Below are 57,671 nucleotides of genomic sequence, written 5' to 3' on the forward strand. Positions count from 1 at the left end.
GCGTTCAGCGCGGGTTCGTCCAGGCTGGCACCCAGGTTCCGGGTGCGTCGTGGCCGGGCGCCGTGGTGGCGAGGTGGGTGCGGAGGGTGGCCAGGGCGGGGTGGGGAGCGTCGCGGCGCCACAGGAGCGAGTGCGGGTAGACCGGCGTGGGGTCGGTCACCGGGATGCGGCGCAGGCCGTGGCCGGCGGGCCAGACGAGGCGGGTGTGCTCGCCCATGAAGGTGGCCAGGGCGGGGGTGTCGGCGATGGTGTCGAGGAGCGCGTCGGAGCCGAAGTTGGGGCCGGTCGCCTCGATGGTGAGGCCGAACTCGGCGACCAGGTCGTCGTAGTAGGCGGTCCACTCGGTTCCGGGGGCGAGGCCGGGCATCCAGATCCGGTGCCCGGCGAGCTGGGTCAGGGTCACCGAGCGGGCGGACGCCAGCGCGTGGGCGGGGCCGGTGAGGAGCTGGAGCGGCTCGTCGAACACCCGGGCGGCCTCGATGTCCTCGGGAAGAGGCCGGCCGGGCACGGTGACGGCGCGGAAGGACGCGTCGATCACACCGGACCGGATGGCGGCGACGGCCGTCTCGATGTCGAACAGCATCACCACGTCGAGCTCGACCTCGGGATGCGCGCGGTGGAAGCCGCGCAGCAGGCCCGACGCCGCGCTGCGTGAGGCGATCATGTCGACGCGCAGCGGACGGCTGCCGGTGCGGACGGACGCGACCGCGCGCTCGGCGACCCGCAGCAGTTCGCGGGCGTGGGGCAGGAACGCCTGCCCGTCGATGGTGAGCTCGGCGCCGCGCGGAGTGCGGGTGAACAGCCGGACGCCTAGATCACGCTCCAGCGCGGCGACGCGCTTGGAGACGGCCTGCTGGGTGACCGCCAGCTCGGCGGCGGCCACCTGGAACTGCCCCGCCTCGGCGGCGGCGACGAAGGTCCGGACGGTGTCGAGGTCCATGCGGACACCCTAGAGATACAACCATCGGTTGTGCCTAGGTGGCCTCCCAGTTGTTTGATCCCCTGATAAGGCGCGCGCTTTGATGCTTCCGATCGCGGATCGGTTGTACGGGCGAGCGACGGGGAGCGTCGGGCATGCGGAGCGGCGGGCATCGGTTGAGGCGGCGGCTCCGAGGGCTCTGGGGAGCATCGGGCATGCGGAGCGGGCACCGGTTGGGGCGGCGGTTCGGGTGGCTCTGGGGGGCGTACGCGACCAGCGCGCTCGGCACGTGGCTCGCCTTCGGCGCGTTCCCGCTGATCGCCATCCAGGTGTTGCACGCCGAGCCGGCGGAGGTCGCGGCGTTGTCCTCCGTGGGCGCGGCGGTCGGCGCGGCCGTGGCGGTGCCGCTCGGCCCGTGGGTGGAGTTCCGCCGCAAGCGGCCGGTACTGATCGGGATGGACCTGGCGCGCTTCGCCGCGCTGCTGACGATCCCCGCCGCGTTCGCGCTCGGCGCGCTCTCCTTCGTGCAACTCCTGCTGGTCTCGGTCGTCGTCGCGGCGGCCGACATCACCTTCCGCGCCGCCTCCGGCGCGTACCTGAAGACGCTGCTGCCCGCCGAGGACCTGCTCGTCGCCAACGCCCGGTTCGAGTCCACGTCCTGGACGACCACGATCATCGGACCACCACTGGGCGGCGCCGCGATCGGCCTCCTCGGCCCGGTGGTGACGGTGGCGGCCGACGCGCTCAGCTACCTGCTCTCAGCCCTGGGCATCCGCGCGATGGGCGGCCAGGAGCCACCGCCCCAGCGCCGGGAGGTCCCGCACATGCGAGCCGAGGGGAAGAAACCGTCCACCACCCGAGGCGCGGCCCGGGAGTCCTCGCGCATGCGGCCCCCCGGATGGAGCGGTTCAAGAGCGGCGCCGAACGCGCCCTCGCCCAGGCGTTGCAGGAGACGGGGGGACCTGCTCGACGGCTGGCGGTACATTCTCGCCGACGCGACGCTGCGTCCGCTGTTCTTCAACACCGCCCTGTTCAACGGCCTGGTGATGGCCACCGACGCGCTGCTGGCCGTCCTGATGCTCGGCCGGCTCGGCTTCACGCCATGGCAGTACGGCCTCGCCTTCGCCGCGCCCGCGATCGGCGGACTGTTCGGTTCGCGACTGGCCCGGCCCCTCGTCACCCGTTTCGGACAGCACCGCGTCCTGGTCATGTCCGGAACACTGCGCGCCCTCTGGCCCGTCGGCCTGGCCTTCCTGGGCCCGGGCACCGGGGGCCTGCTGCTGGTGATGACCGTCGAACTCGGCCTCATCTTCTGCTGCGCGGTCTTCAACCCCGTCTACGCCACCTACCGCCTCGAACGCAGCGCGCCCGACCGGATCGCCCGCACGCTATCCGCGTGGGCCGTAACGACAAAGGCCACGACCGCACTCCTGACGGCCATCTGGGGCGTCCTGGGCACCCTGCTGGGCCCCCGCACAGCCATCGCCCTGGCCGGCGCACTCCTGCTGGCGACCCCCCTCCTACTCCCCCGACGCACACCGGCACCCCTCGCCGACCCGGACCCGGACCCGGACTCGGAGCCGGAACCGGCTCAGGGCGCCCTCATCACCCACGGAGAGAAATGACCGTCACGCCCCCAGCGTTGAACCCCCGGACGACCGCACTGCTCGTCATGGACTACCAACAGGGAATCCTGGCCTCGCTCCCTCACCTGGCCGACCCCGAAGCGCTGCCGTCCCGGGTGGCCGGCGCCATCGCCGACATGCGCGCCCACGGCGCCACCATCGCCCACGTGCGAGTCGGCTTCACCGAAGCCGACTGGACGGCGATCCCCCCGGCCAACAAGACCTTCTCCTTCTTCGGCCGGCAACGCCTCCTGCACCACGCGGACCCCGCCACAGACTTCCACCCTCGACTGGTCCCCGAGCCCGGCGACATCACCGTCCGCAAGACCCGCTACGGCGCCCTGTCCACGACAGACCTGGATCAGCGCCTACGGTCTCGCGGCATCACCACCCTGGTCCTCGCCGGCCTCACCACCAGCGGCGTCGTCCTGTCCACCGTCACCGACGCCGCCGACCGCGACTACCAGCTCTACGTCCTCTCCGACGGCGTCACCGACCCAGCCCCCCAGGCCCACCAAACTCTGATGACCACCGTCTTCCCAAGACTGGCCCACATCATCGACACCACCGACCTGCGCTCGCTGCTGCACGAGAGCCATCCCGATCGGGCGTAGCCGAAGATCCAACAAGTGGTCAGTGGGTGGGCACGGAAGCCCTGACAGTAAAGAACCCCAGGTCAGAAGTTATGACCTGGGGTTTACAAACTGGAGCCGCCCAAGGGAATCGACCCTTGACCTACGCATTACGAGGGGCACGCGAACAAGCTCCTTAGCGTCTACCTGCACCAACGCCCCAACTCGCTACTCGCGACGCACTGAAAACACAGGCCGTTACTCAATACCCGGTCCACGAGTCGGTCCACAACTCCTCCGGCGGTATGGCACTCGGGCGTACCCGCACCGGGCATGTCGCCCCTCCAGCTCTCAGCAACTCATGGGCTCTGGGGTGGCGTGAGGCTGTCGCATGTCCTCAGACGCGATCGGAACGGACACCCTCGACGCTCTGACGATTTTGGTCGCCACGGAACAGAACGGAGGCCCGGGGCGTCTGCGGAGGGTGGAGTACCGGGCGCAGTACATCACGCGGCCTGCCGGTACATGTCTATGTCGTCTCGGCGGTGTACCTTCACATCTCGGAGATGAGCTTGCGCTTCGACGAGGTACCAGCTAGCCTCTCGGAGGCATGGATGGACGGAGACAAGATTTAGACGCAATGACGCGAGATCGGGTAGTGCTACATGAGCGCGAGTGTAGAGTGCGGGATTACTACGCTTCGGAACTGGCCCAGCACCGTCCAGGCGAGCTGCTTATCGCCCGGGAGAACGGTTACGACGGCACGGCCGTGCGCGCGGATATGCGCACGATCGATCGGAGCAACGTCACTCGCCTGTGGGAGTTCAAGATCAGTGCGAGTTACGAGGCGCTTGGGCAGATCCTGGTCTACGTGGCCATGGCGCGCCGGGCTGAGGAAGCTGCCGGCAGCGACTGTTTAATCCGTGGCGTCATCGCAGCGTTCAATTTCCAACCTGAGATCGTCTACACCGTTGAAAGGTTGAACCTTTCGATCGAGCTAGTCGCTCTGCCGCCCGTCCTTGCCCACGGAGGTGGCATCCCGACCTTTGCAGAACCCACATCGATTCCCGTGATTCCAGGCCAGTCCGGGCTGCTCGCCTCGACGGGCACCGAGCCCTACCAGCAGGAGACGCCATGAGTACGCCGTTCATCAGCCAGCAGAAGCTGATCAACACCGACGACATCCCCGAGGACGCGAGATACGGGGGCCTGCGCATTCTGCGTGTCAGCTCTGACGCGGAGGTACGCGACAACTTTGAGCAGCATCGCTACCGCTTCCAGCATGAGAGTGAGAAGCGGCACGCTATTCGCGGCACGCTGTGCCTAAAAGGTGCGGCGGAGGGATATCGCATCTGCGTCACAGTCCATCCCAGCCTGCGGCAGTTTACGGACCTCGTAAGGTATAATCCTTCCGATCCGCCACGCGCTGTCGACTTCGAGGCCAACGGCATGAAGGCCGCCCACATCAAGACGCAGAGCGACTTCAAGGGCGCAAAGGCTGCCAACCGTGGTGACTTCAGCCGGTACATATTGGAGGCGGTCCGCGGTGAGCGGGTTGCATACCTTCCTACCGTCACAGGTTGGCAGTCGGTTGAGGAGTTTGAGGAGGACCCTCAGCCCATTTTCGTCGCGTTCGATGAAGCGAACCCGGCGGCCATCTACGGCGAGATCTACCTGCCCAAGCGGCCCATCATGCAGGCCGACGGACAGACCCAGACCGCTGCCCTATTCGAGGCAGCGCAGAATCGTCTCGCTCTCCAGAGCGGTGCACTTGACACCTTCTTCGTGACACTTGAGGTCGAACTAAAGGTTGACGTCGACGCGGCGGCCCAGAGTTTCGCAGATCGCAATGGGCGCGGCACGAAGAAGAACACCAACTTGGTGGCGACCTTCGACACCTCGTCCGCCCTGGCCAAGCTGCGCAACCAGGCAGTCAAGGGCACCATCTTCGAGAACCGCGTCGCCGATGGCCGCAGTACGGGAGCCACGCTCACCGCGGTGCAAAATATCGTCGACGCATCGACACTCGAGCAGATGCTGCTCAATGTTATCTCCCACGGCAACCGTAAGCGGGAACACATCAAGCACCACCACATCGAGGCGGTGCTGCCGTACTGCCGCGAGTTCCTGCAGACGTTGGAAGGTCAATTCGGCGGCGCCTGGAGCGACACCAATCAGGCCGACACCTACCGACGACTGTACGTCCATGGATGGGCATTCGCCCTCAAGGCCCTCGCTTTGGCCTATAATCAGGTGCAGCGCGACAAACTCGGGCCGATCATGGATGCGATGCAGAAGGAGACTGCAACCGGAGACGACACGACTGAGCAATTGGTGAAAAGGTTCACCAAGATCATCACGGAACAATCGGTGCCTACTCCGGCAGTGTCCTTTGATGAGTTTAAGCAGCGCCTGGCTGCCATCGACTGGCGGCGTGACCGCCGGCATTGGATTCGGATCACAGGTTGCCTGCAGGAGAAAAACGGCACCAAGAAGACGGTGAAGCTGAAGAGCACTGGGGAGACCGTCGTCGCAGCGGCAGCTTCGAATACCCCGGCGCACATCAGCCAGGTCGCGAACAAGATCCTTTCCGACACCTGGACCGAACTCACTAGTGGCGAATCCGAGCCCATCAACTAGATACCCACGCCCCGGTCGGCGCTGATCTAGTGGCCGTCAACCCTTAGTCCGCAGCCTTGCTGTACCTGAGGGCCGACGCCGCGGCACGAGCAGGTCGGTTGGCCTACGCCATCTTGAATGGCACGCTCATTCCGATCGACCGCCTCGCCGACGAGCGGCCGCACTACAGCGGAAACACAAGCAGCACGGGATGAACGTGCAACTGCTTGGCCGATCCGGCGGGCTGGACGTTCATGAAGTGACTGAGGCGCGTTTCTGAAGTGGTAGGGCAGATAGGCCGAGGTCAGCGGATGGTCTAGCCTGAAGGTGACCTTGAGTTTCGGATACATCACCTCAAAGCATGCGATGACCGGATAGCATGATCCAACAGCATTGAAGGATCGGTGACCTATGCTATACAAACAATTCAGATTCAAGAACTATAAAGGAATACAGGATCTAACGCTCCCTTTAAATCAAGGGGTTACGACACTTATCGGCTTGAATGAGAGCGGAAAGACGACCATACTCGAAGCTATCTTTTGCTTCTCTCGGGGCGCAAAAAACGTCGAGGACATCAATCCCAGCATAGCCTTGCGTCGAAGTGTTGAGTCATGGATCCCCGTCTCTCGGCGTGCGAATTTCAATGACGTGATATCGATATCTGCCGTTGTGACTCTCGACGAAAAAGATAAGCAGGAGATAAGGCACTTTGCGCTAGAGAAGTACGACCTACGGCTCACAAACGTGCCGTCTGAGATTTCTATTGAGGAGCGATACAACTTCGAAAACTCGCGCTATGCGCCAATAAAGGCCGCCCGCGTACCCCGCGCAATTTGGAGTATCCAAATAGCCGGCACGAAAGGGAGGCAGCGGAAACCGCGCACCTACGGCGCAAAAGAGAAGGAGTGGCAAGGAATAGTCCGGCATGTACAGGAAAGACTGCCCAAGATCTGGTATTTTCCAGACTTTTTATTTGAACTGCCAGAGCGCTTCGTACTTTCAGACGCTAGAGCGGTCAATGCCAACGCTGCGTTACGTGATGTAGTCACCTCTACCGGCACAGTAGTGCGACACAACAGAGAGCATGCCCGAAATAGGTTGTACCGGGAGATATTCGAAAACATCACCGTGCGACTCGGATATGGGGCAACACTAGAGACTCATGTGGTGAGGCGTCTCCAGTCAGGAGATAAAGCAGATCGTCGAAGTTTGAATGCAATACTTCTTGACATGGGTCGCCTGATAACCGAAACGGTGTTTGGCGGATGGAATCGAATTCTTGGGCGGCCCCCCATGGCCCAGGAAGTCCAGATCGATGCCGAATTGGAAGCTGATGGAACACCTTTTCTCGAACTGAAGATTAAGGACGCCGACGGCTATCACGATCTCTCTGAGCGAAGTCTAGGATTTCGCTGGTTCTTCATGTTTCTCCTGATGACGTCCTTTCAGAGCACTTCAGACTCAGAGCCGAAGCCACTCATATTGCTTGATGAACCTGCTTCGAACCTGCACTCAAGCGCTCAGGCTGAGCTCCTGAAGAGTTTTGAGAAGCTGATCGAAAATTGCAGTCTTATCTATAGCACGCACAGTCATCACCTGATCAACGTTCGTTGGCTCGATTCGGCTTACGTAGTAAAAAATAGCGCTCTCGGTTCGGCTGATTTTTCGGCGTACCTCTCTGCGAAGGCAAGTGAGCGTAGCTCAATTTCCGCGATCAAGTACAAGAAATTTGTCAGCGAAAATCCTGGCCAGACATCGTACGTTCAACCAGTTCTCGACATCCTGCATTATCGGCCATCCGTCCTTGAGCCCGTGCCGGAAGTGATTCTTGTTGAAGGTAAGTCGGACTTCTATGCGCTTCGCTACATGAATGAAATTATTGGCATCGGATCGGACCTCAAGATGGTGCCTGGTGGAGGAGCGGGCTCTCTGGATGCGCTTATTAGACTGCATATCGGGTGGGGGAAAAGCTTCCTAGTGTTGCTTGATGGTGACGCTGAAGGAAAGAAGCAGTATGAGCGCTATGAGCGCGAGTTTGGCACCCTCGTCGCCGATCGATGTATCATGCTGCCCCATGCATGCGGCGATGAGCAGATCCGAGAACTAGAAGATCTTTTCTCTAAGAGAGATAAGGCGGAGGTTGTCTCCGCGATATTCCCTGACGCAGATGTATCTCACAGGGTCTCCAAGAAGAATCTACAGCATTCGCTCATGGAACTTTATGCCCGCAAGGACAAAGTCGCGATCGAGTCGACGACGGTGGAGCATTTTAAAAATTTGTTCGACAAGCTCGAGCGAATCATGGCGGGCCTCTAATAAGAAACATGATTGCGTGATCGCCGCAGTAGTTGGGTTCTCCCATTCTGTGGTGAGTTTCTCCTAGCTAGCAACGTGGTCGGATATACAGCATGAGGTGGCTCGGGGGACCGGGGCTGAGACATCCGATGGGAGGGACGTGTCAAGTCGGTCCGGAGTGACCGCCGACGCGTATGGCGGTTTGTGGGCATGGCGGGGTGCGCGTCGGTGGTTGCTCCGGCGCGCAGGGGGTCTGGGGCTGCGAAGCCCTCAGCGGCATCGGCGGTCAGCCTCAGGCCGCTGCGGGCTGCTGGGCCGTGGGGAAGGCTGTGTGTTCTTGGTAGGTCTGGCGAGTGGTCAGGCAGTGGACAGGCAGCCCAGGAAGCGGTTGTAGAGGTGGCGTAGGGCGGTGGCGTGGCGGTCGCCCTGGTGTTTGCGCCGGTCGTAGTGGGCGCGGGCGCCAGGTGAGGCGGTGAGCGCGGCGAATGCCCACACATAGCCCACGGCGGCCAGGCGGCGGTTCTTCACCCGGCGGTGGGTCACGGCGTGGTGGCGTCCGCTGGATCGGGTGGTGGGGGCTGCGCCGACGTAGGCCTTGAGCGCTCGGGCGTGTCGGCGAAGCGGCTGCGGTCGTCACCGATTTCGCCGAGCAGCCGGGCGCCGGCTAGGTCCGCAAGGCCGGGGAAACTGGTGATGATGGCGTAGTCGGGCTGGAAGCGGAACGCCGAGACCGCCGCTTGGTGCAGGGCAGCGGCAGAAGCACAGGTGGCGTCGAGAACGGCCAGCAGGGCTGAGGCCTGGTGGCCGAATGCTTCTTCAACGGCAGCGGGCTGGCGCAGGTGCTCGGCGCGCAGCCCGGGTGTGGATCTTCTCGGTCCAGGTGTCGAGGTGGTGGACGCGTCCGCTGCGTTTGAGGGCGGCGCGGATCTGCGGCCGGGTCAGCTTGGCGGCTGTGGCGGGGGTGGGGGCGATGGCCAAGATGGCGCGTGCTTCCCGGCAGGTCACCCCGCCGTCTTGGCCGGCGAACAGCTGAAGGAACGCCGGGTAGTACTCGCGCAGCATCGAGCGCAGCTCATTGCCGGTGCGGTGCCTCCGCCACACGGCGTCCTGCTGGGCGCGGGCCAGCACCGCCAAGCCTGGGCCTGCTGGCTGTCGGCCGGGAGCGGCCGGTGCAGGGGCCATGTCGGTGCGCAGATGCCGGCCAGCACGATGGCGTCCTGGCGGTCGGACTTCTTGCGAGAGACCGCGTGCCGTTCCCGGTAGCGGGACGCGCTGATCGGGTTGATGGCGAACACCGGACGCCCGGAGGCACGCAGGCAGGCCACCACCAGCAGGCCGCGGGTCGTTTCGATCGCGACCGGGATCATGTTTTCTGGGTCGTCGCCGGCTTGGGCGAGCATGTCCAGCAGTTGCTGGGAGCCCTGTACGCTCTCGGTGATCCGCCGCTGCGCGATCACCTTCCCACTCTCATCCACCAGCGCCATGTCGTGGTGGTGCTCGGCCCAGTCGATTCCGCAGAAGACTCCCACGCCTCTCCTCCGCTGATCCGGTCATCTGTGTCCGTGGCGGAGTCACCCGGCGCCCTAATGACAAGACTCGAAGGGCCTACCATCCGATCAGCCGTTCGTGACCCCAGCAACCCGCACAGGCCCCGGTCTTGCTTCAGAGCTCAAAGCTCACCAACGAATAGAAGGGGTACTCCCTGTGCAGACGGGCTCAGACCACGAACTATCAGTGCGGGCACGCCCCTGTCCGGCCGTTCGAGGCAACAGCGCCAGTCTCAGCAAGAAGGACTCGAAGTACCGGGTACGAAGAAGGCATCCACGACCCCGACCAGAACAGGGAACGCGCCCGCACCGCCATTAGGTACGAAGTCCCTGGCCTTCGATCGCCCCCGGCCCGTGTGATGGCCAGCCATAGCATGGCGATCGTCGTGCTGCATGGGGTGCGGCTTGGTTCGGCGGGCGCTCGGTGCGGCGGGCGGCCCGCGTTCCCGCCGCCGGCCGGGACCGGCGCCCACGCTGCACGCCCGCGGGCGGAGCGGGCGGCGGGCCGTGCGGCGGCGCGGAACACTGCCGCGTTGATCCCTACCACCGGAGCACAATTCGGCAGAGAGGTGCGCCACCTGGCGCAGGGGCATTTCCTCGTCCCTACCCCGACTTCACTAGGCTGCTTATGCACTCCTCGGGCGGCGGTTTTGCGCGAACTCTTGCAGGTAGGCAGAAGCGGTCGGTTCGTCGAGGTCGGCTTTAGGGGCGAGGTCAGTGGCGAGTTGGCTGAGGGCGTCGAGGTCGACGGTGGGGATCTCGTTGAACAGTTCCCATAGGCGTTCGCGTTTGCGGAGTTCGGTGAGTTGGCTGGAGAGCATGGCGGCGGCCTGTTGATCGGCCGGGCGGACGAACTGGGCGTAGAACCGCAGCGTGGTGACACCGCCCCCGGCGTGGCCCAGGCGGCCGGCGACGGTCCGCAGGTCGATGCCGTTGGACAGCAGCTGCGTCGCCGAATAGTGGCGGAGCTCCTTGAGTGAACTGCGGATGCCGGCCGCGCGGGCGTGGCGCTCGTACTTGTGGGTGATGGTGTCGGGATTCCAGGGCTTCAGGCTCGCGGGGTCAGGGGAGAACACGAAGGCGTCCTCGGCGAGCTCAACGTCCGCAGCATCGAGCGCGGCCTGGCGGCGGCGGAGATGTTCTTGCAGCAGCTCGCAGGTGAGCGGGTCCAGGGACAAGCGCCGGCCTTCGCCGGTCTTGGTGTCTTCTCGATCTGCTGGCCGGCTTTCACCAGGTAGTTGCGCGTGATGCGGATCTCCTGGGCCTCGAAGTCGATGCGGTGCCGCCGGAGGTCGACTAGCTCGCCCCGGCGGGCGCCGGTCGTGGTGGCCAGCCAGACGAACAGCGCGAACTCCGCGTCCGCTGTCCACAGCTCGTTGAGCAGTCGTGCGGCTTGCTTGGGGCTGGGCGGTTCGGGTTCGCGTTTCTTGGGCGGAGGTGGTGAGGCCTTCTCCGCGGGGTTGCGGTCAAGCCACTCGTACCGCACGGCGAGGTTGAGCGCCGCCGAGATGATCGTGTGGATGCGGAGGATCGAGCCGGCGGCCATCGGCTTGCAGCGGTGCGGCGTGCACCGCTTGTCGCAGGCGTGTTGCCGCGGGGTGCGGTGATCCTTGAGCGGCCCGCACCGGCCGTCACAGACGTGCTCACCGTCGCTGTGGTGCTCGACCTTCGGCAGTCGTTCGCACAGCCTGGAGCATCGCTTCAGGTGGCTGTACAGCGAATCGAGCATGTCCGCCCGCAGCTTGCCGATCTTTACATGTCCCAGGACAGGGCGGATGGTACGGCGGATGTAGCCCTCGTGGGCCTCGCGGGTCGACACCTCCAGGTCGGCGACTTCGAGGTAGCGCGAGAGGACATAGTCGAGAGTGGCCGACTCTTTCGGCTCGCGTTCGGCCTCGGCTCGGCATCACGCAGAAGCTTGGCGAGCGTCTCCAGCGCCTCGATCTCGGTCTTGACGGTCTTGCGGTAGCGGCGCTCTTTCCCTGTCGTGGGGTCGGTGCCGGCGTACACCTTCATGCGGAAGCTACCGCTGGGGAGCTGCTCGACATGGCCCTTCGCGCGGCCGGATTCGCCCTTCGCCATGGCCGCAAGGTAGCCCTTGAAGTGCCTCTCGGTCCACGACTCGGTCCACGATCGATGATCAGGCATCAGCGGTATCGGGCGGTAAGGATCGCAGGCACGAAGAAGCCCCAGGTCAGAAATGGTGACCTAGGGCTTCCGGTGGGAGCCGCCTAAGGGAATCGAACCCTTGACCTACGCATTACGAGTGCGTCGCTCTGGCCGACTGAGCTAAGGCGGCGTGCTGCGGGGGCCCGTAGCGTGTGGAAGTCTACAGGTTTTCGGTGGTTCTTGCGCCAGGGTGGTCAGGTGACCTTGGGGCAGAGGGTGCCGGAGCGGGGGGGCTCCAGGGAGATCAGGTAGCGGTCCACGGCCTCGTCGACGCAGGTGGAACCGGTTCGGTAGGCGGTGTGGCCGTCGCCGTCGTAGCTGAGGAGTACGCCGGAGGAAAGCTCCGAGGCCAGGGACTTGGCCCACTGGTAGGGGGTGGCGGGGTCGCGCTCGGTGCCGACGACGACGATGGGCGGTGCGCCGGCGGCCTTGAGGGGGCGGTCGGAGGCGGCGGACTTGACGGGCCAGTAGTCGCAGGGGAGCGAGCCCCACATGACGTACGCGCCGAAGTGCGGCGATTCCCGCTGCGCGGTCTTGGCGGCCTCCTCGTAGGCGGCGATCTTGTGCGGGTAGGGGTGGTCGACGCAGTTGACGGCCATGTTGGCCTCGGTCTGGTTGGAGTAGGTGCCGTCGGGGCGGCGGTCGACGATGAGGTCGGCCAGCTTCAGCAGCGTGGTGCCGTCGCCGCGGAAGCCCTGGCCGAGCGCGGCTCTGAGGACGGGCCAGGTGGCCTTGTCGTAGAGGGCGGCGAGGATGCCGAGGGTGGCCCAGGACTCGGTGATGCTGCGCCCGTCGCCGGTGGCGTTGCGCAGCGGGTGCTGGTCGGTGGTCTTGAGGAACTGTGACAGCCGCCCGAGCGCCGCGTCGGTGTTCTTCTCCGGGAACGGGCAGTTCTGCTGGGTGAAGCAGTCGGAGAGGAAGGAGCGGAAGGCGACCTCGAAGCCGTGCGCCTGGGCGGCGTTCACCGTGGGGACGGGCGGCAGGGCGGGGTCGATGGCGCCGTCGAGGACGAGCGCGCGGATCCTCTTCGGGAACAGGTCGGCGTACACGGCGCCCAGGTAGGTGCCGTACGACTTGCCGAGGTAGGTGATGCCCTGATCACCGAGCGCGGCGCGCAGGACGTCCATGTCGCGGGCGGCGTCGTGGGTGCCGACGTGCGGCAGCAGCTTGGCCGAATGCGCCTCGCACCCTTCGGCGAACTGCTTGCCGCCCCGGGCGAGCGCGCTCACCTCGGAGGGGTCGTCGGGAGTGCCGTCCAGGCCGATGAACACGTCGAGTTCGCGCCCGCTGAGGCAGCGGACGGGCGTGGACTTGCCGACGCCGCGCGGGTCGAAGCCCACGGTGTCGAACCGGGCGAGGACGGCGGGGCTGAGGACGGTGCGGGCGGCGCGCGCGTACTCGATGCCGGAACCTCCGGGGCCGCCGGGGTTGAGGATGATGGAGCCGATGCGCCGGTTGCCGCCGGCGGGCAGCTTGATCAGGCTGAGCTGGATGCGCTCGCCTCCGGGGTCGGCGTAGTCGAGGGGGACGGTGAGCTTGCCGCACTGGAACTTCTCCTGGCACGGCGTCCAGGTGATCTTCTGCGTGTAGAACGGCGCGAGGGCGGCGGAGGGGGCCTGGGTGGCCGACTGCGCGGCACGGGCCGGTGGGTCGCCGGGCGAGGATCCGTCCGACGGCTGTTGCGCGTCCCCCTGGGCCGAGCACGCCGTGGCGAGCGACACCGCCGCGAGCAGGGCGGCGGCCGTGTGGCCAACGCCGGAGAAGCGCCTCATGCGCCGACCACCTGTCCCCCGTTTGACAGAACCGCCGGCGTGACGATCACCAGGCGGGCGGTTAGGTTGTACCCCACCTACCTGCGGTTTCATTCCTCATCTGATCGTTCGCCACCGTAGCGCTCGTCATGCTGCCTGCGCGGGGAGCACACACTGGCGCGGGAGCACGCGCACCTGCGGCCGCCGTCGTTGAGCCGGACGATCACCGAGTCGGACGGCACGTTGTGGCCGACGACGGTGCCGGCCCCCTCGGGGGTGTCGACGGCGGCGCCGGTGCGCGGGGCGGAGGCGCGGAACTCCTGGTACAGCGGGTGCTCGTATTTGAGGCAGCACATCAGCCTGCCGCACGCGCCGGCGATGCGCAGGGGGTTGACCGGGAGGTCCTGGTCCTTGGCCATGCGGACGGAGACCGGCTCGAAGTCCTTGAGGAAGGTCGCGCAGCACAGGTCGCGTCCGCAGGGGCCGATGCCGCCCTGCAGCCGGGCCTCGTCGCGCGGCCCGATCTGCCGCAGCTCGACGCGGGCCCGCAGGTTGCGGGCGAGGTCGCGGACCAGGGCGCGGAAGTCCACGCGGTGCGGCGCGGAGAAGTACACCGTGTAGACGTTGTCGGCGTCCAGGTAGTCGACTCCGACGATCTTCATGGGGAGTTCGTGCCGCTTGATCAGCCGCTTGGAGACGCTGCGCGCCTCGGCCCTGCGCCTGCGGTTGGACTCGTCGCGGTCGAGGTGCTCGTCGCCCGCGATGCCGGCGCACACCGGCAGCCCGTCGATCTCGTCGCTGACCCACGCCGGCGCCCAGACGCATTCGGCGACCTCGGGGCCGGAGTCGGTCGGCACGAGCACCTTGTCCCCGACCTTGGGGCTGTGGCCTCCGGGGTCGAGGTAGTACAGCCTTCCGTAGCGAGTAAAGCTCACGGCCATGATCATTCCCATGGAACCCTCCGCCTTCTCGCCGGTACGGCTCACGGCCGCGCGGCCTCGCACCCCCGCGCCGGCACGGACGTCACGCGACCATGCCGACACGGTTTCTGGCCACATTACGCGCCGCCCGCTTGGGCTGAGCAATACGTCCCGGTGACCTGTGATCGGCCTCTCGGTCTCCAGGGGGACGACGTCGCGCACGGCCGGGGGTGGGTTCCCCGGCCGTGCGCGTTCAGCTGGTGGTCACCAGGCGACGGCCGGGTAGCCGTAGCCGTCCCGGGTCAGGAGGGGGCGATAGCCGGAGGCGGAGACGGACGCGATCTCGTGGCCGCGCCGGACGAGGAAGTGCTCGTAGGCGCCGTCCGCGTCGAGCAGCGTCATTCCTCCCTTCCCGTCCTGGTAGACGGTGTCCAGCAGCCGCCCGTCCACGGCGTCGAACCGGACGATCGCGGTGGCGGACGGCTCGACCGCGGCCCTGTCTCCCTGGAACGTCCTGGCGACGCGGCCGAGTGCGGCGATGATCCGGCCGCCGTCGGCGTCGAGCTGGAACCCCTGCAGGCCGCCGGGCAGCCTGGCGTCGCCGACCGCCGGCGTGACCTTTCTGCTGCCGCCCAGGTCCGCACCCGGGAGGCTCGTGTCCAGCAGGTACAGCTCAGGGCGGAAAGGCAGGGTCTCAATCCTGCCCACGGGGGTGGGCGCGGGAGCCTCGGTGGGCGGCACGTCCTGCGGTGCCGGCGGGGCGTCCGGGGCCGGCGTCCCCGCCGTCGGCGCGGGCGAGCCCTCGGGGGGTCTCGGCCGGACGGGTGTGGCGAGGGGTGCCGGGGTGAGGTCCTGGTAGGCGACGTACCGTCCGTCGCCGCTGATCGCCACGCGTCCCACCGGCGGGTCGCCGGCGCCCGTCCACGTGCGGGTCTGTCCGGTCGCGGTGTCGGCGACGACGAGCCCGGCGGCGCGGTCGGTGGGGCCGCACCGCGCCAGGCCGTACGCGAGCCTGCCGCCGTCCTCGCTCGCCGCCAGGGACGTGGTCCGCGTGCCCTCCGGGATCGAGAAGGCGAGCCGGTCGAGCGTCGCGCCGCCGGAGGAGCCCTCCACGGTGAGCCGGTAGAAGTGGCCGCCGCAGCCGGTGGCGGTGGTGATGGTGCGGAGGTAGAAGTGCCGGTCGTCGCCGGCCGCGGCCGCGTCCGTGAACGACTCGCCCTCGGGAGCCGGGACGCGGGCCGCGACCCCGCCGTCCGCCTCGCGCCGCACGGTCAGCTCGCCGGACAAGGCGCGGACGAAGAACTCGGGCGTCCCGGCGGACCCGGTGGCCGCGAGGCGGGCGCCGCCTCCGAAGACGACCGTGCCCGTGGCGACGGCGGCGACCACCGACGCCGCGGCCACGGCCGGGATGAGCCAGGGCCTCCGCGCCCGGGCCCTGGCCGGCCGCAGGGCGGGCAGATCGTGGACGGTGTCCCCCACGGCCGTGGCCGCGTCGCGCAACCTGTTGATGACGTCGTTCACGGCCGCTCCCCCAGAAGGCGTCCGAGCGCTTCGAGCGCCCGGGCGGTGGTGGACTTGACGGTGCCTCGGCTGACACCCATGACCTGGGCGGTCTCCTCTTCGGACAGGTCGGCGTAGTAGCGCAGCACCAGCACCTCGCGCCGCCGTCTGGGCAGCGCGTGCAGCGCCTCCATGACGGCACGCCGTTCCGCGCCGAGCAGCGCGGCGGACTCGGCCGACCAGACGGGCGGGTCGTAGGCGCCGGCGAACCAGGACGGCAGCCGGCGCCGCCTGAGCACGCTGCGCGCGTTGTTGAGCACGGCGCTACGGAGGTAGACCAGTGCCTTGGCCGGGTCGTGCAACGCGCCGAAGCGGCGATGGAGGCCGAGGAAGGCCTCCTGCACGACGTCTTCTGCGCTCTCACGATCTCCGAGGAGCACGAGCGCCAGGCGGACCAGGCCCAAGGCGTGGCCGGCGTAGAGCGCCGTGATCGTTTCCTCGGCGCTCCGCGGCCCGGAGGTGCGCGTGTCGGAAGCCTGCATGTCCAAGAGACGCGGCGGCGGTCCCCGGGTTGCTCGCGACTATTCAGATTTCCGGAGAACCCCGGCGGCGCGCCTCACAACCGCGGACGCCACAGCGCGATCGTCAGCGCCTCGACCGCGATCTGCGGGTTGACGTTGGCCGCCAGCCGCTCGCGGCACAGCATGATCGCGTCGATGCGCCGCAGCGTGTCCTCGGGGGTGCTGGAGGAGGCCAGCGCGGTGATGTCGGCGGCGCGATCCTCGGCGGAGAGCTCGACCGCGGCCCCGAACTGCACGGCGAGCACGTCGCGGTAGTAGGCGACCAGGTCGAGCAGGGCGGTGTCGAGGGAGTCGCGCTTGATGCGGGTGGCCCGGGACTTCTGCCGGTCCTCCAGGTCCTTCATCGCCCCCGCGCCGCCGCGGACCAGCCCCTTGTTGAGCCCCTTGCCCGTGGACCCCTCGCCGTAGATCTTGCGCAGCTCGGCGGTCTCGCTCTCGTTGAGGTGGGCGGTGGCCTCCTCGGCGTCCTCGGAGGAGGTCTTGACCAGGCGTTCGGCCGCCTCGACGCACGCGCCGAGGCCGGTCAGCGCGCTCGGCAGCGCCAGCACGGCGTCGCGCCGCCGCCGCGTCTCCTCGTCCAGGGCGAGGCGGCGGGCGCGGGCGATGTGGCCGCGGGTGGCGCGGGCGGCGAACTCGGCGGTCTCGTACGGCACGGCGTCGCGCGTGGCGAGCAGGTGGGCGACGGCCTCGGTCGAGGGGGTGCGCAGCGTCACGACCCGGCACCGCGACCGGATGGTGACCATCATGTCGTCCGGCGAGGGCGAGCACAGCAGCCAGACCGTGCGCGGCGGGGGCTCCTCGATGGCCTTGAGCAGCGCGTTGGCCGCGGCCTCCGTCGCGCGGTCGGCGTCCTCGAACAGGATGACCCGCCAGCGGCCGAGCGTGGGCGCCCCGGAGGCCCTGAGCACCAGCTCACGGGTCTGCTTAACGCTGTAGGAGAGGCCCTGCGGGCGCACGAACTCGACGTCGGGGTGGGAGCCGACCGCGACCTGGTGGCACATGTCGCAGTGCCCGCACCCCTGGTCGGAGCACAGCAACGCCGCCGCGAACGCCTGCGCCGCCTCGATGCGGCCGGAACCGGGCGGGCCGGTGAACAGCCAGGCGTGGGTCATGCCCGCGCCGCGCCCCCCGGACAGGGCCTCGGCCGCGGCCTCGGCGGCGCGCCGCAGCAGGACCGCCGCCTGCTCCTGGCCCACCAGGTCGTCGAAGACTGTCACGCGGCCAGGTTAGTCGCGGATGACGGGCATCGTGCCGGTGATGGCCTCGGTCTCCTGCGGGACGGGGTCGGGGATGATCTCGCGCAGCCGGTCCTGGATGGCCAGCGCGACCTCCTCCTGCGTCTGGAGGCCGTCCACGACCAGGTAGCGGTCCGGGTCGGCGGCGGCGAGCGCGCGGAACTCGCGGCGCACGCGCTCATGGAACTCCAGGGGCTCGGACTCGATGCGGTCGGCCGGGGAGGCGAACCGGGACAGCCCGACCGACGGCGGCACGTCGATCAGGACGGTGAGGTCGGGCGTGAGGCCGCCGGTGGCCCAGGCGTTGACCCTGGCGACGTCCTGCGGCTCCAGCTCGCGGCCCGCGCCCTGGTAGGCGAGGGAGGAGTCGACGTACCGGTCGGAGACGACCATCGCGCCGCGCAGCAGCGCGGGACGGATGACCTTCTCGACGTGCTCGGCCCGGTCCGCCGCGTACAGCAGGGCCTCCGAGCGGGCCGACAGCCCTTGGTGGGCGGAGTCGAGCAGGATCGCCCGCAGGCGCATGCCGACCTTGGTGGAGCCGGGCTCGCGGGTCTGGACGACGTCGAAGCCCTGGTCGCGCAGCCAGATGGCGGCGAGGCGCGACTGGGTGGTCTTGCCCGAGCCCTCGCCGCCCTCGAAGGCGATGAACATGCCCCGCCCGTGCTCGGCGGTCTCGGGGACGTAGCGCTCGCCCTTCAGCGCGGCCATCAGGTCGGAGGAGATGGGGACCTCGCGCCGGTCGTCCATGTGGCGCAGCGCGAGCACCCCGACGGCGACGGCCACGGCGGCGCCGATCAGCATGACCAGGCTCGGGCCGTCGAAGCGGTAGACGATGCCGGCGCCGATCGAGAGCGAGTGCTCGCCGAACAGGCCAGACAGCGCGGGCGCGACGGCGACGACGAGCAGGAGCGTGACCCGGGCCAGGGACTGCAGGAAGGAGAAGGTGCGCCCGCGGATGGCGTCCTCGACCTCCAGGCCGATCAGCGTGTACCCGATGATCCACGCGATGCCGGCGCAGGCGCCGAGCACGACGACGAGCATGACCACGATCACCAGGTTGTGGATGAGCGCGGTGGCGGCGAGCACGGCGCCCGCGGTGACGATGGCGAGCCCGAACAACCGCCGCCGCGACAGCTCGCGCAGCAGGCGGGGGCCGAAGAAGATGCCGAGCGCCATGCCGACGAAGACGGCGGCGAAGACGGTGCCGTACGCGGCGTCTCCCCCGCCGAGCGCGGCGACGTAGAGCTTGGCCACGCCGACGACCGCGCCGCCGGCGGCGAAGGCGCCGAGCATGCCGATGACCAGGCCGCGCACCATACGGTTCTCGCCGACGTACCGCCAGCCGTCGATGATCTGCCGGAGCACCGAGGGCGCGGAGACCCGGCCGGCGTGCCCCTTGGGGATGCCGGTGAGCGTGAAGATCAGGAACGCGGAGACGAGGTAGGCGACCGCGTTGACGATCAGCGCGAGGTGGGCGGGCTGCCAGACGAAGGTGGGCACGGCCTTGCCCACGACCTCGATGACCACCGAGAGCACCGCGAACAGGGCCGCGGCGACCGGCGCGGAGCCGTAGGTCACCAGCAGGTTGAGCTGGTTGGCCTCCTCCAGCCGTTCCTTGGGCACCAGGTTGGGGACGGTGGCGTCCTTGGCGGGGACCCAGAACAGGTTCACGCACTCCACGAGGAGGGTGGCGACGATGATCCACTGGTAGCTGCCGACCAGGGGGATCGACAGCACGAGCGCGAAGCGCAGCAGGTCGCTGACGAACATCGTCAGGCGGCGGTCGAAGCGGTCGGCGAACGCCCCCGCCAGCGGGCCGAGCAGGATGGCCGGGAGCATCTTGACGACGAACACCCCGCCGATGGCCAGGCTCTGCGCCTTGAAGCCCGACCCCTGGGTCAGGTAGGCGGCGAACGCCGTGATGGCGATGATGTTCAGCCAGTCGCCCAGGCTGCAGACCGCCATGGCCGTCCAGAGCCGGCGGAACGGGGCGTTCGCCAGCACGTGGGGGGGTTTGCGGCGCGCGGCGGACCGGCCAGAGGTGGTCATGATGTCAGCGTATCCAGGTGCTCGCGTAGGCTGGGCTGGATCGGTGCGCAGGGGCGTGAGGCGCCTGCCGCTCCATTCCCGAGCGTATTACCTTCCCGGTTCCCCCGCAGGGGACATGCAGGGAAAGGTCGGAATCATCCCCGTTTCGACGTCGAGAACGCCGTGCCCGTCCGGGGTGGCGGCGCCGCGCACGGGGAACCAGTCCGCCACGGCCGCACCCGTGATGTGGCGAGGACGTGACACCGGCCTTACCTCGAACGATCGGCCCCGGCACCATGGGTGGGTCCCATGTGGGTCACCCTCTTGCCACCGTTAAGGTAATGCTGTCCTAATTTAGGCAAGGCTAAGCAAGGACTAGGGAGACCACAGTGTTCGCCAGTTATCTCATAGGCCTCCGTGAGGGGCTTGAGGCGACCCTTGTCGTGTCGATCCTTGTGGCCTTCCTCGTCAAGAGCGATCGCCGTGACCGGCTCGGCTACGTCTGGGGCGGGGTCGCCGCCGCCGTGCTGCTGTCGATCGGCTTCGGCGCGCTGCTGACCTTCACCGCCGCGCACCTCGACTCCCAGAAGCAGGAGCTGTTCGACGCCGCGGCCTCCATCGCCGCGACCGTCTTCGTCACCTTCATGATCTTCTGGATGCGCACGGCGGCCCGCAAACTCTCCGGCGACCTGCGTGCCAAGCTGACCGAGGCGCTCGGCCTCGGCGCCACCGCCGTCGTCGTGATGGCCTTCCTCTCCGTCGCCCGCGAAGGCCTGGAGACCGCGCTGCTGTTCTTCGCCGCCGCCCAGGGCGCGGGCACCACCACCTCCCCCCTGATCGGCTTCTCCCTGGGCATCATCACCGCGATCGCCCTCGGCTGGGCGCTGTACAAGAGCGCGCTGCGCATCAACCTCGGCCGGTTCTTCACCTGGACGGGCCTGCTGCTCATCGTGGTCGCCGCCGGCATCTTCAAGTACGGCGTGCACGACCTGGTCGAGGGCGGCGTCGTCCACGTCCTGACCGCCCCGGCGTTCGACCTCAGCGGCGCGCTGCCGCCGGACGCCTGGTACTCCGCCCTGCTCAACGGCGTCTTCAACTTCACCCCGCAGCCCACCACCATCGAGATCATCGCGTGGGTCGCCTACCTGGTTCCGGTGCTGGTGCTGTTCCTGATGCCGAAGCGCAACGGCCCCGGCGCCTCGCGCACGCCGTCCGCCGCCCCGGCGTCCGCCCCGTCCTGACGGCCCCGCCCGTCACCCCCACGAACCTCACCGAAACACCTGGAACTGGAGAACCATGCGTACCGCCACAGCCATCACCGCCGGCGCGCTGGCCCTCGCGGGACTCACCGCGTGCTCGTCGACGAGCGGCGGGGGCGACACGGCCGCGCAGTCCTCGGGCAAGCCCGGCAAGATCACCGTCGCCGCCTCCGACACCGACTGCAAGGTCTCCACGGCGGCCCTCCCCGCGGGCACCTCGACCTTCCAGGTCACCAACGGCGGTTCCAAGGTCACCGAGTTCTACGTCTACGCCCCCGGAGACCGGGTCATGGGCGAGGTCGAGAACATCGTCCCCGGCCTCACCCGCGAGGTCATGATCGAGCTGCCCGCCGGCGCCTACGAGACGGCCTGCAAGCCCGGCATGATCGGCAAGGGCATCCGCAACCCGCTCAAGGTCTCCGGCGCCGCCGCGCCGCTGTCCGACGACGCCAAGCTGGCCCAGGCCGCCAAGGACTACGGCCGTTACGTCAAGAGCCAGACCGACGCGCTGCTGATCAAGACCCAGGAGTTCGTGGACGCCGTCAAGGCGGGCGACATCGACAAGGCCAAGTCGCTCTATCCGGTCGCGCGGACGTACTGGGAGCGCATCGAGCCGGTCGCCGAGAGCTTCGGCGACCTCGACCCCGCCATCGACGCCCGCGAGGACGCCCTCGAACCCGGCGCCGAGTGGACCGGCTTCCACCGGATCGAGAAGGACCTGTGGAAGGCCAAGGACATCAGCAAGGACGGCCCCGTCGCCGACAAGCTTATGGCGGACGTGCAGAAGATCGTCGAACGCGCCAACAGCGAGACGCTCTCCCCGCTCAAGCTGGCCACCGGCGCCAAGGCCCTGCTCGACGAGGTCGCCACCGGCAAGATCACCGGCGAGGAGGACCGCTACTCCCACACCGACCTGTGGGACTTCGCCGCCAACCTCGAAGGGTCCAAGGGCGCCATCGCGGCGCTGCGCCCCGTGCTCACCGAGCGCGCGCCCGACCTGGTCAAGGAGCTGGACGAGAAGTTCCCGGCCGCCGAGGCCACCCTCGGCAAGCACCGCTCCGGCGACGGCTGGAAGCTCCACACCGAGCTGTCCAAGGCCGACCTGAAGGAACTCTCCGACTCGATCAACGCGCTGGCCGAGCCCATCAGCAAAGTCGCCGCGGTGATCGCCAAGTGACCGGGCACGCGGACTTAGGCCCGGGCAGGAAGGAGGCGAGCTGATGCAGATCAACAGGCGCAAGCTCTTCGGCCTCGGGGCCGCGGGCGTGGCCGCCGCCGGCACCGGGGCCCTGGCCACGCGAGCCATGCTCGACGCCGCCCCGCCCGCCGCGGCGGCGTCCACCTCCGACCCCGTGTCGTTCTACGGCGAGCACCAGGCCGGCATCGTCACCCCCGCCCAGGACCGCCTGCATTTCGTCAGCTTCGACGTCGTCACCAAGAAGCGCGACGAGCTCGTCGAGATGCTCCAGGAATGGACGGCGGCCGCCGCCCGCATGGCGCAGGGCAAGGACGCCGGCACGTTCGGCGCCGTCGGCGGCGCCCCCGAGGCCCCGCCGGACGACACCGGCGAGGCGCTCGGCCTGCCGCCGTCCGGGCTGACGCTCACGATCGGCTTCGGGCCGTCCCTGTTCGACGACCGGTTCGGGCTCGCCGCCAAGAAGCCCGCCGCGCTCGCCGACCTGCCCCGTTTCCCCGGCGAGGCCCTCCTGCCGGAGATCTCCGGCGGCGACCTGTGCGTCCAGGCGTGCGCCCACGACCCGCAGGTCGCCGTGCACGCGATCCGCAACCTCGCCAGGATCGGGTTCGGCAAGGTCTCAGTCCGCTGGTCGCAGCTCGGCTTCGGCCGGACGTCCTCCACCTCCCGCGCCCAGACCACCGCGCGCAACCTCATGGGCTTCAAGGACGGCACCAACAACCTCAAGCTCGAGGACGCCGCCATGCTCAAGCAGCAGCTCTGGGTGGCGCCCGGCGACGGGCCCGCCTGGATGACCGGCGGCAGCTACATGGTCACCCGCAAGATCCGGATGAACATCGAGACCTGGGACCGGGCCCCGCTCGGGGAGCAGCAGCAGATCTTCGGCCGCGACAAGGGCGAGGGCGCGCCGCTCGGCCGGGCCCGCGAGTTCGACCCGATCGACTTCAACGCCAAGGGCCAGGACGGCGAGCTCGCCATCGCCAAGGACGCCCACATCCGCCTCGCGCATCCCACCTCCCACGGCGGCGCGCACCTGCTGCGGCGCGGCTACAACTACGTGGACGGCTCCGACGGGCTCGGACGGCTGGACGCCGGGCTGTTCTTCATCGCCTACCAGCGGGACCCGCGCAAGCAGTTCGTCCCCATCCAGATGGAGCTGGCGCGCAAGGACCTGCTGAACGAGTACATCAAGCACGTCTCCAGCGGTCTGTTCGCCTGCCCGCCCGGGCTGCGCGACGCCGGCGACTACTGGGGCCGCACGCTGTTCGCCTGACGCCCGCGCGGGCCGCCCGCCAGAGGCCTCACACGTTCCCGGGGACGCGGAGCGACCCCTCTCAGGGCACTCGTGCCCGATCGTGCCTCTACGGCCCCCTCAGGGGCGGGAAGGGCGGTTCGCCGGCGAATCGCCCATCCCGTCGGCTGTCTTTCGCGCTCAGGACTTGGCGCCGGCCTTCGCCCCGGCCTTGGCGCGCGGACGCTTCGGCGCCGGGCCGCGGGCACGGCGGTCCTCCAGCAGCTCGGCCGCCCGCTCGGTCGTGATCTGCTCCACCGAGTCGTCCTTGCGCAGGGACGCGTTCGTCTCGCCGTCGGTGACGTACGGCCCGAAACGCCCCTCCTTGACCACGATCGGCTTGCCCGACACCGGGTCCGCGCCCAGCTCGCGCAGCGGCGGCGCCGCGGCCGCCCGGCCCCTGCCCCGCGGCTTGGGCTGCGCGAACAGCTCCTTGGCCTGCTCCAGCGTCACCGTGAAGATGTCCTCCTCGGAGCCGAGCGACCGCGAGTCCGTCCCCTTCTTGATGTAGGGGCCGAACTTGCCGTTCTGCGCCGTGACCTCCTGGCCGTCCAGCTCACCCAGCACGCGCGGCAGCGACAGCAGCTTGAGCGCGTCGTCCAGCGTGATCGTCTCCAGCGACATCGACTTGAACAACGAGCTGGTGCGCGGCTTCGGCGCGTCCTTCTTGGCCCTGGTCTTCTTGCCGTCCGCCGGAGGCTCCTCCTCGGGGAGGATCTCGGTGACGTACGGCCCGAAACGCCCGGACTTGGCGACGATCTTGTGCCCGGTCACCGGGTCCGCGCCGAGCTCGTGATCGCCCGTCGGCTGCTTGAACAGCTCCTCGGCCCTCTCGGCCGTCAGCTCGTCGGGCGCCAGATCCTCGGGGACGTTCACCCGGGCGCCGTCCCGGTCCAGGTAGGGCCCGTACCTGCCCACCCGGATGACGATGTCCGTGCCGTTGATCGGGAACGAGCTGATCTCGCGGGCGTCGATCTCGCCCAGGTCGCTGACCAGCTCCTTCAGGCCGCTCCCGTGATCGCCGTAATAGAAGCGGCGCAGCTCGGGCACCCGCTCGGCGCGGGCGTTGGCGATGTCGTCGAGCACCTTCTCCATCTCGGCGGTGAAGTCGTAGTCGACCAGGTTGCCGAAGTGCCGTTCGAGCAGGTTGACCACCGCGAACGCCAGGAAGGACGGCACCAGCGCCGTGCCCTTCTTGAACACGTACCCCCGGTCGAGAATCGTTCCGATGATCGACGCGTACGTCGACGGGCGGCCGATCTCGCGGTCCTCCAGCTCCTTGACCAGCGACGCCTCGGTGTACCTGGCCGGCGCCCGCGTCGCGTGGCCCTCGGGGCCCAGTTCCAGCGCGGTCAGCGGGTCGTCCTGGCGGAGGTTCGGCAGCCTGCGCACCGAGTCGTCCCGGTCGGTGGCCGGGTCGTCGGCGCCCTCGACGTACGCCTTGAGGAAGCCGTAGAACGTGATCGTGCGGCCGGTGGCGCTGAACTCGACGTTCTCCCCCGTGCTGGACCTGCCGGCGATGCGGACGCTGACCGACTCGCCGACCGCGTCCTTCATCTGGGAGGCGACCGTGCGCTGCCAGATCAGCTCGTACAGGCGGAACATGTCCCCGCTCAGGCCGGTCTCGCCGGGCGTGCGGAACTCGTCCCCGGACGGCCGGATCGCCTCGTGCGCCTCCTGGGCGTTCTTGACCTTGCTCGCGTAGATGCGCGGCTTGTCCGGCACGTACTGCGCCCCGTACAGGCGCACCGCCTGGCTCCTGGCCGCCGCCAGGGCCGTCTCCGACAGGGTCGTGCTGTCGGTTCGCATGTAGGTGATGAAGCCGTTCTCGTACAGCTTCTGGGCGACCTGCATCGTGTACTTGGCCGAGAAGCCCAGCTTGCGGCTGGCCTCCTGCTGCAGCGTGGTCGTGCGGAACGGCGCGTACGGCCTGCGCGTGTACGGCTTGCTCTCGACCGAGGCGACCGCGTACGACGCGCCCTCCAGGCGCCCCGCCAGCGCCCGCGCCGCCTGCTCGTCCAGGTGCAGGACGTCGGCGGTCTTCAGCGTGCCCGTGCTCGCGAAGTCACGGCCCTGGGCGACCCTGCGGCCGTCCACGCCGGTCAGCGTCGCCGAGAAGCTGCGCGGATCCTCGTCGCGGCCGATGTCGAAGACGGCCTGCAGGTCCCAGTACTCGGCCGAGGTGAACGCGATGCGCTCGCGCTCGCGCTCCACCACCAGCCGCGTGGCCACCGACTGCACCCGGCCCGCCGACAGGCGCGGCTTGACCTTCTTCCACAGGACCGGGCTGACCTCGTAGCCGTAGAGCCTGTCGAGGATGCGGCGCGTCTCCTGCGCGTCCACCAGCCGCAGGTTGAGGCGGCGCGGGTTGGACACGGCGTCCTGGATCGCCTGCGGGGTGATCTCGTGGAAGACCATGCGGTGCACGGGGATCTTGGGCTTGAGGACCTCCTGGAGGTGCCAGGCGATGGCCTCCCCCTCGCGGTCCTCGTCGGTGGCGAGGTAGAGCTCGTCGGCGTCCTTGAGGAGCTGCTTCAGCTTCGATACCTGGGACTTCTTGTCCGGGTTCACGACGTAGAGCGGCTCGAACTCGTGGTCCACGTTCACCCCGAGACGGGCCCATGCCTCGCCCTTGAACTTCTCGGGGATGTCCTCGGCCCTCTCTGGCAGGTCACGAATGTGGCCGATGCTGGACTCCACGATGTAGCCACGCCCGAGGTACCCGGCGATCGTCTTCGCCTTGGCGGGCGACTCGACGATCACCAGGCGGGTTCCGCCGGCGCTGCCGTTGTTGGCTGGCACGCTGCTTCCTACCTCGCTGTTCGCTGTCGTACTCCCCTGCCGGTCGATCCCGGCCCACCACGCGGGCGTGCCGGGTGATCCGTCACAGGCATGAAGGTAACCCGTCGTCGGAAAATACTCCCCGTCGGACTACCCGGTCACTTACCGGTGTTCCACCTACCTGGACCCGATACCCACGAGGACGCAGAATAGAGCCCAGACAGTGCCAGCGTCCCCTTGCACACCCTTCGGAGACTAATAGCAGTGCTTGAGTACTCCTATTTGGACCTGTACCTCCCGCGCGGGACGACCCGGGAAACCGCCCGCCGGGTCCTGACCGAGCACGCTGAGCACGGACACTGGGAGCTGGATCGTCTCCGGTTGTACCCCGACGGCCGCCGCTACGTGCGGCTGCGCCGGAAGATCCTGCGGGTGGCCAGCACACTTTAGCCCTCGCGGCCAACTGTAGCCTCTGGAAATGGCTTTGCCCGCCCCGGGCCGCGCCCCCGGAACGGGCAAAGCGTCTTTGCTCCGCCGCCGCGATTCGGCCCTGCGGCCCGGCACCGCGAGCATCCTCGCAGGCGGCGAAGCGTCTGTGACTCCGCCGCAGGATCACGGCGAAGGATCTGTGACCCCATCTCGCCGGCGCCGGCGAGATGGCTCTTGGCACGTCGCCCAGAGCGGACGATCTATAACGGTGCCGCATGGCTCGCGGCACGCCGTCCGTCCGCCCCGTGCCCGACGGGCGCAGTCGCCGCACCCGTCAGGCATCGCGACGCCCTCGGCCGTCCCCCGCACCGCATGGCGTGCGGCACGGGGACGGGACGCCCGGCGGTGTCGCGCCGCCGGACCTCACTCCGAGTCGTTCACCTGCGGCGGAGACGGCGGGTGCCGGCGAAGAGGATCGCCGAGGCGGCGCAGAGCGCACCGGTCAGCAGGGCGACCAGCGAGCCGGCGTTCATGCCCGTGACGCCGAGCGGACGCTCCGCGCTCATCAGGCCGAGCGTGCCCACGCCGACCGGGGAAGCACCGGCACCGGAACGGGCCCCGCCGATCACGCCCCCGACCGGCGTACCGGAGACGACCCTCTGCACGGGGACCAGCGGGCCGCCGCCGGAAGGGGCCGGGCGGCCCGGCGTCACCGGCAGCTCGGGCAGGCCGAGGGGCTTCTCGCCGGGGCCGCCCGCCTGGCTCGACTGGTGGGTCGTCTCGCCCGCCTTGGGACGGCCGGGAAGCGCCGGGGCGAGGGGCAGGTCGGGCAGGATGCCGAGTCCGGACGGCTTGGCCTCCGTCACGGCGGCGGACACCTCGCCCGAGCTACGCGCCCAGGCGCCGGGACCCTGCTGGGGCACACCCTCGGCCCTGCCGCCGACGGACGCGCCGCCGAGGCAGCCCGCGGCGGCGTCGCCCAGCACGGCCACCGCGTTGCCGCACACGCTGACCGGCACGGCGATCGGGGCGACGACCTGGTTACCGCCGAGCACGCTGTGCCGCCCGTCGGTCCGGTTGTTCCCCGCGCCGGCGCCACCACCGCCGCCCTTGATCGTCGCGCCGCCGCGGCAGCCCGAGAACGCCCGCCCGAGAACGCCCGCGGAGACGCCGCACACGCTGACCGGCGCCGTGATCGGGGCCACCACCTGGTTGCCGCCGAGCACCGAGCCGAACCCACTGGTACGGTTGCCGCCCGCGCCGCTCCCGTGCCCGGCGGGCGGGACACTGACGCCGCCCTGGCAACCCGCCGCGCCGTTGCCGACCGCGTTGCCGCACACGTTGACCGGCGCGGTGATGGGGGCGACGATCTGGTTACCGCCGAGCACACTGTGCCGCCCGTCGGTCGCGTTGCCGCCCGCGCCGCCCTTGCCACCGCCCTGGCCGTGCCCGCCGTAGCCGTTGCCGCCCTTGGGGACGGTGGCGCCGCCGCGGCACCCGGCGAAGGCGTGCCCGATGACGGCGACGGCGTTGCCGCACACGCTGACCGGCGCCGTGATCGGGGCCACCACCTGGTTGCCGCCGATCACCGAGCCGCGCCCGTCGGTCCGGTTGCCGCCCGCGCCGTGCCGCCCGCCGCCGGCGACGGCCTTCGCGCCGCCGCGGCAGCCCGCGGCCGCCTCGCCGATGACCGCGACGGCGTTGCCGCACACGCTGACCGGCGCCGTGATCGGGGCGACGACCTGGTTACCGCCGAGCACGCTGTGGCTGCCGTCGGTCGTGTTGCCACCGGCGGCGTCCTTGCCCTTCCTGACCTCGGCGCCGCCGCGGCAGCCCGCGTCGGACCGCCCGATCAGCGACACGGCGTTGCCGCACGCGCTGATCGGGGCGGTGATCGGGGCGTTGACCTGGTTACCGCCGAGGACGCTGTGGCTGCCGTCGGTCCGGCCCTGGATCGCGTCCGACGCGCCGCCCTCCTGGACGGAGGCGCCGCCGCGCGAGCCGGCCGAGGCGCCGCCGATCACGCCGGCCGCGTTGCCGCTGATGTCGACCGGGACCTTGATCGGCAGGTCGATCTGGTTGCCGCCGCCGACCGATCCGGTGCCGGAGGTGTCGGCAAGGGCGGTGCCGCTGCTGAGGGCCATGACCGCGACCGCCAGAAGAGCGGCGGGAGCGGAACCCTTCGCCCACGTTCGCATGATAGATCGCTCCTTGTTCTAGCTCGGGGGGAAGTTCCTGACCGACACCCACCCGCGGGACCGCACGGCCCGGCCACCGGAGACCACAGAGGAAGAGGCACCCGAGTCGGGACTTCGTCTCCTGGGCCTCACGCCCAGGCCACGACCAGGACGAGCGCAGATCGCTGATGTACGCCTGAACCGTGGCCGACCTGGACGTATCCGAGGACCAGCCGCCTGGGGAGGGCAGCCGTCCGGGCACGAGCCGTCAGAGCGTGGGGGTCGCTCTAGGGACGCGGCCGAGACCGGGAGTGACGTCCGCCAGTGGATGTCAGAAACGTCAGGGATGGGATATGCGGGAGACTCCATGTCACCCGCGCGGAGACCGCCTTCGCTCATCGCTCTCCCGAGGAACCGTCCTCAGGACATGCTCAGGACATGACCCGACTGCAGAAGAGGTCATCGCCCAGGAGAGCTGCGTGCGAGCGGGGCGCTCCGGGACCGGACGGGCACGCTGCCCGTACCGGCGGGGCGGGATCAGTCGGGAGAGAAAGAGGGATCGTCCGCTGCGGCGCGGACCACCGGGGCGGGCACGCGCGCCGTGAAGGCGGGCGAGGCCACGAGCCGCGGGTCGAAGACGGACCTCGCGACATCCCCGATACCCGGCCCGGAGGGGCCGGAGCCACTCCGGGGCACGAAGCCGTCGGCACCCGCCGAATGATCGGCGGCGGACGGCGCGGCGGGCGCGGGCTTGGACTGGCTGGTCAGCCCGTCCACCGAGCGCCCGGCCATGGCCACGGCGTCGGCCGAGACCGTGTCGCTCACCGTGGGGAAACCGCCGGCCGAGGCCGGCCCGGTGGCGACGTGAGGAGTCGCGGCGGCGTCACGCGGCGCCTTCGGCGTGGTGACCTCGGCGCCGTTCGTCCTGTGGGAGACCCGGGCCGTGCCTTCGGCCTCGACGGCGGTCGCGTGCCCTGCGGGGATGTGGGTTTCCGCGGACGCGGCGCCGGTGAAGCCGAAGATCAGGCCCAGGAGCCAGCCGATGGCGATCACACCGCCGACGGCAAGGAGACGAGCGAACCGGGAGCCGGCCACGAACCGTGCCATCCGGACCTCCCGCGTCACGACCGCCTCGGCGTGATCGCCCGAAGCGGTCACGGGCACGCACCGCGCCGCGGCGGGCGACGCGCCCGCTCGCGACCGTGCACCGATGCGTGCCACGTGACCTCCCCGACCATCGATCGGCCAAGCTTTCGCAAGGCCGACCGCACCACCAACTCCTCAACGGAAAGTTACCGTAGCAGCACGCGGAGTGAAGTCAAAGCGTTTCCACCGAACGGGTCAGCAGGCGTCCAGGAAACGGTCAAGAACCCGTACGCCGAAGCGCAGCGCGTCCACGGGCACGCGCTCGTCCACACCGTGGAACATCCCGGAGAAGTCCAGGTCGGCGGGCAGCTTCAGCGGCGCGAACCCGAAGCCGCGGATGCCGAGACGGCTGAACGCCTTGAGATCCGTGCCGCCCGACAGCGTGTACGGCACGGCGCGGGCGCCCGGGTCCTCGGCGAGCAGCGCGTCCGACATCGCGCGGACGAGCGGGCCGTCGAAGGACGTCTCGACGGCGACGTCGTGATACACGAACTCCCGCCGCACGTTCGGCCCCAGCAGCTCGTCGATCGTGGCGAAGAACTCGTCCTCGTACCCGGGCAGGAAGCGCCCGTCCACGTGCGCGGTGGCGGCCTGCGGGATCACGTTCGCCTTGTAGCCGGCCTCCAGCATCGTGGGGTTCGCCGTGTTGCGCAGCGTGGCCCCGATCATGCGGGCCAGCGAGCCGAGCTTGCCGACCATGGCCTCGGCGTCGTCGGCGTTCAGCTCGATCTCGAACGCCTCGCGGAAGAAGTCGCGCACCGTCGGCGTCAGCCGCACCGGCCACTCGTACCGCCCGATGCGCGCCACGGCCTCGGCGATCTCGGTCACGGCGTTCTCGTTGTTGAGCATCGACCCGTGCCCGGCGCGGCCCGCGGCCGTGAGCCTCATCCAGGCGATGCCCTTCTCCGCCGCCTCGATCAGGTACAGCCGCCTGGCCTCGTCCACCGTGACGCTGAAGCCACCGACCTCGCCGACGGCCTCCGTGCAGCCCTCGAACAGCTCCGGATGCCGCTCGGCCAGCCACTGCGCGCCGTACGCGCCGCCGGCCTCCTCGTCCGCGGTGAACGCCAGCACGACGTCCCGGGGCGGCCTGCGCCCCTCGCTCAGCCGCTGGCGCACCACCGCGAGGATCATGGCGTCCATGTCCTTCATGTCCACCGCGCCCCGGCCCCAGACGCAGCCGTCGGCGACCTCCCCGCTCAGCGGGTGGTGGGTCCAGTCGGCGGCGTCGAAGGGGACAACGTCCAGGTGCCCGTGAAGCAGCAGGCCGCCCCGGCCGGAGTCCTCCCCTTCGATGCGGGCGATCACGCTGGCCCGCTTGTCGTCACTCTCCAGAATGCGCGGCTCCAGCCCGACCTCGGCCAGCTTCCCCGCGACGTACTCCGCGGCCACCCGTTCCCCCGGGCCCGCGTTGTCCCCTGCGTTGGTCGTGTCGATGCGGATCAGGTCGCGGCACAGCTCAACGACCTCGTCCTCGCCTTTGAACGCGGCCACACGTGCTCCTTCGGTCCGACTACGGGACTACCCCTGCCATCCTGGCGCTCCAGTCTCGGACGGCTGCCCCCAGTCTCCACCCTGCACCCCCTTTCCAGGACGAACCCCACCCTCTCCCACCGACACCCCCACCCTCCCCGCCCCACCGGCCCACACGGACGCCCCCCTCCGCCCAGCCCGGGGTCCCACGAATCGCGGTATGACGCACCCCCCAGAGTTTGCTAACCTAGTCCCGCCGACGCGGGATGACACTCCAACGTGCAGGCACCACTGTCCGGGTGGCGGAATAGGCAGACGCGCTAGCTTGAGGTGCTAGTGCCCTTTACGGGGCATGGGGGTTCAAGTCCCCCCTCGGACACAAACGTTTTACCAAGTGAGGGCTGAGATTCACCTCGGCCCTCACTTTTGCTTTGTCAGCCATGACCGACCTGCTCGACCTTGGCCTCGGCGATCCACTTGCCGATCTCTTCAGGGTCGCCTCCGGCTTCGAGGGTGGCTCGGTAGCGGGCCACCTTGGTGCTCGGCCTGAGCGATCTGGCGATCCGGGCGCGTGCCAAGGCGCTGGTCGCCCTGCGGCGGAAGGGCGGATCGGCCGGGCGCGAGCGGCCGTGGGCACGGCCACGAGCGACGGCATGCGGGGCAGTATTTAAGCCGCGGCCGGCAACCCTGCCGACGAGACGACCTTCGACGGAAGCGCGTTGATCGAGGCCCCGCTGGGCGAGGTGCGATCGCTGTCAGAGCCGCGCCGGGCATGATCGGCGTGCCCTGCTCCTGGGAGACGGCGGGCCCGGCGGGCCGAGCCTCGGCACCCGCGCCTTAGATGGTGTTTGATCCTGTGTGTTCCGCTTGTTTCTTGTTATGCGTCGCGCCAGGTGGGAGTGGATTCGCCGGTGAGGCGCCTGAAACCACAACAGAAGGAACGGAAGCATCAAACCTGCCTGCGCTCCTCGCCGCAGCTTCGGGAGCACTGGGGCGAGATGCGGGGGCGAGGTGGGGCGGCGCGCGGAATGCGATTCGCCCAGGTCGAGAGCGGCGGGGTGCGTATCATGCCTCAGGTGTGATAGGTTGGAGGTAGTTGCAGTTGTGGTACCCATGATGAACTTGTGTGCACCTGACGGTATGTGGCCTCAGGTGCATTTTTTGTTTGCCGGTCTTCTCCGGGTGGGCCTCTATCGCGGCAACGCGGAATTCGTGACGGTGCGGATTTCGGCTACACCTATCAAGAGGAGATCAACATGGCTTCTGGTACCGTGAAGTGGTTCAACGCGGAAAAGGGCTTCGGCTTCATCGCGCAGGACGGCGGCGGCGCCGACGTCTTCGCGCACTACTCCAACATCGTCTCTCAGGGCGGCTACCGCGAGCTGCATGAGGGCCAGAAGGTGGCCTTCGATGTCACCCAGGGCCAGAAGGGCCCTCAGGCCGAGAACATCGTTCCCGCCTGACACTGACGCATCACGCAGCTGGGGCCCGCACCGTAAGGTGCGGGCCCCAGCGCGTTGCTTTCGTGGTACCCGTTGCGCCGGGACGGACGGCCTCACGAACCTGTCTATTCTTCCGCCGACCATTGATGGCTCCGGTTCGGCCATAAGTCCGCTCCAGCTCTGCGGCCGGCATCGCAGCCGCCGTTCTTTCGGCGATCGCCAACGATTCAGACACACGAGGCCAGCCTGTTCCGTCGGCTCGGCTCGTTTTTCTTCGGCTCGTGTCGCCATTCTTACGCTGCTCATCGCGCCGAGAGTCCTTGACACGTGCCGCATTGAAGCCTCCGGTATCAGTCTCCGGTCGTGCGGGCTTCGTTGATGCGCAGCGCCTCGGCGAGCTGGTCTTCCAAGATGATGATCCGGCAGGCGGCCTCCACAGGAGTGCCCTGATCGACGAGTTCCCGGGCGCGCGCTGCCAGGCGCAGTTGGTAGCGGGAGTAGCGGCGGTGGCCGCCGCTGGAGCGTTTCGGCTCGATCAGCTTGGCGGCGCCGAGAGCCCGTAGAAACGAGGGGGTGACCCCGAGCATCTCCGCGGCGGCGCCCATGCTGTAGGCGGGGTAGTCCTCATCGTGGAACCGGTCCTCGGCGCTGTGCGCGGTGCTGTGTGCAGTCCTGGCAGCAGCACGCTCATCACCGGCTGGGGGTGTTTGATCCATAGATTCCTTTCATCATGCGAACAGGGGGCCCCGGCGCCTGTAGCGCCGGGGCCCCGAAGAGTTCAACACCATCTACCGGTCATCTGGCCGGCTCATTGTCTTCCGCATCCGCCGTACTGAGCGGCGGGGGTGCGGGGATCGCGGATGCGTGACCGTAGACCACCTTCCTATCTGTGGAGCTGCGGCACCCGAGCGGCGAGACTCAGCCGGCAACGGGCGATCCTGATGGCGTCAAACACTCCCTTCATCTCTTCCGGACCACTGTCCGGCTTCACCTGCGGCAGCGCGTCCACGATCAGGGCCCCTAACCACTGCGCTGGCCCGTCACGTCCGACCTGCTGCCATCGACTTCCAACTTCATCGTGCTCCGGGCAGTTCATCGTGGTGCCAGTACTTCCGCTGCCCGGCCGAACCGTTCTTTACGATGCGAGAAACACTAGCTGCGGCAGCCACAAATGTCTACTGTCGCGAACACAGATTTTCGGCATCGAGCGCGGCAGCCCTTCCGTGGCGCCGTTGACCAGCGCGAATGCCACCAACGCCGGCCCCTCGTTCCGATCTCTCCGGTCCCGCCTCCCTGAGAGGCGGGAGCCGGACCGGTCAGCCAACAGGATGGACATCGAGGCGACGACGATCAGGCCGCCGACCCGAGCAGGATGAGCACCTCGTGACCCGCTCCGAACCCAGGTCACCGCCCTGCTCAACGCCCCTCAGCGGTTACTTGCGCCGCTCCGGCGCTTTCCGTTCAGGGTGAGAGCGGGCAGGCCGAGGTCAAGGCACCGACTTCGGTGAAACGGGCGGATGGGGAAGGCTTGTTGTGCGGGGCGGTGGAGGAAGCCGCCGACGCGTCCGTGTGCGTGGCGATCACCCGGCGATTGCCACGGACAATGCTTGTTGTTGATGATGCAACACAGGCCCCTGGCCCACTACGATCTGTCCATGCCCGATCGCGCGAACGTCAGGGATGTACTCCCCATCGCCGAGTTGCTGTCCTATCGGCTGTCACGCACGTCGGCGGCCCTGTCCCGCAGTGCGGCGCTGCGGTACCGCCGCGAGTTCGATGTCACGCTCGGCGAGTGGCGGGCGATCGCCCTGATCGCGTCCAATCCGACGCTCACCCTCAACCGGCTGGCCCGGCGCGCGGGACTCGACAAAGCGCAGATGAGCCGGGTCGTTACCAAGTTGACGGAGCGGGGGTTGGTCAACCGGACGGCCGGGTCGGGACGGACGCACCAGCTGGCGCTCACCGAGGCGGGCATAGAGGTCTACCGCGGGCTGATCCGCGCGGCTAACGAGCGCGACGCGACGTTCCTCGCCGTCCTGACCCCGCAGGAGCGGAAGGTGTTGGTGCGCGCGCTCGACAAGCTCGCCGACCTCGCGCTGGAAGTGGAGCGCCAGGAACGCGACCACACAAACGATGCCCAAAGTAGTTGACAAGGTCAACAGGTTCGCGTACTCCTAGAGCCAGCACGAGGAGGTGGCTCGATGGCCGACGCGAGTACGATCTGCGCGTACGTCGCCCCGGGTGGACCACAGGTCCGGCGCACCGAATCCGGGACGGAGGAAGCTTGATGGATCTCAGAACGGCGTGTCCCGTCACCGCGCACGAGGCGCTGGACCGCGCCGTGCTGCTGGCTCCCGACGTCGAGGCGGTAGTCACCGCCGACGACCGAGTCACCTACGCCGAGCTGGCTCAGGAGGTCGCCCGCATCCGCGCGGCTCTCACCGCCGCCGGCATCGGGCACGGTGACCGGGTCGGCGTCTGGCTCGGCAACGGGCCGCGCTGGGTCGCCCTGTTCGTCGCCCTCGGGAGCGTCGGAGCCGTCACCGTCCCGGTGAACACCCGGTTCACCGCCGGCGAGGTGGAGTACACGCTGCAGCACGCCCGCATCTCCACCCTGTTCATGGCGGACCGGGTCCTGCGCACGGACCTCGTCGCGATGCTGGGCGAGCTCGGCATCGGTCACGACGGGACCCCGACCTGCCCGGCCCTGCCCGAGCTCAGGTCGGTCGTCGTGCTCGGCGACGACGTCCCCGGCTGGGCGACCGCGTGGTCCGATTTCATCGACGCGGGGAGCGATGTGGGCGCCGGGCCGCCCGCCGCGGGTCCGGACGACGTCCTGCTGGTCCAGTACACGTCCGGCACCACCTCGCGGCCGAAGGGCGTGCTGCTCACCCATCGCAGCATGTGCGCCGACGCCTTCTTCGCCGGGGTACGGCTCGGCCTGCGCCCGGGCGACCGCTACCACAGTGCGCGGCCGTTCTTCCACGTCGCGGGCAGCACGCTCTCGGTGCTCGCCTCGATCCAGCACGCCACCACGCTGGTGACCATGCCCCGCTTCGAGCCCGCCGAGGCGCTGCGCCTGTTCGAGGCGGAACGGTGCACGCACTTCTCCGGCAACGACACCATCGCGCTGATGCTGCTCAACCACCCCGACCGCCCCCGGCGGACGCTGCACCTGCGGGGAGCCTGGGTCGCGGCGTCCCCGACCGTGATCCGGCGCGTGATCGACGAACTCGGCGCCACCGAGTGCGTCGCCGCCTACGGCCTGTCCGAGGCCTCCCCCAACGTCGCGTTGTCCGCCTGGTGGGAGGAGGAGGCCGTACGGGCCTCCGGCGCGATGCGCGTCCAGCCGGGTGTCGAGGTCCGGATCCGCGCCTTCGACGGCGGCGCCGACTGCGCCCCCGGGGAGCCGGGCTCGATCCTCGTCCGCGGCTGGAACGTCATGCAGGGCTATTTGGACGACGCCGAGCAGACCGCCGCCACCATCGACGCCGACGGATGGCTGTTCACCGGCGACGTCGGCATCCTCGACGAGGCCGGGCGCCTGCACTTCGTCGGACGCACCAAGGACATCATCAGAGTCGGCGGGGAGAACGTCGCGCCCGCCGACATCGAGGATGCCCTGCACCGCCATCCCGGCGTCCGCCAGGCCGCCGTGGTCGGGGTCCCCGACGAGCGGTTGATCGAGGTTCCCTTCGCGTTCGTCGTGCTCACCGAGGCCGGTAGCGCCACCGAGGAGGAGTTGCTCGACTGGTCCCGCGCGCACCTCGCCGGGTTCAAGGTCCCCCGTTACCTCCGCGCCGTCGACGGGTTCGAGGACATCGGGATGACCGCGAGCTCGAAGGTGCAGAAGAACCAGCTCGCGGCCCACGCGCGCAAGCTGCTCGAGCAGGAGCGCAGCGAGGTGGGAGCGTGATCTCCACCTCGGTCACCCGCCTGCTCGGAATCGACCTGCCGATCATTCAGGGCGGCATGTCCTGGGCCTCGTCCAGCTCGGCCCTGCCGCTCGCCGTGAGCCGGGCCGGTGGACTCGGCGTGGTCGCCGTGGGCCCGATGCGGCTCCCCGACCTCACGCGCACACTCGACGAGATGGCCGACGGGACCGACCGGCCGTGGGCCGTCAACCTTCCCCTCTACCGGCGGGGCGCCGACGAGGTGATCGACGTCCTGCTCCAGCGCAGACCGCCGATCCTGATCGCGTCGCAGGGCGGACCGCAGCGCTACCTCGATCGGTTCCGCGACGTCGGCACCACGTGCCTGCACGTCGTCGCCGGCACCGAGCACGCCCACAAGGCCGCGGCGGCGGGCGTCGACGGGCTCGTCGTCGTCGGCGCCGAGGCGGGCGGCCACCCGCCGCCCGCCATGGTCACCACGCAGGTCCTCGTGCGCGCCGTCGTCACCGAGGTCCCCGACATCCCCGTCATCGCCTCCGGCGGCGTCGCCGACGGTGCGGGCCTCGCCGCGATGCTCGCCCTCGGGGCCGGCGCCGCGCAGTTCGGCACCCGATTCCTCGCCAGCCACGAGGCGACCGTCCACCCGAACTACAAGGCCGCCGTCCTCGCGGCGACCGTCGACGGCACCCGCGCCGTCGGACGCGGGCTCGGCGTCACCCGCGCGCTCGCGAACGAGTTCACCGCCCGCATGACCGAACTCGAAGAGTCCAACGCGGACCTCGACGTGCGCCGCAAGGCGTTCCAGGCCGCGACGCTGCGGGACGCCGCGCTGTACGGCGACGTCACGTGGGGCAAGGCCGAGGCGGGCCAGTCCGCCGGACTCATCCGCTCGGTGCTCCCGGCGACCGAGATCATCGAGCAGATCGTCGCGGAGTACACCAGCGCCTGTGAGCGGCTCCGCCCACCTCGGTGACGGTCGCCCGGCGTGCTTCGGCGCCTGTCGTCGATCACCCGACATGCGGCGATCACCCGATCCGGTGCGGGCTCGAGGCACCTTGACAGCACCGAACCCGGCGAGATCGGATATGGGATCCAAGCTTTGCCCTTGAGGCAGGGGAGGTAGGTCTTGAACGCTACTGTTCAAGAGACGCGGATCGGCCACGTCACCACGGGGTTCGCCCACGACTCGGCCGAGTTCCACCACGGCGTCTCCGCCTCGTTCATCCCACTCCGCGTGATCAGAGTTGCACCTAACGATCGTCCTATACCCGCGCGCTTACTGACAAACCAGAGTCCGCCGCTGCGGGCGAAACCGAGCTTGATGAGCCGAGCGGGGGTCACAGGCGCTGCCTCAGCCGCGCCCGTGGCGTTCTCGCTCGCCCTCGCCTCGTCTTACTCCGGTGAGGAGAACCATGATTAGCGATCTTTCCGAAGCCTCGATCCGTCACCCCATCCACGGACTTCTCGCGGCCGCGGACCTCGGCCTCACCAGAACCGATCCGCCGTCCGCCCTCGTCGGCCGCGTGGTCGTGCTCTACGACGACCACGGCACCCGCGTCACGCACCGTTTCGGCACGGACACCGTCACGTGGACGCGTAGCCCAGGGCGCGAAGACGACGTCTCGGCCTCGGGAGAGGGCCGCTATGAGGCGTTCCGGATCGCGGACGATCTCTTCTACGTGCAGTTCCGCCACACGCAGACGTCGGCGGAGTCGGTAAGCCTCACGCTCGACTTCACGAGCGGGCACGCGCTGTCGGTGATCACCCTGATCAGCGACCCCGCACCGGGCGGGCCCCGGGTCCGGCAGCGCTTCGCGACGGCGCGGATCGAAGGCATCGAGTCGACCATGCTCCCACCCGCGCCGTCCACCGCGCTCACCGGCCGCCGTGTGCTGTGGGAGTACGGCCCCGACCGCGTGTACGAGCACATCTACCTCGGGCCGCGGCAGTACACCTGGCAGTGCCTGGCCGGTTCGGAGGAAGGGCTCGCGGACACCGACGAGTGCACCGCCTACGAACTGCGTCCCGGCATCTTCCTGTTCGCCTGGCGGGAGAAGGCGCTCCCCTGCGCGGCGGTGACGGTCACCGACCACCGCGACATCCGCAGCATCCGTTCACGGGGCGTGCTGTTCGGGCTCGACGAGTCCCGGCAGGGTCTCGCCCATTTCACCCTCGACGGGTTCGGCAGGCTGATCGGCACGACGGTCTATCCCGCCGAGTTCGACCCGGCGCGTTAGACCCGGTTTCCGCGGGCCGGACGGCGTAAGCCGTCCGGCCTGTGGTGCCCGCACCATGCGATCACACGGACTGATACATCACGTCTAGTATCTGCGGAGAGCGGGATGAACAGAGGCAGAGCGAGGACCGTACTCACCCTCGGGACGGCGGCCGTGCTGGCGGGCGTGACCGCGTGCACCGGCGAAGGCGGCGACGCCGCCGGAGAAGACGTACGACCGACGATCCGCTACGGGATCATGACCCAGGGCTTCACGTCGATGGATCCGCTCCAGGCGCTGCAGCCGCTGGACCGGATCCTGTCGATGATGCTGTTCGACGGCCTGGTGCGGTACCGCACCAGCGACACCACCGCGCCGTTCGAGCCGGGCATCGCGCGGGACATCCCGCAGGCGCGGACGAGGGACGGCAAGCAGGTCTGGACGATCCACCTTCGCGACGGCGTCACCTGCCCGGCCGGCCGCAAGACCGCGGCATACCAGCTCACGTCCGAGGACGTCGTGTACTCGCTGCGGCGTGCCGCCGACCCCGAACGGTCGTCGTTCGCCACCAGCTACACCGACTACAAGAGCGTCACCGCCCCCGACCCCCGCACGGTCGAGGTCACGACGACGCACCCGGTCTCCCCGGCGGTGTTCCTGTCGACGATCTCCAACTGGCAGGGCGGGCTCGTGGTGTGCAAGAAGGCGGTGGAGGCCGAGGGAGACGAGTTCGGGCTGCACCCGGTGGGGCCGGGCCCGTACACGTTCCGCGGTTACACGCCGGGACAGCAGGTCGAGCTCGCCGCCAACGACAGCTACTACCTCGGCAAACCCCTCGCGGCCGGGTGGACGATCCGCTTCATGAACGACGACACGGCCCGGCAGGCCGCGTTGTTCAGCGGCGACGTCGATCTGATAGACCCGTCGTCCGGCGGCGACCTGGGGCTGCGGGTGATCGACGAGCGAGAAGGGTTCAAGGTCGTCACGGCCCCGTTGTTCGGGATCTGGTACGCCGCGTTCAACACCAAGGTCAAGCCGCTGGACGACGTGCGGGTGCGCCGCGCGCTGGCGTACGCGCTCGACCGCGCCGACTACGTGGCCGCGGCCGGCGCGCGCACCGCCGAACCCGTGCTCAGCGCCTGGAGCGACGCGATGCCGGGCGGGGTGCCCGACGCGCACACCAAGCAGGCGGGCCTGGCGTACGACTACGACCTGGACAAGGCACGCGAACTACTGGCCGAGGCGGGATATCCGGACGGTTTCGGCCTCACCGTCACAGGACCCTCCGGCATGCAGTACTACGAGATCCTTCAGGCGCAGCTCAAGAAGATCGGCATCCGGGTGGCGATCCGGAACGTCGACACGCCGACCTGGCAGAAGGCCCAGCTGTCCGGGAAAGAACCGATCATCGTCACGCTCATCGCGTACCGGGCCACCCCGCAGACCACCTATGGCGCGTTCTTCTACGGCCCCTCTTCCGTGCTCGGCGGAAGCCGTCCGGCGCAGAACTACATCGGCTACGACGGCGCGGACGCGCTGATCGAGCAGGTCGCGCGGGAGTCCGACCCGGAACGCCAGAAGCGGCTGTGGCAGGACATCAACGACCAGATCCTCCGCGACGCCGCGGTGAAGCCGCTGATGCTGTCCCACCGGACCTACGGCGCGGCGTGCGGGTTCACCTGGGGCGGCGCCGAGCCGCCCGTGGCGATCCCCGGGAACTGGCAGGCCGGCTACAAGGCCACCGTCGACCGCAAGGCCAAGGGGTGTTGAGCTCGTGACGACTCCCCGCGACCTCGCAGCAGAACACCACGACCGTCAGCGGACGCGGCCGTTTCCCTGTCCGAGATCCGAAGGAGTAGCCACCCGATGACCGTGACACCCGTCCCGTTCGACCCCGATCTCCTGCCCGTCTACCAAGCGCTCCACACCGGCGGGGGCCCGCCGCTCGGCCCGGAGACCGTACGCGCGCAGCGCGACGGCGGCGGGTCGATGACCAAGCCCATCGAGCAGATCCTCGGCGGCCGCCCGGTGGAGTTCGAGGACCGGGTGATCCCGGGCCCGGCCGGAGCCCCCGACCTCACCGTCTCCATCCTGCGCCCGAAGAACGGGGTCACGACTCCGGCCGCGCTGTACAACATCCACGGCGGCGGGATGTGCATGGGCAACCGGTTCTGGTCCATGGAAAGCTTCGTGGAGCTCGTCGACGTCTACGGGCTCGTCGCGGTCTCGGTCGAGTACCGGCTCGCGCCCGAGCACCCGCATCCCGCGCCGGTCGAGGACTGCTACGCGGGCCTGGTCTGGGTCTCCGAGCACGCCGGCGAGCTGGGCTTCGACCCGGGACGGATCGTCGTGATGGGGCGCAGCGCGGGCGGCGGCCTCGCCGCGGGCGTGTCGCTGCTGGCGCGCGACCGGGGTGGGCCCGCCATCGCCGGGCAGGGGCTGTACTGCCCGATGATCGACGACCGGAACACCACGGCGTCGAGCCACCAGTACGACGGGATCGGCTGGTGGGACCGCAACAGCAACCTCTGGGGCTGGCGTTTCCTGCTGGGTGACGACGCGGGCGGCCAGGAGGTGTCCCCGTACGCCGCGCCGTCGCGGGCGACCGACCTGTCCGGTCTCCCGCCCGCCTACATCGACGCGGGCGCCTGCGAGGTGTTCCGCGACGAGGCCGTCGACTACGCGACACGCATCTGGGCGGCGGGCGGCCAGGCCGAGCTGCACATCTGGGCGGGGGCGTTCCACGGCTTCACGGAGCAGGCGCCGGACGCCGCGGTCAGCCGGGCGTCGAAGGCCGCCCGCGGCTCCTGGCTGGAGCGTGTCCTCGGTCTCCCCCGGGCGACCGCTCGGGAGGCCGCAGGCGCCCCGGCCGGCACGCCGGTCGGCGGGGCGCACGGGTGACGGCGGCCTCCGTCCTCGATATGCACCAGCTTTTACATGTGATATATTAGGATCTAAACAAGGCTTCACGCAACGCCGTCGTCATCGGCCCAGGCGAGGACCGGGGCCAGGCCGTCCGGCGATCAAGAAGAAGTGAGGAGCGATCCATGACGATGAACTTTCGCCCCGCAGAGCTCGATCTGAGCGACGCGAAGCAGCGGCCGCTCGTGCCGCCGAGCGCCACGCCCATCGAGCCGGCCGAGATTCTCACCCGCAACCGCGTCCTGCACATGAGCGAGGACAAGAAGTTCATCATCGGCACCTGGGAGTGCGCGCCGGGGTCGTCCCGTTGGGAGTACGACAACCGCGAGGAGTCCGTCTACGTGATCTCCGGCACCATGACCGTGCAGGAGGACGGCGGCGAGCCCGTCAAGCTCACGCCCGGGTCGAGCGCGGTGTTCCCCTTCGGCTGGAAGGGCACCTGGACCGTCCACGAGACCTTCCAGAAGGTGTACCACATCTACCGCCACTAGATCCTGGCACGCAGAAAGGCCCGGAAGCCGTACGGCTTCCGGGCCTTCCGCGTTGTGCGCCTGGCACAGGGGGTCGCTGGGAGGGTAGGTCCCCTGCTACTCGTAGGCGGGGAAGTGGCAGGCGTTCAGCGCGCCGAGCCCGGAACGGTCGAGCAGTGCGGGTTCCTCCTGCGCGCACACGTCGGCGGCCTTCCAGCACCGGGTGCGGAACCGGCAGCCGCTCGGCGGATCGGTCGGGCTGGGGACGTCGCCCTCCAGGATGATCTCTTTCCTGCGGCCGCGTGAGGAGACGTCGGCCGAGGGGATGGCGCTCAGCAGCGCCTGCGTGTACGGGTGGCCGGGCTCGGACAGCACCTCCGGGCCGGCCTCGACGATCCGGCCCAGGTACATCACCAGCACGCGGTGGCTGACGGCGCGCACCACGGCCACGTCGTGCGCGATGAGCAGGTACGCCAGTCCCAGCTCGTCCTGCAGGTCCATGAGCAGGTTGATGATCTGGGCCTGGATCGACACGTCGAGCGCGGAGATCGGCTCGTCGAGCACCAGCACCCGCGGCTTCAGCGCGAGCGCGCGCGCGATGCCGATGCGCTGCATCTGCCCGCCGGAGAACTCGTGCGGGAACCGGTTCGCGTACACGGGCTGGAGCCCGACCATCTCCAGGAGCTCTTCGGCCACGTGCTTGTCCCGGGGGATCCCCTGCACGCGGAGGGGCTCCTCGATGATGTCCCGCACCCGCATCCGCGGGTTGACCGACGCGAACGGATCCTGGAAGACGATCTGCACCTCCCGCCGCAGCATCCGCATCTGGCTCCGGCTCGCGGTCCTCAGGTCCATGCCCTTGTACCGGATGGACCCGGCGGTCGGGCGGACCAGCCCGACGAGCGACCGTGCGACGGTCGACTTGCCGCACCCCGACTCCCCGACGAGCGCGACGGTCTGACCCTTGTCCAGCGTGAAGTCCACTCCGTCGACGGCGTACACCGTCTCGGCGTACCGGCCGCGCACGCGCCTGCCGAGCGGAAAGTGGATCTTGAGTCCCTCGATCCGCAGCAGCTCCTCGCCGACCGGTTCCGTGGGGTCCACCACGTCTTGTTGTGTGCTGTGGAACATGAGCTACGGCTCCTCACCGTCGAGCACGAGCGCGGGGGCACGCTCAGGGAGTGACCTCTTCAAGGAAGTGGCACGCGGACCGATGGTCGTCCGTCGGCGCCGGGCGCAGCTCCGGCTGTTCCAGGAGGCACCGCTCCCGGTCGCCGCGGAGGCCGCACCTGGGCGCGAAGGAGCATCCGGGGGGCAGGTCCGTCGGGTTGGGCGGAAGGCCGGGGATCGGCGTGAGCCGCCGCCGGACGGAGTCCGCCGGCAGCCGGCTCGGCGTGCACCGGAGCAGGCCGACGGTGTAGGGGTGCTTGGGGTTCTCGAGCACCTCCTCGACGGTGCCCATCTCCACCACCCGCCCCGCGTACATGACCAGGACGCGGTCGACGTTCTGCGCCACCAGGCCGATGTCGTGGGTGATCAGCATGATCCCGACGTTGGTGCGCTGCTGCACCTCGCGCAGCAGCCGCATGATCTGCGCCTGGATCGTGGCGTCGAGCGCGGTGGTGGGCTCGTCGGCGATGAGCACCTTCGGGTCGCAGCTCATGGCCATGGCGATCATCACGCGCTGCCGCATGCCGCCGGACAGCTCATGCGGATACTGCCGGGCGCGCCGCTCCGGCGCCGGCACCCCGACGGCGGCGAGCAGTTCGACGGCCCGGCGCCGGGCCGCCTCCTTGTCGGCCCTGGACGGCTTGCGCCGATGGGCCAGGATCCCCTCGGCGATCTGCGCGCCGATCCGGTGGACGGGGTTGAGCGAGGTCATCGGATCCTGGAAGATCATCGCCACGTCGGACCCGCTCGCCGCCCTCAGGCTGCGGCGATCGAGCGCCAGCAGGTTCTTCCCGTCCACCCGGATCTCGCCGGACACGACCTTGCCCGCGGGCTTCGGGATCAGCCCGAGGATCGACATCGCGGTCACGCTCTTGCCCGACCCGGACTCGCCGACGATGCCCAGCGTCTCCCCGGCACGCAGGTCGAAGCTCACATCGTTCACCGCCGCCACGGTCCCGCGTTTGGTGGTGAACACCGTCGTCAGGTTCCGCACGGACAGGCATCCGTCCGACGCCGGGGTCTGCGGTGGTTCGTGGATTTCGGACTCGGTCACGTCGGTCATCGACACACCTTCGGGTCGGCCGGTCTCCGGCGGGTCAGTTGTTCGCGGTCCGGGGATCGAGCGCATCCCGCAGTCCGTCACCGAGGAGGTTGAAGCCCAGGGCGGCGACGAAGATCGCCAATCCGGGCACCAGCGAGAACAACGGGTCTGTCTGCAGGTAGGTGGTGCCGTCGCGGAGCATGCCACCCCAGGTGGCCGTGGGCGGCGGCAGGCCGAGGCCGAGGAAGCTCAAGCCCGCCTCGATCCGGATCGTCACGGCCGCGGTCATGCTGGCGATGACCACCATCTCGCTGCGCAGGTTGGGCCAGATGTGCTTGTACAGGATCCACGGCGCCCGCGCGCCGAACACGATGCTGCTCTTCACGAACTCCCGCTCCCGGAACGCCAGGGCGGGGCCGTGCGCGAGCCGGGCGAACACCGGGACGATGCCGATCACGATCGCCAGGGTGATGTTCCAGGTTCCCTGGCCGAACAGGGCGACGAAGAGCAGGGCGAGGATGAGCCCGGGGAACGCCATCGCCACGTCGATGATCCACAGAATCGCGCGCTCGGTCTTCCCTCGGAAGTAGCCGGCGATCATTCCAATCGGAATGCCCAGGGCCATTCCCAGCAGCACCGACGACACCCCGATGAGCATCGAGGTCCGCGTGCCGTGGATCAGCCGCGTGTAGATGTCCCGGCCGAACTGGTCGCGGCCGAGCCAGTGCGCGGCGCTCGGCGACTCCAGTTGTGCCGCCAGGTCCTGGTGCGCCGGGTCCTGAGAGGTGAACAGGGTCGGGAAGAGCGCGACGAACACCAGGAAGGCGATCAGCAGCCCGCCGATGATCAGCAGCGGATTGAGCCGGCGCAGTCCCCGCCTTCCGGGCTTCAAGAGATCTCGTGAGCCGCCTGTGCCCGTTGGGGGGACGACGGCGGTCACCACCGCTCCCGAGTCGTTCGTCGTCATGCTCGCACCGGCATTCGTGTCGTCTCGACGTCGCTCAGGCGCCGAGTGCTGTGGATACGGAGCGGCCGGAGGGTTATCGGATCCATGGAGGACCTCACGCCGTCTTGGTTCGGGGGTCGAGGACGTGGTAGAAGGCGTCGACGGCCGCGTTCACGAGGACGATCACCGTGGTGACCACGATGATGCAGCCCTGCACGGTCGTGTAGTCACGTGCCTGCATGGCGTTGACCATCAGGCTGCCGAGCCCCGGGCGGGCGAACACCGTCTCGATGAGCACCGCGTCCCCCACCAGGGTGATGAACGAGATGCCGGCGATCGGGACGAGCGGCAGCGAGCCGGGCTGGAGGACGTGGCGCACGAGGACGCGGCCCTCCCGCACCCCTTTCGCCCGCGCCGTGCGGACGTGGTTCTCCCCGATGATCTCGACCATGAGGGAGCGGGTGACCCGGGAGGTGTAGGCGGTGCTCACGATTCCCATGGCCAGCGCGGGCAACAGGATGCGTTGCAGGTTGGAGCCGATCTCGGTGAAGGGGGCGACCCCGTTGGTCGGCAGACCGAGCGGCAGCGCGATGAACAGGACCAGCAGCACGGCGACGAAGAAGCTGGGGAAGGACAGCCCCACCAGCGACATGACCCGCCCGACGATGTCGGGCGACCTGTCCTTCCACACCGCTTCCACGATGCCGAGGGTGATGCCGCCGAGCTTGCCGATGATGAGACCCGCCACCGCGAGCTCCAGCGTGTGCGGGAGCACGCTCAGGATCGTCCCGCTCACCGGCAGGCCGTTGGTGAGCGACTCGCCGAGGCTGCCCCGGACGAGTTGCGTCAGGAAGTTCCAGTACTGCGTGAGCAGCGGGTCGGTGAGCCCGAGCTTCTCGTTGAGCCGCGCCACCGCGTCCGGGGACGCGTCCTGGCCCAGCACGGCCACGGCGGGACCGCCGGGGGTGAGCCGGATCAGGAAGAACACGGCGGTGGAGACCACCCCGAGGGTCAGCAGCAGCCGCCCGAACAGCTTCAGGGAGTAGCGCGCCATCAGCCGTTCTCCGCTCGTGATGCCACGGGTGCGCCGCAGGCGGCTCGCGATGCCGCGAACACGCGGGCGAGCATCGGAAGGTGGTGCACGGAGGTCCGCGCGATGAGCGTCGTGGCGACACAGTCGTGCCACCGCGTCTCCAGATCCCGCTGGACCTTCTCGGGCGGACCGACCAGCGCGATGGCCTCGACCATCTCCGTGGGCACCGCGGCCGCCATGCCCGCGCGGTCCCGGGCCTTGAACCGCGCGACGATCTCCTTGCACGGCTCCTCGAAGCCGAGCCGCGCGATGGAGTTGTAGTGGAAGTTCATGCCTTCCGCGCCGTTGGCCGCGACCTGGAAGGCGATGCCCGGCCGGAGCTCGTCGGCGGCCGTCTCGACGTCCGGTCCGAACGCGACGGCCACGCCGGGGGCCACCTCGAAGTTCTCGGGGCGGCCTCCGGGCCGGCGGCTGAACCCGATCTCCAGGCGTTCCCGGTACCAGTGGTCGAACTCCGGGGAGAAGTTCGTCGGCAGCCAGCCGTCGGCGATCTCGGCGGCCAACGAGATGTTCTTCGGCCCCTCCGCGCCCAGGTGGATGGGAATGTCGGTGCGGGCGTCCCGGATGCCCGGGCGGATCGAGCGTCCCAGCCCGGTTCCGCCCGTCACCGGGAGCTTGTAGATCTCGCCGTCGTAGGCGACCCGCTCGCGCGCGAACGTGTCGCGCATGATCGCGATGTACTCGCGGGTCCACCGCAGCGGCCGTTCGAAGGGCATGCCGTACCACCCCTCGACGACCTGCGGGCCGGACAGCCCCAGGCCGACGACCACGCGCCCGCCGGAGAGCCGGTCCAGCGTCATGGCGGCCATCGCGGTCGCGGTCGGGGCACGGGCCGCCATCTGCGCGACGCCCGTGCCGAGACGCATCGTCCGGGTCTTGGCGCCCCACCAGGCCAGGGGGGTGAAGGAGTCGGTGCCGTACGACTCCGAGGTCCACCCCGACTCGTACCCCGCGGCCTCGGCGGCCTCGGCGGCGTCGGCGCCCAGCGTGTAGATCGAGCAGGCGAGCTTATCGATCACCTGACGCTCCTTCCGGCCCGACCCCCGCCCGCGGCGTGGTCACCACTGGAAGTTCGCCCCGTTCTCCCGCCTCGCGAGCTGCGCGGTGCGCATGACCCGGTAGCCCGCCTGGACGGCGGCGCCGTAGGGGATCTCGGCGGACTCGTAGAAGAACCTCTTCGCCATGTGCACCGCGTAGGACGGGTTCGCCGCGATCTGCCGCGCCACCTCCATGGCTCGTTCCTCGAGCCGCTCGGCGGGCACGACCTCGTTCACGATGCCGATCCGCAGGGCCTCGTCCGCCGGCACGCGCCGGCCGGTGACGAGCATCGACATCGCCGCCCGCATGCCGACGACCTCGCACAGCCGCGGGATGCCGTTGCCCTGGACGAGGCCGTGCGTGACCTCCGGGTGCCCGAACACCGCGTCCTCGCTCGCGATCACGAGGTCGGTGAGGTTCACGACCAGCGTCCCGAGACCCAGCGCGTATCCCTGCACCGCCGCGATGATCACGGGCCGTGCGTACCGGAAGTTGTGCGACATCTCGCTGCCGGTGGACACCTCGAACGAGGGCGTCCGGCTCTGCCCTAGCTGGCTGCCCAGCTCGCTGAGGTCGGTGCCGCCGCAGAACGCCCGGCCCTCGGCCCGCAGCACGACCGCGCGGCAGTCCTGCAGCTCGTCTCCGGTGAGCACCTCCGCCAGCCGCCGGTGCATCTCGAAGTTGAACGCGTTGAGCTTCTCCGGCCGATTCAGCGTGATGACGCCGACGCCATCGGTCACGACCTGGAATTCGACCTCAGCCACTCCAGCACCTCTCTTCCGGACAGAACGGGATCAGCAGTCTTTGGCTTGGGAATCGATGGTGGCCTTGTAACTCGGCTGCCAGTTGCCGGGAATCGCGACCGTCGGCTCAGCGCCGCCCATGGTGAACCCGCAGACCGCGCCGTACGCCTGGTAGGACACGTAGAGCGGCTTCGCCGCGGCGTCCTGCAGGATCTTGTCGTTGATCTCCTGCCACAGCTGCGCCTGCTCCTTGGAGTCGGACGTCTCGGACGCCTTCTCGATCAGGGCGTCGGCGCCGTCGTATCCGCCGAAGTTCTGCGCGGGGTGCTTACCGCCCCGGACGGCCGAGGGGCCGTAGAAGAAGTCCGTGAACGGGATCTGCGGCGTGGGCCGGTAGGAGATGAGACTGAGCATGAGCGGCTCCTGGCCGGTCATGATCGCCGTCTGCCAGGTGGGCACGTCCACGTTCTTGATCTTGACGTTGACGCCGATCTCCTTCATCTGGGCCTGAAGGATCTGGAAGGAGGTCGCGTTGCTGGGCGCGGTGACGGTGACGTCGAAGCCGTTGGGATATCCCGCCGCCGCGAGCATCTGGCGGGCCTTCGCCACGTCGAAGTCGTACGCCAGGCCGGCCTGCTGCACATGCTCGTCGGGGATGCCGCCCGGCAACTGGGCCCCCCACACGCTGAGCGTCGGCTTCGCGGTCCGCTGCCCGGCCGAGGCCACGTAGTCGGCGCGGTTGACCGCGTACGCCAGCGCCCTGCGCACCTCCGGCTTGGCGGTCGGGCCGACCTTCGTGTTGAACAACAGGTACCAGGTGCCGAAGAGCGGAGCCTCGACGACCTTGAACCCCTGCCGGGAGTCGATGACCTCAAGGCCCTTGTCGCCGGTCGCGGTGGGCGCCGCGACGTCGAGGTCGCCGCCGAACAGGGCGGCCTGCCGGGCCGTGTCGTCCGCCATGAACCGGATGTCCCACCCGGCGGACAGCGGCTTGCCCAGGTAGTAGTCGTCGTTCGCCAGCAGCTTGATGCGCTGGCCCGGGGTCCAGCTCTCGAACTTGAACGGCCCCGGCCCGACCGGGTGCTTGCCGAAGTCCTGGCCCTCGGCCTCCGCCGCCTTCTTGCACACCACGAGCCCGCCCTGCCAGTTCGAGATCGTCGGCAGGAACGCGGCGGGCGACACCGGGTGCTTCATCGTCACCTTCACGGTGCCGGGGTCCACCGCCTCGACCTTGTCATAGGCGGTGAACACCGAGGCGAACGTCGAGGTGTCGGGGTTGGCGGCCCGCTTCAGCGAGAACACCACATCGTCCGACGTCAGATCGTAGGCCGGGGTCTTCTGGCCGGCGGGGCACTTCACGCCGGTGCGGAGCGCGATCGTCCACACCTGCTTGCCGTCCTGCGTCGCGGCCTGGGGGATCTCCTTGGCGATCCCCGGCTCGAACGGCGCCGTCGAGTTGCCCGGCTGGTAACGGACCAGACCGTCGAACAACATCATCGACAGCGTGCGGTCGACCGGCTGTACGGCACGGACCGGGTCCATCGACGTGATGCCCTCGGTGGCCACGCCCCATCGGATGGTCGGCCGCTCGTTCGTCGCCGAACCGCCGCCGCTGCCCGCGTCGGCACTACAGCCGGTGGCGGCCAATACCGCGACGAGCGCGGCAGGGCCGGCCACGCGGGCCTGAACCCTGAATACCTTCATTGTTCGCTCCCATGTCCCGGGCACTGACCCGATTCCGACAGTTTTAGGAATTGCTGCTACGGGTCGAGCCGAGACGGCGGCGATCCCGTCCCCGAGTGGTGGAAACCGCGCTGGGCTGCTTGCGGCCCGCGATGTAGCTTTGAATGTTACACCTGAAATATCACATACGCAATGGTCACTCGGTCGCGCGCGCGGCGACCGCGCCGTTCTCCGCGGCGGCCGGCGACGCCGCGGCCGCACGGCCGGCGGACCACCCCTCGCGGGTCATCAGGCTGACGTCCCGGGCGTACTCGAAGGCGCGGTCGAAGTCGAGCTCCTGGACGGCCCGGAAGACCCGCTTGGTGAGGCGGATCGCGGTCGGCGACTTCTCCGCCAGCGCCTGGGCGTAGCCGACGGCCTCGGCCATCAGGTCGTCGGCGGGCACGACCCGGGTGACCATGCCCATCGCGTGGGCCTCGGCCGCCTCGACGAACCGGCCGGACAGCAGCAGGTCGAGGGCCTGCAGACGCCCGACCGCGCGGCTCAGGCCGACCGCCACCGTGACCGCGGCGATCCCGTGGTTGGTCTCGGGATAGCTGAACCGCGCCGTGTCGGCCGCGATGACGACGTCACACGACACCGCGATCGCGCAGCCGCCGCCGACGGCGAACCCGTTGACCGCGGCGATCACCGGCTTCGGCACCCGCGACAACCGCTCGTAGATCCGGTCGTTGTCGATCGCCTGCGAGTACCGGCCCCACAGGTCCTCCGGCGGGCGGCCCGTCCCGGCCTCCTTGAGGTCGGCGCCGGACGAGAACGCCGAGCCGTTGCCGGTGACGACGATCGCGCCCACCTCCGGGTCGGCGACGGCGTCGTCCACCGCCTGATGGAAGCGCCGCATCATCTCGCTGTTCAGCGCGTTGCGGACCCGGGGGCGGTTGAGGGTGATGACGCGCACCCGGCCGTCGGTCCGGGTCAGCACCACCTCGGCGTTGTCAGCCACTCGCTCTCTCCTGACGTCGATGGGACAAGGCGGGAATCGGAAGGATGGGAAGGATCGGCGCGGTCAGGAGCCGACGAGAAGGCGCACGGGGTTGTCCGTCATGATGGCTTCGACCACGTCGGCGGGCACCCCGGCCTGCTGCAGGTCGGGCACGACCCGCTTCAGCACGTAGGCGTATCCGGGTCCGCCCGCGGTGCCGCGGTCCGGCGGGATGCACACGTCGTGGGAGATCAGCAGATGCGACGCCCAGCCCCGGCGGATGAACTCCGCCATGTTGCGGATGCGCCGTTCCTGCTGGTGGGGGTTGCGGGGGCCGTTGCGGTCGTAGCTCACCATCGCGCCGCGTTTCGCGAGCTGCTCGTGGTAGTCGAGGTAGGGGTACATGTCGCAGTGGGCCACCGCGACCCGCCGCAGGTCGCAGCCCTCCTCCTCGAGCACGTCGAGCTGCCAGCTCCCGACGTCGCTCTTCACCGCGTGCAGGACGAGCCCGAGACCGGTCTCCTTCTGGGCTCTGGCCGCCGCGCGCAGCACGCGCTCCTCGGCCGCGGACAGGTAGCCGTGGTCGGCCCCGATCTCGCCGATCACGCCCGGCCGGACGCCGTGCACCCCGGTCCTGATGTCCTCCAGCAGGACCTCGGTCAGCTGCGCGACGCTGACCTTGTTCATGTCCTGCTCGTAGAAGGACTCGCGGTACCAGCCGCAGCCCATCACGATGTGCACGCCGGTCTGCTCCGACACCGACCGCAGCAGACCCGGGTTCCTCCCCAGGCCGTTGTTCGTGAGGTCGATGATCGTGGCGCCGCCCGCCGCCGTGAACTCCCGGAGGTCGGTCACGGCGTCCTCGGAGTCGTCCAGGGTGGGATCGGGCCGGTTCTTGACGAGGTCGCAGACCACGTGCTCATGCGGCAGGATCCGGCCCAGTTCCGAGGTCGGGACCGGGCCGCGCACGGTCTGGACGGTCCTCGCTACGCCGCGTTCCACAGGTCGTCCCTGTCGCTCTTGAGCGTGACCTCGGCGATGCCCTCCGGCGCGGCCACGAGCTCCACCTCGGTGAGCCGCTGGGCGTCCTCGAGTCTCCAGCCGGGCACGAGCTCGCGCACGATCGCCTTGCCGTCCTCCAGGTCGATCACGCCGATGTCGGTGACCAGCCGGTCGACGCACCGCGGCGCGGTCATCTCCAGGTCGAGCCGGTTGACGAACCGCCGCGGGCGCGGCAGCAGCTGCATGGCGACGACCACCCGCCGGGCGCAGAACGCCAGGTCCTGGGCACCGCCGATCGCGCCCGCCACCGCGCCGGGCAGCCAGAAGTTGGCGAGGTCGCCCTGCGCGCTCACCTGGAACGCTCCGAGGATCGTCGCGTCGAGGTGGCCGCCCCGGATCAGGGCGAAGGACTCCGCGTGATCCATGACGACCATCCCGGGACGGGGGACGAGCGGCTGCCTGCCGGCCGAGGCCAGCGACGGGTCGACCTCGTCCTGGGTGCGGGCCGTCCTGCCGTGCCCGAGGACGCCGTGCTCGCTGTGCAGCAGGATGTCGTCGTCGTCCTCGATGAAGAGGCTGCACATCATGGGCACGCCGACGCCCAGGTTGATGACTTCTCCCTCACGGAAGTCCTGTGAGATGCGTCGCGCGATTCCGACCCTGGACAGGGATGGCGCGGAGGGGTGTTGAGCTGGCGTCATAGCCTGGCCGGGGGTCCGGGCGTAGTGTCCCCCGAACTCCTTTCCCGAGGATGGATTCACCCGAGGCCGCCCGTTCGCCTCGGTCCTGGAACTCACTGGACCGCCCGTCACCTCACCATGAGGCGCCTGTCGCTCAGTACGATCCGGTCCACGTACGGACCGGGGGTGACGATGTGCTGCGGGTCCAGGTAGTCGACGACCTCCTCGACCTCCACGATCGTCACCTTGCCGCTGCCGGCCACGACGGGGTTCGTCGTCCGGGCGCCGTGCCGGTAGATGAGGTTGCCGAACCGGTCGGCCTGGTAGGCGGAGATGATGGCGAAATCGGGGCGGAGCGCCGTCTCGAGAACGTGCGGCACGCCGTCGAAGTGACGGATGTCCTTGCCCGCACCGATCTTCGTGCCCGCGCCGACGGGGGTGTAGACGCCGCCGAGACCGGCGCGCCCGCAGCGCAGCCGCTCGCACAGGCTGCCCTGCCCGATCAGCTCGATCTCCACGTCGCCCCGCCGGACACCCGCCTCCAGCGGCCCGTCGGCGTTCGGGTTGTTGATCGACGAGAAGGTGGTGATCGCCTTGCTCACCTGGCCGAGCTCGGCGAGGTATCCGACAGGGTAGACGCCGTCCTCCGGCTCCGGGATGTACGGCTGGTCGCCGCGGCGGGTCCCGTACGACTGCGCGCCGGCGCGGCCGCGGCCGGACTCACACGCGATGATCGTCAGGTCGCGCAGTCCGCGCTCGGCGATTGCCTTGATCAGCGTGCTCGGGACGCCGGGCACTCCGACGAAGCCGCCGAAAGCGATCATGGCGCCGCTTTCGATGTCGGCGACGGCCTTGGCCGCCGACTCCACGACCTTGTTGATCATCAGTCACCTTCCGTGCGTTTCGACAACTTCGAGTAGACGGTGGACGCCGGCTCGCCGTTCGGGTGCGCCGTCACCACGAGAAGGCGCACCCGTGCGGTGGCGTCCAGCATGTGGTCCCGCATGGCGATGTAGGCGGCGTCGGGGTCGCCGGCCTCGATCGCCTCCGCGATGGACCGGTGCTGCGCCGCGGACTCGAGGAGCCTGCCGGGCTGGCTGAGGTTGCGGAACCGCAGCAGGCGCACCCGCCCGTCCAGCACCGCGAACGAGTCCCGCAAGCCGTCGCTCCGGGCCATCGCGAGCAGGGCTTCGCGGCGTTCTTCCAGCGCCCGCACATATTCCTGGACGTTGTTGGAGCGCGCCAGCCGTTCGAGCTCGTCGAAGGCCTCGCGAAACGCGGCACGTTGTTCCGGGGTGCCGCGTTCGGCGGCCCAGGCGGCCATCATGGGTTCCAGCGCGGTCTTGATCTGGTAGACGTCGGTGATCTCCTGCGGGCTGATCTCCCGGACGAAGACGCCGACGCGCGGGGCGATGGTGACGAGACCCTCCACGCTCAACTGCTGCAGAGCGTCACGCACCGGTGTCCGGGACACCCCGAACCGCTCGGCGAGTTCGTCGGTCGAGATCCGCGCGCCGGAGGCCATCGTGCCGTTGTAGATCAGCGCGCGGATCTCCTCGATGACGACGTCCTTCGCCGAGAGGACACGGAGTCTCAGGGGAGTGCGCACAACCTCAAGTGTGAGCACTGATGTACTACATGTCAAGGATCAGCATCTCAGCGCCGCTCGATGACACCACTTCGATCAACACGGGCCGGCCCTGCCGTACGGCTACGATTACGTCAGGGGGTTCTGCACATCAGCGCTAATGGAGTAGGTGACATCGTTGGATTCACAGGTCAGGATCCTCTCGGCCAAGGATGTGGTCGCCGAGGAGATCCGCGCGCTGATCTACAACGGCACGATGGCCTCCGGCGCGCGGATCTCGACCGACGAACTCGCCGAGCGGTTCGGGGTGTCCCGGACACCGGTGCGTGACGCTCTGCAGCAGTTGAGCGTGGAGGGTCTCGTCACCATCGCCCCGCGCGTCGGCGTCTTCGTCCGGGAGATCAGCCCGCAGGAGATCACCGACGTCTACCAGATCAAGACCGCGCTGGAACCCATGATGGCCGCCTGGGCCGCCGTACGCGGCACCCCGGAGCAGCGGAGCGCCCTGCTGCGGTCGGTGACCGATCTGGAGCGGGTGGCCGAGGCCGGGGACATCCCCGCGTACGTCCGCATGATCGAGGAAAGACACGAGGTGATGCTGACGATGGCCGGGAGCGGCGGGTTACGCGACGCGCTGGGAGTTCTCGACGGCCGCGTACGCCTGCTGCGGTTCCGCAACCTCAGCCAGCCCGGCAGTCTCGCCGAATCCGTCGCGGGACACCGCGCCGTCGCCGAGGCGATCGCCGCCGGCGACCCGCAGGCGGCCTACAACGCGATGCAGGCCCACAAGGCGCGTTCGACCGCGAAGATCGAGGCGCTGATGCCGGCGACCGCCAGCGACACACCGTCGATCACGCAGTTGGCGGCGGGCCGGCGCGGGACGTCCCGGTCGGCGCGCGGGCCCAGGAAGCGCTCGACGTCGACCTCGAAGTAGGCCCGCGTCAGGCCGGGCGGGTCCCCCGATGACCCGCCGCCTGCCCTCGTTCACCGGAAGTCGCCGGCCCGGCCGGCCGCGCGTGTCATGAGTGGTGGCCGTGCCTACCCGCCACTCGCGCTCTTCCCGATCCGGACCGACACGAACTTCGCCTGGGTGTAGTGGCGCAGCGCCTCGACGCCCTTCTCCCGGCCGTGGCCGCTGTTCTTGTAGCCGCCGAACGGGCCCTCGATCAGCCCGGCCGTCCACTCGTTGACGTAGACCTGTCCCACCTGCAGGGCGGCCGCGACGCGGTGAGCACGGCCGAGATCCGCCGTCCAGAGGCCCGCCGCGAGACCGTAGTCGGAGTCGTTGGCCTTGGCGACGGCGTCGTCCTCGTCGTCGAACGGGATGACCGCCAGGACCGGGCCGAAGATCTCCTCACGAGCGATCCGCATCTCGTTCGTCACCCCGGTGTAGACCGTCGGTTCGATCAACCACCCCTCGCCGGTGGACCGCCCGCCCGTGGCCAGTGTGGCCCCCTCCTGGCGCGCGACATCGAAGTAGGACAACACCTTCTCGAACTGGTCCTTCGTCGTCTGCGGCCCGTAGTCCTCGCCCGGTTTCACCGTCCGCACCCGTTCGACCAGCCGTGCCACGAACTCGTCGTGGATCTCGCGGGCCAGCAGCAGACGGGTGCCGTTCGAGCAGACCTGCCCGGCGTTCCCGACGAACGCCCGCGTCGCGCCGGCGACGGCGGCGTCGAGGTCGGCGTCGGCGAACACGATGTTCGGCGACTTCCCGCCCAGTTCGAGCGTGATAGGGATGATCTTCTCGGCGGCGGCACGGCCGACCAGGCGGCCGGCGCGGACCGAACCGGTGAACGCGACCTTCCGGACATGCGGGTGCTCGACGATCGCGCCGCCCACGACGTCGCCCATGCCGGTCACCACATTGAGCACCCCTGGCGGCAGCCCGGCCTCGGCCGCGATCCGCCCGAGCTCCAGCGTGGTCGACGACGTGAACTCCGACGGCTTGCAGACCACGGCGTTGCCGACCGCCAGCGCCGGCGCCACTCCCCTGGCCGCCTGGTTGAGCGGGACGTTCCACGGGGTGATGACTCCGACCACGCCGAACGGCTCGTGCCGCGTGTATCCGTGGTAGCCGTCGCCGAGATCGAGGATCTCCCCCGCCGGCACGTTGACCAGGCCCGCGTAGAACTCGAAGAACGCCGCCGCGCCCCTGATCTCGACGTCGGCCTGCCGCAGCGGCTTGCCGGTCTCGGCGGCCTCCAGTTCGGCGAGCCGCTTCCGCTCGCGCCGCAACCCCGCCGCGATGCCCATCAGGACCCGGCCGCGGCGGATCGGCTTCTCCGCCGCCCACCCGGCGAAGGCGGCCTGCGCGGCGGCCACCGCCCGGTCGGCGTCCTCCCGGGTGCCCAACGGGATCTCGCACACGGCCTCGTCCGTACCGGGCCTGGTCGAGGTGAGCCGCTCTTCACCCGCCGACGGCGCCGGACTGCCGTTGATCCAGTGCTCGTACCTGATCATTAGTCTGCGAACTCCTCACCGACCGAACCGGTCGTACGAATCAGGCGGGCTGCCGTTGCGCGGCGCCCGTAATCGTGCGGAACACCTCGGCGAGCTGGATCAGGTCGTCGAAGCGCGCCCGGGCGATCAGGCTCGTCGCGACGCACTTGTTCCACTTCGTCTCCAGGTCGGCCCGGATCTTCTCGGGCGGCCCGACCAGTGCGACCGCCTCGATCATCTCGGTCGGCACCGCGGCCACCATGCCTTCGCGGTCCCCTGCGATGAACTTGGCCTGGATCTCGCGGCAGGGCTCCTCGAACCCGAGCCGCGCGACGGCGTTGAGGTGGAAGTTCATGTTCACCGCCCCGTTCGCCCCGATCTGGTAGGCGAGGAACGGGCGGATCCGGTCGGCGGCGGTCTCCAGGTCCGGGCCGAACGCCACCGACACCGCGGGCGCGATCTCGAAGTTCTCCGGCCGGCCGCCGGGCCGGCGGGCGAAGCCCAGCTCCAGCCGCTCCCGGTACCACTCGTCCGCGCTGGGCGAGAAGTTCGTCGGCAGCCAGCCGTCGGCGATCTCGGCCGCCAGCGAGATGTTCTTCGGCCCCTCCGCGCCCAGGCAGATCGGGATGTCGGTACGGCCGCCACGCAGCGTGGAGCGGATGGGGCGGCCGAGCCCCGATCCTCCCTCCGCCGGAAGCCGGTAGGTCTTGCCCTCGAGGGCGACGCGCTCCCCGGCGATGGCCGCGCGCATGATCGCGACGTACTCCCGGGTCCAGCCCAGCGGGCGTTCGAAGGGCATCC

At 69.3% G+C, this 57,671-nt stretch carries 45 protein-coding genes, 2 tRNA genes and 3 pseudogenes (1 of these 50 running past the window's edge); 20 read left to right on the forward strand and 30 right to left on the reverse strand.

The genetic code is table 11. The features are described from left to right. Positions 1-4: 4 nt before the first annotated feature. Complete coding sequence (locus BJ981_RS07440; RefSeq protein ID WP_184609221.1) at positions 5-940, reverse strand: LysR family transcriptional regulator; 936 nt, start codon at positions 938-940, stop codon at positions 5-7. Between the two features lie 194 nt (positions 941-1,134). Between BJ981_RS07440 and BJ981_RS07445 the strand changes: the two genes are divergently transcribed. The 6 genes and pseudogenes from BJ981_RS07445 to BJ981_RS07470 all read left to right on the forward strand — a co-directional run bounded on the left by BJ981_RS07445 (position 1,135) and on the right by BJ981_RS07470 (position 8,054). Then, positions 1,135-2,544 carry an MFS transporter gene (locus BJ981_RS07445; protein WP_204070319.1) on the forward strand — a complete coding sequence of 470 codons (1,410 nt, stop codon included), beginning with the start codon at positions 1,135-1,137 and terminating at the stop codon, positions 2,542-2,544. Then, positions 2,541-3,158, forward strand: coding sequence for a cysteine hydrolase family protein (locus BJ981_RS07450; protein ID WP_184609225.1), 618 nt, complete (start codon positions 2,541-2,543; stop codon positions 3,156-3,158). Before BJ981_RS07445 ends, BJ981_RS07450 begins: the two co-directional genes overlap by 4 nt. Positions 3,159-3,798: 640 nt before the next feature. Beyond that, positions 3,799-4,254 carry a hypothetical protein gene (locus tag BJ981_RS07455; protein WP_184609227.1) on the forward strand — a complete coding sequence of 152 codons (456 nt, stop codon included), beginning with the start codon at positions 3,799-3,801 and terminating at the stop codon, positions 4,252-4,254. Then, a complete protein-coding gene (locus BJ981_RS07460; protein ID WP_184609230.1) occupies positions 4,251-5,756 on the forward strand; it encodes a DNA sulfur modification protein DndB in 1,506 nt (501 codons plus the stop codon). Before BJ981_RS07455 ends, BJ981_RS07460 begins: the two co-directional genes overlap by 4 nt. 77 nt (positions 5,757-5,833) lie before the next feature. Continuing rightward, positions 5,834-5,964 (forward strand): annotated as a pseudogene (locus tag BJ981_RS07465) (IS5/IS1182 family transposase); the annotation flags it as partial. A gap of 182 nt (positions 5,965-6,146) precedes the next feature. Beyond that, positions 6,147-8,054 (forward strand): ATP-dependent nuclease, encoded by a 1,908-nt coding sequence (locus BJ981_RS07470; RefSeq protein ID WP_184609232.1) that lies wholly within the window; start codon positions 6,147-6,149, stop codon positions 8,052-8,054. Positions 8,055-8,325: 271 nt separating this feature from the next. Here the strand turns inward: BJ981_RS07470 and BJ981_RS07475 are convergent. The 10 genes and pseudogenes from BJ981_RS07475 to tmk all read right to left on the reverse strand — a co-directional run bounded on the left by BJ981_RS07475 (position 8,326) and on the right by tmk (position 19,788). Continuing rightward, positions 8,326-9,517, reverse strand: a pseudogene (locus BJ981_RS07475) (IS110 family RNA-guided transposase). 689 nt (positions 9,518-10,206) lie between these two features. Beyond that, on the reverse strand, positions 10,207-10,731 hold the full coding sequence (locus BJ981_RS07480) for a tyrosine-type recombinase/integrase (protein ID WP_311745740.1): 525 nt from the start codon (positions 10,729-10,731) through the stop codon (positions 10,207-10,209). Further along, entirely contained in the window at positions 10,629-11,399 is a 771-nt protein-coding gene (locus BJ981_RS39070) for a site-specific integrase (protein WP_239139306.1), read from the reverse strand. Before BJ981_RS39070 ends, BJ981_RS07480 begins: the two co-directional genes overlap by 103 nt. A gap of 406 nt (positions 11,400-11,805) precedes the next feature. Then, positions 11,806-11,879, reverse strand: a tRNA-Thr gene (locus tag BJ981_RS07485). A 64-nt stretch (positions 11,880-11,943) separates the two neighbouring features. Continuing rightward, a complete protein-coding gene (locus BJ981_RS07490) occupies positions 11,944-13,521 on the reverse strand; it encodes an alpha/beta hydrolase (RefSeq protein WP_184609236.1) in 1,578 nt (525 codons plus the stop codon). An 89-nt stretch (positions 13,522-13,610) separates the two neighbouring features. Then, entirely contained in the window at positions 13,611-14,453 is an 843-nt protein-coding gene (locus BJ981_RS07495) for a PSP1 domain-containing protein (protein ID WP_372436916.1), read from the reverse strand. 231 nt (positions 14,454-14,684) lie between these two features. Further along, the gene (locus tag BJ981_RS07500) at positions 14,685-15,941 is read right to left on the reverse strand and encodes a hypothetical protein (RefSeq protein ID WP_184609238.1); all 1,257 of its coding nucleotides are present in this window, start codon (positions 15,939-15,941) and stop codon (positions 14,685-14,687) included. Then, entirely contained in the window at positions 15,938-16,462 is a 525-nt protein-coding gene (locus BJ981_RS07505) for a SigE family RNA polymerase sigma factor (RefSeq protein WP_184609240.1), read from the reverse strand. The genes BJ981_RS07500 and BJ981_RS07505 overlap by 4 nt, the downstream gene beginning before the upstream one ends. Positions 16,463-16,536: 74 nt before the next feature. Beyond that, positions 16,537-17,718, reverse strand: a complete 1,182-nt coding sequence (locus BJ981_RS07510; RefSeq protein WP_184609242.1) for a DNA polymerase III subunit delta' — start codon at positions 17,716-17,718, stop codon at positions 16,537-16,539. A 9-nt stretch (positions 17,719-17,727) separates the two neighbouring features. Next, positions 17,728-19,788: a dTMP kinase gene (gene tmk / locus BJ981_RS07515; protein ID WP_184609244.1), complete on the reverse strand. Its 2,061-nt coding sequence runs from the start codon at positions 19,786-19,788 to the stop codon at positions 17,728-17,730. A gap of 368 nt (positions 19,789-20,156) precedes the next feature. Between tmk and efeU the strand changes: the two genes are divergently transcribed. Genes efeU through efeB form a run of 3 tightly spaced genes read left to right on the forward strand, consistent with a single transcriptional unit; the run spans position 20,157 to position 23,494 of the window. Next, the gene (efeU, locus tag BJ981_RS07520) at positions 20,157-21,008 is read left to right on the forward strand and encodes an iron uptake transporter permease EfeU (protein ID WP_184609245.1); all 852 of its coding nucleotides are present in this window, start codon (positions 20,157-20,159) and stop codon (positions 21,006-21,008) included. 55 nt (positions 21,009-21,063) lie between these two features. Beyond that, entirely contained in the window at positions 21,064-22,203 is a 1,140-nt protein-coding gene (efeO, locus tag BJ981_RS07525; RefSeq protein WP_184609247.1) for an iron uptake system protein EfeO, read from the forward strand. A 43-nt stretch (positions 22,204-22,246) separates the two neighbouring features. Beyond that, positions 22,247-23,494: an iron uptake transporter deferrochelatase/peroxidase subunit gene (gene efeB, locus BJ981_RS07530; RefSeq protein WP_184609249.1), complete on the forward strand. Its 1,248-nt coding sequence runs from the start codon at positions 22,247-22,249 to the stop codon at positions 23,492-23,494. 159 nt (positions 23,495-23,653) lie between these two features. Here the strand turns inward: efeB and topA are convergent, their stop codons facing one another. Next, positions 23,654-26,314, reverse strand: coding sequence for a type I DNA topoisomerase (gene topA, locus BJ981_RS07535; RefSeq protein ID WP_184609251.1), 2,661 nt, complete (start codon positions 26,312-26,314; stop codon positions 23,654-23,656). A gap of 243 nt (positions 26,315-26,557) precedes the next feature. On the opposite strand from topA, the gene BJ981_RS07540 reads away from it, so the two are divergent. Then, a complete protein-coding gene (locus BJ981_RS07540) occupies positions 26,558-26,743 on the forward strand; it encodes a DUF5703 family protein (RefSeq protein ID WP_184609253.1) in 186 nt (61 codons plus the stop codon). 416 nt (positions 26,744-27,159) lie between these two features. Here the strand turns inward: BJ981_RS07540 and BJ981_RS37885 are convergent, their stop codons facing one another. From BJ981_RS37885 to BJ981_RS07555, 3 genes are all read right to left on the reverse strand, one after another. Further along, a complete protein-coding gene (locus BJ981_RS37885; RefSeq protein ID WP_184609255.1) occupies positions 27,160-28,920 on the reverse strand; it encodes a chaplin family protein in 1,761 nt (586 codons plus the stop codon). A gap of 516 nt (positions 28,921-29,436) precedes the next feature. Then, on the reverse strand, positions 29,437-30,006 hold the full coding sequence (locus tag BJ981_RS07550) for a hypothetical protein (RefSeq protein ID WP_184609257.1): 570 nt from the start codon (positions 30,004-30,006) through the stop codon (positions 29,437-29,439). Positions 30,007-30,240: 234 nt separating this feature from the next. Continuing rightward, positions 30,241-31,539 (reverse strand): M20/M25/M40 family metallo-hydrolase, encoded by a 1,299-nt coding sequence (locus tag BJ981_RS07555; protein ID WP_184609260.1) that lies wholly within the window; start codon positions 31,537-31,539, stop codon positions 30,241-30,243. A gap of 272 nt (positions 31,540-31,811) precedes the next feature. On the opposite strand from BJ981_RS07555, the gene BJ981_RS07560 reads away from it, so the two are divergent. Next, a tRNA-Leu gene (locus tag BJ981_RS07560) sits at positions 31,812-31,897 on the forward strand. A 55-nt stretch (positions 31,898-31,952) separates the two neighbouring features. On the opposite strand, the gene BJ981_RS07565 is transcribed toward BJ981_RS07560, so the two are convergent. Continuing rightward, positions 31,953-32,096: a hypothetical protein gene (locus BJ981_RS07565; RefSeq protein WP_184609262.1), complete on the reverse strand. Its 144-nt coding sequence runs from the start codon at positions 32,094-32,096 to the stop codon at positions 31,953-31,955. Between the two features lie 678 nt (positions 32,097-32,774). Here BJ981_RS07565 and BJ981_RS07570 point away from each other — a divergent pair. Beyond that, positions 32,775-32,981, forward strand: coding sequence for a cold-shock protein (locus BJ981_RS07570; RefSeq protein WP_184609264.1), 207 nt, complete (start codon positions 32,775-32,777; stop codon positions 32,979-32,981). 329 nt (positions 32,982-33,310) lie between these two features. Here BJ981_RS07570 and BJ981_RS07575 read toward each other — a convergent pair whose 3' ends face one another. Then, positions 33,311-33,565 carry a helix-turn-helix domain-containing protein gene (locus BJ981_RS07575; RefSeq protein ID WP_239139321.1) on the reverse strand — a complete coding sequence of 85 codons (255 nt, stop codon included), beginning with the start codon at positions 33,563-33,565 and terminating at the stop codon, positions 33,311-33,313. Between the two features lie 1,050 nt (positions 33,566-34,615). Here BJ981_RS07575 and BJ981_RS07580 point away from each other — a divergent pair. The 7 genes from BJ981_RS07580 to BJ981_RS07610 all read left to right on the forward strand — a co-directional run bounded on the left by BJ981_RS07580 (position 34,616) and on the right by BJ981_RS07610 (position 42,482). Beyond that, positions 34,616-35,110, forward strand: coding sequence for a MarR family winged helix-turn-helix transcriptional regulator (locus BJ981_RS07580; RefSeq protein WP_184609268.1), 495 nt, complete (start codon positions 34,616-34,618; stop codon positions 35,108-35,110). Positions 35,111-35,247: 137 nt separating this feature from the next. Beyond that, positions 35,248-36,876 (forward strand): AMP-binding protein, encoded by a 1,629-nt coding sequence (locus tag BJ981_RS07585; protein WP_184609270.1) that lies wholly within the window; start codon positions 35,248-35,250, stop codon positions 36,874-36,876. Beyond that, positions 36,873-37,826 carry an NAD(P)H-dependent flavin oxidoreductase gene (locus BJ981_RS07590; RefSeq protein ID WP_184609278.1) on the forward strand — a complete coding sequence of 318 codons (954 nt, stop codon included), beginning with the start codon at positions 36,873-36,875 and terminating at the stop codon, positions 37,824-37,826. The genes BJ981_RS07585 and BJ981_RS07590 overlap by 4 nt, the downstream gene beginning before the upstream one ends. Positions 37,827-38,265: 439 nt before the next feature. Further along, complete coding sequence (locus tag BJ981_RS07595) at positions 38,266-39,090, forward strand: MoaF C-terminal domain-containing protein (RefSeq protein ID WP_184609280.1); 825 nt, start codon at positions 38,266-38,268, stop codon at positions 39,088-39,090. Between the two features lie 105 nt (positions 39,091-39,195). Beyond that, on the forward strand, positions 39,196-40,839 hold the full coding sequence (locus tag BJ981_RS07600) for an ABC transporter substrate-binding protein (RefSeq protein ID WP_184609282.1): 1,644 nt from the start codon (positions 39,196-39,198) through the stop codon (positions 40,837-40,839). 96 nt (positions 40,840-40,935) lie between these two features. After that, complete coding sequence (locus tag BJ981_RS07605; protein WP_184609284.1) at positions 40,936-41,970, forward strand: alpha/beta hydrolase; 1,035 nt, start codon at positions 40,936-40,938, stop codon at positions 41,968-41,970. 146 nt (positions 41,971-42,116) lie between these two features. Further along, a complete protein-coding gene (locus BJ981_RS07610; protein WP_184609287.1) occupies positions 42,117-42,482 on the forward strand; it encodes a cupin domain-containing protein in 366 nt (121 codons plus the stop codon). Positions 42,483-42,578: 96 nt separating this feature from the next. Here BJ981_RS07610 and BJ981_RS39760 read toward each other — a convergent pair. The 11 genes and pseudogenes from BJ981_RS39760 to BJ981_RS07670 form a co-directional block, all read right to left on the reverse strand. After that, positions 42,579-44,694 (reverse strand): annotated as a pseudogene (locus BJ981_RS39760) (ABC transporter ATP-binding protein). 34 nt (positions 44,695-44,728) lie between these two features. Beyond that, positions 44,729-45,565, reverse strand: coding sequence for an ABC transporter permease (locus BJ981_RS07625; RefSeq protein WP_184609302.1), 837 nt, complete (start codon positions 45,563-45,565; stop codon positions 44,729-44,731). Positions 45,566-45,734: 169 nt separating this feature from the next. Beyond that, a complete protein-coding gene (locus BJ981_RS07630; protein WP_184609304.1) occupies positions 45,735-46,673 on the reverse strand; it encodes an ABC transporter permease in 939 nt (312 codons plus the stop codon). Continuing rightward, the gene (locus tag BJ981_RS07635; RefSeq protein ID WP_184609306.1) at positions 46,673-47,731 is read right to left on the reverse strand and encodes an LLM class F420-dependent oxidoreductase; all 1,059 of its coding nucleotides are present in this window, start codon (positions 47,729-47,731) and stop codon (positions 46,673-46,675) included. The genes BJ981_RS07630 and BJ981_RS07635 overlap by 1 nt, the downstream gene beginning before the upstream one ends. A gap of 39 nt (positions 47,732-47,770) precedes the next feature. Continuing rightward, a complete protein-coding gene (locus BJ981_RS07640; RefSeq protein WP_184609308.1) occupies positions 47,771-48,514 on the reverse strand; it encodes an enoyl-CoA hydratase/isomerase family protein in 744 nt (247 codons plus the stop codon). Positions 48,515-48,544: 30 nt separating this feature from the next. Next, on the reverse strand, positions 48,545-50,197 hold the full coding sequence (locus BJ981_RS07645) for an ABC transporter substrate-binding protein (RefSeq protein ID WP_184609310.1): 1,653 nt from the start codon (positions 50,195-50,197) through the stop codon (positions 48,545-48,547). A 175-nt stretch (positions 50,198-50,372) separates the two neighbouring features. Continuing rightward, a complete protein-coding gene (locus BJ981_RS07650; protein ID WP_184609312.1) occupies positions 50,373-51,179 on the reverse strand; it encodes an enoyl-CoA hydratase/isomerase family protein in 807 nt (268 codons plus the stop codon). A 63-nt stretch (positions 51,180-51,242) separates the two neighbouring features. Further along, positions 51,243-52,160 carry a phosphotriesterase family protein gene (locus BJ981_RS07655; protein ID WP_184609314.1) on the reverse strand — a complete coding sequence of 306 codons (918 nt, stop codon included), beginning with the start codon at positions 52,158-52,160 and terminating at the stop codon, positions 51,243-51,245. Then, on the reverse strand, positions 52,145-52,861 hold the full coding sequence (locus BJ981_RS07660; RefSeq protein ID WP_184609317.1) for a CoA-transferase: 717 nt from the start codon (positions 52,859-52,861) through the stop codon (positions 52,145-52,147). The genes BJ981_RS07655 and BJ981_RS07660 overlap by 16 nt, the downstream gene beginning before the upstream one ends. A gap of 107 nt (positions 52,862-52,968) precedes the next feature. Then, positions 52,969-53,724 carry a CoA transferase subunit A gene (locus BJ981_RS07665; RefSeq protein WP_184609318.1) on the reverse strand — a complete coding sequence of 252 codons (756 nt, stop codon included), beginning with the start codon at positions 53,722-53,724 and terminating at the stop codon, positions 52,969-52,971. Beyond that, positions 53,724-54,449 carry a GntR family transcriptional regulator gene (locus BJ981_RS07670; RefSeq protein ID WP_184609320.1) on the reverse strand — a complete coding sequence of 242 codons (726 nt, stop codon included), beginning with the start codon at positions 54,447-54,449 and terminating at the stop codon, positions 53,724-53,726. The genes BJ981_RS07665 and BJ981_RS07670 overlap by 1 nt, the downstream gene beginning before the upstream one ends. 157 nt (positions 54,450-54,606) lie before the next feature. On the opposite strand from BJ981_RS07670, the gene BJ981_RS07675 reads away from it, so the two are divergent. Continuing rightward, positions 54,607-55,362 (forward strand): GntR family transcriptional regulator, encoded by a 756-nt coding sequence (locus tag BJ981_RS07675; RefSeq protein ID WP_184609322.1) that lies wholly within the window; start codon positions 54,607-54,609, stop codon positions 55,360-55,362. Between the two features lie 104 nt (positions 55,363-55,466). On the opposite strand, the gene BJ981_RS07680 is transcribed toward BJ981_RS07675, so the two are convergent. Together BJ981_RS07680 and BJ981_RS07685 are read right to left on the reverse strand one after the other, a co-directional pair. After that, entirely contained in the window at positions 55,467-56,891 is a 1,425-nt protein-coding gene (locus BJ981_RS07680) for an aldehyde dehydrogenase family protein (protein ID WP_184609324.1), read from the reverse strand. Between the two features lie 40 nt (positions 56,892-56,931). After that, positions 56,932-57,671, reverse strand: partial view of an LLM class F420-dependent oxidoreductase gene (locus tag BJ981_RS07685; RefSeq protein WP_204070506.1) — the 3' portion only. The gene runs 325 nt beyond the window's last position; 740 of the gene's 1,065 nt are visible here — the last part of the coding sequence; its start codon lies off the right edge, out of view — the gene reads right to left on this strand; the stop codon is at positions 56,932-56,934.

The organism is Sphaerisporangium krabiense (genome assembly GCF_014200435.1).
Taxonomy (GTDB): domain Bacteria; phylum Actinomycetota; class Actinomycetes; order Streptosporangiales; family Streptosporangiaceae; genus Sphaerisporangium; species Sphaerisporangium krabiense.

What these genes read in the sequence shown, in the direction of transcription:
- BJ981_RS07665 (WP_184609318.1), bottom strand. Translation starts at nt 53,724, where the DNA reads ATGATCAACAAGGTCGTGGAGTCGGCGGCCAAGGCCGTCGCCGACATC.
- BJ981_RS07645 (WP_184609310.1), bottom strand. Translation starts at nt 50,197, where the DNA reads ATGAAGGTATTCAGGGTTCAGGCCCGCGTGGCCGGCCCTGCCGCGCTC.
- efeB (WP_184609249.1), top strand. Translation starts at nt 22,247, where the DNA reads ATGCAGATCAACAGGCGCAAGCTCTTCGGCCTCGGGGCCGCGGGCGTG.
- BJ981_RS07600 (WP_184609282.1), top strand. Translation starts at nt 39,196, where the DNA reads ATGAACAGAGGCAGAGCGAGGACCGTACTCACCCTCGGGACGGCGGCC.
- efeO (WP_184609247.1), top strand. Translation starts at nt 21,064, where the DNA reads ATGCGTACCGCCACAGCCATCACCGCCGGCGCGCTGGCCCTCGCGGGA.
- BJ981_RS07460 (WP_184609230.1), top strand. Translation starts at nt 4,251, where the DNA reads ATGAGTACGCCGTTCATCAGCCAGCAGAAGCTGATCAACACCGACGAC.
- BJ981_RS07490 (WP_184609236.1), bottom strand. Translation starts at nt 13,521, where the DNA reads ATGAGGCGCTTCTCCGGCGTTGGCCACACGGCCGCCGCCCTGCTCGCG.
- BJ981_RS07630 (WP_184609304.1), bottom strand. Translation starts at nt 46,673, where the DNA reads ATGGCGCGCTACTCCCTGAAGCTGTTCGGGCGGCTGCTGCTGACCCTC.
- BJ981_RS07445 (WP_204070319.1), top strand. Translation starts at nt 1,135, where the DNA reads ATGCGGAGCGGGCACCGGTTGGGGCGGCGGTTCGGGTGGCTCTGGGGG.
- BJ981_RS07580 (WP_184609268.1), top strand. Translation starts at nt 34,616, where the DNA reads ATGCCCGATCGCGCGAACGTCAGGGATGTACTCCCCATCGCCGAGTTG.
- BJ981_RS37885 (WP_184609255.1), bottom strand. Translation starts at nt 28,920, where the DNA reads ATGCGAACGTGGGCGAAGGGTTCCGCTCCCGCCGCTCTTCTGGCGGTC.
- BJ981_RS07610 (WP_184609287.1), top strand. Translation starts at nt 42,117, where the DNA reads ATGACGATGAACTTTCGCCCCGCAGAGCTCGATCTGAGCGACGCGAAG.
- BJ981_RS07440 (WP_184609221.1), bottom strand. Translation starts at nt 940, where the DNA reads ATGGACCTCGACACCGTCCGGACCTTCGTCGCCGCCGCCGAGGCGGGG.
- BJ981_RS07575 (WP_239139321.1), bottom strand. Translation starts at nt 33,565, where the DNA reads ATGGGCGCCGCCGCGGAGATGCTCGGGGTCACCCCCTCGTTTCTACGG.
- BJ981_RS07550 (WP_184609257.1), bottom strand. Translation starts at nt 30,006, where the DNA reads ATGGCACGGTTCGTGGCCGGCTCCCGGTTCGCTCGTCTCCTTGCCGTC.
- BJ981_RS07495 (WP_372436916.1), bottom strand. Translation starts at nt 14,453, where the DNA reads ATGGGAATGATCATGGCCGTGAGCTTTACTCGCTACGGAAGGCTGTAC.
- BJ981_RS07470 (WP_184609232.1), top strand. Translation starts at nt 6,147, where the DNA reads ATGCTATACAAACAATTCAGATTCAAGAACTATAAAGGAATACAGGAT.
- BJ981_RS07660 (WP_184609317.1), bottom strand. Translation starts at nt 52,861, where the DNA reads ATGACGCCAGCTCAACACCCCTCCGCGCCATCCCTGTCCAGGGTCGGA.
- BJ981_RS07605 (WP_184609284.1), top strand. Translation starts at nt 40,936, where the DNA reads ATGACCGTGACACCCGTCCCGTTCGACCCCGATCTCCTGCCCGTCTAC.
- BJ981_RS07595 (WP_184609280.1), top strand. Translation starts at nt 38,266, where the DNA reads ATGATTAGCGATCTTTCCGAAGCCTCGATCCGTCACCCCATCCACGGA.
- tmk (WP_184609244.1), bottom strand. Translation starts at nt 19,788, where the DNA reads ATGACCACCTCTGGCCGGTCCGCCGCGCGCCGCAAACCCCCCCACGTG.
- BJ981_RS07680 (WP_184609324.1), bottom strand. Translation starts at nt 56,891, where the DNA reads ATGATCAGGTACGAGCACTGGATCAACGGCAGTCCGGCGCCGTCGGCG.
- BJ981_RS07585 (WP_184609270.1), top strand. Translation starts at nt 35,248, where the DNA reads ATGGATCTCAGAACGGCGTGTCCCGTCACCGCGCACGAGGCGCTGGAC.
- BJ981_RS07505 (WP_184609240.1), bottom strand. Translation starts at nt 16,462, where the DNA reads ATGCAGGCTTCCGACACGCGCACCTCCGGGCCGCGGAGCGCCGAGGAA.
- BJ981_RS07450 (WP_184609225.1), top strand. Translation starts at nt 2,541, where the DNA reads ATGACCGTCACGCCCCCAGCGTTGAACCCCCGGACGACCGCACTGCTC.
- BJ981_RS07570 (WP_184609264.1), top strand. Translation starts at nt 32,775, where the DNA reads ATGGCTTCTGGTACCGTGAAGTGGTTCAACGCGGAAAAGGGCTTCGGC.